Origin of the sequence: Cellvibrio sp. ARAG 10.3, from assembly GCF_051846955.1 — a bacterium.
GTDB lineage: Bacteria > Pseudomonadota > Gammaproteobacteria > Pseudomonadales > Cellvibrionaceae > Cellvibrio.
The window spans coordinates 1-57,671 of record NZ_JBPYCU010000019.1 but is presented as its reverse complement, the minus strand read 5'-3'; the positions used below and the strand labels follow the sequence as shown (position 1 = coordinate 57,671).

Below are 57,671 nucleotides of genomic sequence, written 5' to 3'. Positions count from 1 at the left end.
ACAAGCCCGCCAGACAAAACAGCACAAACGAGGCTTGCCAGACCGCCCACGCCGCCAGCAAACCACCGACCAGCCCCATAAACGCGCCCCCCATAAAACCGCCCTGATAACCCAGGGCGGCAAATACGCGTGGCAATATCAGGGTCAGGGCGGCAGTACTGGCGGTAATAAACAGATAAGGCAGCGTCGCCAGGCCCGGCGACGGCGCGAGATCCTCGCCCACCAGACCGTTGAAGCTGATCCCCACGGCGACCGAAGCCATAAACAGGAACTGGCAAAGTCCGAGCAACACGGCGCTATAGGACATGCTTAACTCCGCCGGTGGTTGACGGGAAGATTCGGAAGGGACCAGACACTACATATTCACCCAGTTGTTCAGGGCGCGCAGCTTGAAGCGGTGTTCGCGGAAACGCAACAACACCCCGTCGACGTATATTTCTTCCAGGTTCAGTTGCCCGCCGACCTGATTACCCGCGCGACGGGGCTGGCCGTTCAGGACCACATTGCTCGACCCATCGCCGGTGAAATTGTGTTGGGAATAGATAATCGAGGGAATCTCCTGCTGCACACTCCAGGGCAACTGGCGCAAGTCCGGCACATTGTCGATGGCATCGTAACGCTTGCCTGCTCCGGCGGCTGGCCGGGGTGCCGGGGGCGCTTCTGTTGTCGAGGGGTTATCCAGCAGCGATACGGAGGTTACTGCCGGTACCTGTACGGGCACAGACTCAACCACCGGCGGTTCTTCCACGGGTTTATAGAGATCGTTAATCTTCTCGTCTACTGCTGGCGCATCGGTTTCAGCGTAGAGCGAATGGACCGCTTCGGAGGGTTTGGCGGATGATTCAGCAGGCGTCTTATCCGGTGCTGGATCAGCGGGCACGACCGGTGTGCTCGGCGTCAGCGCTGCAGCTTGCGGGGTAGGCGGCTGCACAAGGGTTTCCTCTGTTATGGCTGCCGGAGATGCGGTTGGGGTGGACGGCTGGCGGGCTTGCAACAACAGGTAAGCCAGCAAGATCACCAGCGCGACCAACAATACCCCGCCTACAATCCACAAGGTCGGTACCCGCGCACCACCCGGCCGATAACTGACTTCGTGGACCGTGTTGATGTCTGGCGTAGGCTGCGAATTTTTACGCTCGCGGTCTGCGCGATTCAGGGCATCAAGAATCAATGACATGGTGGTTATTCGCTCTCGCTACGAGAGGAGGCGCTGGACTTGCGATCCTCCAGGGTAATCAGGGCTTTATCGATGCCCAATACTTCATTGAGCCGCCGCAAAGTCTGCGCGCCCACAATTCCATCGGGCTTGATGCCCTGACTTTCCTGAAACAATTCCACCCGTTTTTTCAATTTGTCGTTATACACATTGCGCGCTAACGGTGAATCCTGGCGATCAAGTTTGGCGAACTGGTCTGCGAGCCAATTGACGGCAGGCCCACGCTGGCCAGTCATCAGGGGCGTGTCGAAACCGGCGGGACGGAACCAGATATACAGCAATTCATCGTTCCACAGTTCGGCGATGCGGCTCCAGGGCACGGTGAATTCCGTTCCATCGCGCAGCAACAGTGCATTCTCCTCGCCCAGACCGACAACCAGCACATAAGCCAGTTTCCGGTCGGCCGTTACCAAGGTCAGCACGGCGGGACGATTAAGATCGCGCAACTCATTCCAGGTGGTCATACGGGTGGTTTCGCAGGCGTAGCCCTCTTCGCCCGAGCCGGCACAGCCGGTACCGGCGGTCGCGCCCAGATAAGTCAACAACGCCTGACGCGCGCGCCCTTCATCCCGGCTCCAGAAGACAATTTCTTCCCGAACCGCAGCGGAAGAAGCCGCCGTCGATGCACTACTCTCAACCACCGAGCTTGCCTGAGCCTGGATCGAGGCTGCCGAGGAGGATTGCGCCGCACTGCTACTGCTAACCGGCACAGCGGCTACCGCCTCGCTAACCGGCCCGGTGGGCGATGAAGGCACCAGGAACCAGATCATCACCGCCAACACCAGGGTTGCGGCCACCCCTGCCAGCGCGTAGAGCCATTTTTCCGGCATCACCGGCAGGCGGCTCGGCTTGGTCAGGTGTGCCTTGGTACCCGACACCTCCAGCGCCGCCTGTTCAAAGATTTCGTTGTCAATCACCGTGCGGTTTTTGCCGTAGGCACCCAACAAAATCCGTTCGCAGATAATGTTGATCAACCGCGGAATGCCGCCGCTGAAACTGTGGATACGCTTGACGATAGGGTCGGTAAAGGGATTGCGGTTATCCGGCATACCGGCAATGCGCAACCGGTGCGCAATATAAGCATGGGTTTCCGCCAGGGATAAAGCTTCCAGATGAAAACGTGCGGTGATACGTTGGGACAACTGGCGCAATGAAGGCCGGGCGAGCAATTTTTTCAATTCCGGTTGGCCGACCAGGATAATTTGCAGCAATTTTTCAGTGGTGGTTTCGAGGTTCGTCAGCAAACGAATCTGTTCCATCACGGTGGGCTTGAGTAGCTGCGCCTCATCAATCAACAACACCGTCTTGCGGCCTTTGCGGTGATTTTCCAGCAGGAAGTGATGCAGCGCATCGGTGAGGTCTTTGGTACTCCAGCCATCGACGATGTAACGCACACCCAGTTCGTCGCAGATGGTCGATAACAGTTCCGGCGCGCTGGCCATGGGATTAAGGATGATCGCAATATCGGTGTTGTCCGGCATCTGCTCCAGTAAACAGCGAATAATCGTCGTCTTGCCCGTGCCGACCTCACCGGTCAACAGTACAAACCCACCGATCTGGATACCGTATAACAAATGGGCAAGCGCTTCGCGATGCTGGTCACTCATATATAAATAACGAGGATTTACCGCGATGGAAAAGGCTTGTTCACTCAGTCCGAAAAAATTGTGATACATGGTTAAGGGTTGTTCTTATGTAGGTGTATTGGCGGCGCGTGGTTGCCGGGGACGAACAATCTGCCACCGATGATACCAGACTCGCAACCGAAAATTTCCGTGCGACGACATTGCCATAATTCCCGCGTGACGGCGCCGGCAGATTGCATTTAACCGCGCCGCACTCAATTGCCGAAAACGCCCCCAATTGGTACCATTGCCGCCTTTTTGAGCAGGCCCGCCTGCCCCGCCCTTTTTGCCCCGATCCCAAGTTAAAGAGATTCCCTATGTCCGTTGATCTTCGTTCAGCTTCTTTGTCACAACTGGCTTACCACGACGAGTTTGTCCAGCGCCATATCGGCCCGGACGCACAGCAAACCGCCGCTATGCTGGCGGCGCTCGGCGTGGCCTCTGTCGCTGAACTGATCGACAAGACCGTACCGGAAAAAATCCGCCTTCACGGCGAGCTGGCCTTGGCCGATGCGGTCACAGAAGCCGAAGCCCTGGCGCAACTGAAAGCCATCGCCAACAAGAACCGTGTATTCAAAAGCTATATCGGCATGGGCTATTACGATACGCACACACCTCATGTTGTCCTGCGCAATGTGCTGGAAAATCCGGGTTGGTACACGGCTTACACACCCTACCAACCGGAAATTGCCCAAGGCCGTCTGGAAGCCTTACTGAATTACCAGCAAATGATCATTGATTTAACCGGGATGGAGATGGCCAACGCCTCCATGCTGGACGAGGGCACTGCTGCCGCCGAAGCCATGGCGATGTGCAAACGCCAGAATAAAAAGAGCCGCTCCGATGTGTTTTTTGTGGATGCGGACACCCATCCGCAAACCATCGCCGTAGTCAAAACCCGCGCCGAGCACTTCGGTTTTGAGGTGGTGGTGGCCAAGGCGGATGAGGTGACCAATGGTGATTACTTCGGTGCCCTGCTCTCCTATCCCGGCTCCAGCGGCGACATCCGCGACCTCACGAGCCTGATCGACACCGCCCACAGCCAGAACACCCTGATTACCGTTGCCAGCGATCTGATGGCGCTGATGTTGCTCAAATCCCCCGGCAGTATGGGTGCCGATGTGGTGGTGGGCACTAACCAACGCTTCGGTATCCCCATGGGTTTCGGCGGCCCCCACGCCGGTTTCTTTGCCTTCCGCGATGCCTACAAGCGCTCCGCACCGGGCCGCATCATCGGTGTGTCCATTGATGCGCGCGGCAAACAAGCCTTACGTATGGCGATGCAAACCCGCGAGCAACATATTCGCCGCGAAAAGGCCAACTCCAATATTTGTACCTCGCAAGTGCTGCTGGCGGTGATGAGTGTGTTCTACGCGATCTACCACGGCCCGGAGGGTTTGAAGCGCATCGCCAACCGTATCCACCGCCTCACCGCGATTGCCGCCGCTGCTTTGCAAGCCAAGGGCTTCGGCCTGGCCAACAGCCAGTTCTTCGACACGATTACCGTGCAAGTGGGCGATAACCAGAAAGCGATTTATCAGGCCGCGCTCAATGCCGAGATCAACCTGCGCCTGGTGGGTAAAAACGCCTTGGGTATCAGTATGAACGAAACCACCAGCCTGGCCGACCTGGAGACACTGCTGGCCGTCTTCGGCGTGAGCGGTTCTGATTTGCGCGGTCTGGATCGCCAGATTACCGAAGGCAAAAACCTGACCGCCAGCAAAGCCATTCCCGCTGACTTGTTGCGCAGCGACGCCATCCTGAGCCACCCGGTATTCAACAGTTACCACAGCGAAACCGAGATGCTGCGCTACCTCAAGCGCCTGGAGTCGCGCGATATCGCGCTCAACCAGTCCATGATTCCGCTCGGCTCCTGCACCATGAAGCTGAACGCCACGGCCGAGATGATTCCGGTAACCTGGCCGGAATTTGGCAAGATGCACCCTTTCGCGCCCATGGAACAAGCCCAGGGTTATCGCCAATTATTTGAAGAATTGCAGGAGATGCTGAAAGCCTGCACTGGCTACGATGCCATCAGCTTACAACCCAACGCCGGATCTCAAGGCGAGTACGCCGGCCTGGTGGCCATCAAAAAATATTTTGAGAGCAAAGGTGAAACCGAACGCGATATCTGTTTGATTCCGGCATCTGCCCATGGCACCAACCCGGCTTCAGCACAGATGGTGAGTTACAAGGTGGTGGTCGTGGCCTGCGATGGCAAAGGCAACGTGGACCTTGATGACCTGCGCGAGAAAATTGCCACCCACGGCCAAAAGATTGCCTGCATCATGGTCACCTACCCGTCCACCCACGGCGTGTTTGAGGAAGGCATTACCGAACTGTGCGACATGATCCATGCGGTTGGCGGTCAGGTGTATATCGACGGCGCGAATATGAATGCGTTGGTCGGCGTGGCCGCGCCGGGTAAATTCGGCGGCGATGTGTCACATCTTAATCTGCATAAAACCTTCTGTATTCCTCACGGCGGTGGCGGCCCCGGTATGGGCCCGATTGGCGTAGGCCAACACCTTGCGCCATTCCTCGCTTCGCATCCGGTGCAGGATGTGCCCGGTACAGAAACCACCAATGGCACCATCTCTGCCGCGCCCTGGGGCTCAGCCAGTATTTTGCCGATCAGTTGGATGTACATCCGCATGATGGGCAAGGTCGGCATGCGTCAGGCCACGGAATACGCCATTCTCAACGCGAATTACGTAGCGAAAAAACTGGGCGACCATTACCCGATTTTGTACAAGGGTACCCATGGTTTTGTGGCTCACGAATGTTTGCTGGATCTGCGTCCTTTGAAAGAAGCGAGCGGCATCAGCGAAGAAGATATCGCGAAGCGTTTGATGGATTTCGGTTTCCATGCGCCCACCATGTCCTTCCCGGTGGCGGGCACCTTGATGATCGAACCCACCGAATCGGAATCCCAGGCGGAGCTGGATAAATTTATCGACGCCATGCTCACCATTCGCAAGGAAATTGCACAAGTTGCCAGCGGCGAAATCAGCGCCGACGCCAGCGCACTGCACAACGCACCTCACACACAAGATGACATCATGGACGAGAACTGGAACCGCGCCTACAGCCGCGACACCGCCGGTCGCCCGGCGCCCTGGCTGAAGCAACACAAGGTATGGCCAAGCGTGAACCGTATCGACAACGTGTACGGGGATCGCAATTTGATTTGCTCGTGCCCGAGCATTGAGACTTATCAGGAGTAAGTAAAACAGGAAGGATTTTGATTCAGGCAAAGAACGTGGTTACCACGTTCTTTGCTCCACATGAAAAAATTTAAAATTTCGATACCGCCGAATTTAACGGCATGCGACCAGTATTGATAACAGCATCCTTCTGACGCAACCACATGCCCAATGCCGACAAGGCAATCATCGCCGTCATCAAAAGCTCGCCCCCATCTTCCGCCAGCGTAAAGACGGTTTGCGACACATTCTCTCCGAATAACCCATGCAAGGCATCGACACCAACGCCGAAGAAAATCAGTAGCCCAAAATAGCAACTGAATAACAGATAAGCACTGAAGTCTTCTTTGGTGGTTATTGTGGTGACACCAATTGTCCAACATATCACAGCAAACAAACCTGTTGTGGCAAAGCCCAGCAAATCCCCGGAAACCGGGTGCAGATTCCAAAGAGCAACGTAAGCGTGGCCGATGGATTCATGGAGTTTGAATGCGTCATCGAGAAAAATAATAAACATCATGGCTGACCAGGCGAACCAGGCTTTCTTGTGGTGCGCTACTGCAAACAATAAAAATAATGCTGCAGCCACCAGCTCCAAAATATAGCCAAAGATTTCCGGATAACCCCGATCAATGAACGAAAACTCTACCTGCCCGTAAAAGAAACTGTCGGTCAATTGATACTTTTCAACATAGGCGTAGGTAATAAAACAGCTGATAAGCAATAAGCCGATAATCACCACACCTGCGACACAACCCCGATGCAGGCGATCCGGCAATACCAACAGGTCTTTTGCAAGACGCGGACAGGAAAGCAAAACACTGCCGACAAATTTAACAGGGGCTTTTATACCTGGGACTTTTCCCGTAGGGACTTTCGCTACAATCTGCATATCGACCTCCTTAGATGAAATCCATAGCAGCACTTCGCTATTCGTAACAAAAATGTCACAAAACAGGAATAAAGTAAAAAGTTTTAAATTTTTTTGTGATGACTTTCCGGGACGAGGCTGTTTTTGCTGCCGCTAGCGGCACAGAAATCCTTACTTTACAAACTTGATAAAAAATGACGACCCCAACTGGACCTGGCTGTGTGCGGTCCCACACAATTGGTTTTGCCACAGTGAAAAAAAATGACGTACGGGATTTCTCTCAATTCTCACACCACGATACTTGGCTGCAGCCAATACGGATCGCATGGGAATTTTGGTCAGAGTTGACAAGAAGTAGATAAAAAAGCGGCTGAAAAGTCCGATTGCCATTGCGTGCAATCGGACTTGCTGTGATTTCATAAACCCACAAATTTTATTAACAAGACGGCTGCTACCACAACCAGGAAAGCAGCAATGGCGGCATAACGAATCACGCCCTTTATCTCCGCCACCATGTGCTGTCGTTGTACAGCTAACTCTGTCAGGAAATGGTTGGTATTATCGCGCAGTTCAAATTCTGCTTTTGCAATCACCGTGGTGATCTCTGTGGTTGCTTTTTCTACCGTCCTATCCAGCATAGGTTCAACTTTTTCATCCAGGATGGTGTTGATCCTGTCCTGCACCTGATTCAGTTCGTTTTCCCAGTCAGTATTTAACCACGCCATAACAAATATCCTGTCGCTAAAGAAAAAATAATGCCTGCTTAATTCTGTAAAAACCAATCATCGCGGTAGGTTTTTACTATGTCGGGCCAAAGCACCGCAAAAACAGTTGCCAGCGCACCATTGATAAAACCTTCCGGAAAGGTCATTAATAAAAACACAAAAAAATGTTCCCAGGCACTGGCCAGCGCAATGTCGCTACCGGTGAGGGAGAATAATAGCAGCGCTCCCAGCCCGACCCACAGGCAACTGATCATGGCGCCAAAAAATCCCACGCCCAGAAAATAAGTGAATGGATTTTTAAAACGCCACCGGTTAATCAACCAGACGGCTAACCAAGCCCAGCTTACCGGTATGACAACACCCAGGCAAAAATCCACGGGAAGCGTATGCAAATTAAATTGATTAACCGCGACATCCCAATCGACAGTCAAACTGCGCAACGCTATTTGGTAAACCTCCAGCATCACCAACGCAGCCACACCGATGAGCAACGCCAGGCTCCAGCCAAACACCATCGTAACAACGGTCATCAGCATGGGGTGAAATGCGAGCGTAGCCTGCACAGATACCTGCATCAACCAAAACAGGCTTAAAAAAAGAATGGTGGCAAACAGCAGGTGTTGACGGGATTGATGGCTTGCCAACGGGCGCCAGGGGGCATAAAAAATGGCGGCGCCCAGCAACAATAAACTCGGAATTAAGGTCAGCCAGAACAGCAAAGGCTCTGGCGGAAGCAGCATATTCATCCGCTTGACTCACGATAGGTCGGATAAGGTTTTCTCAGCCTCCACCGCAAAACATTCAACCTGATCACCTTGCTCAATGGCGCCAATACCTTTCTTTAAGGCCACATGGCGCGGAATAAATTTGAACAGCCCGCTGCGTTTGCCGTAATGATAAATCTTGTGGCTGGCCAGTATTTCACCCGCTTCCGCTGCCGCCTCAAGCCGGGCAGCCATGCTGACAGCAACGCCTTCGAGGTCGGGCACGCCGGTGACTTCATTGTGAACCACAGACACCTCGCCCAGTTCCACACCGATGCGTAATTCAAACCCCGCAGCGGTTAATACATTACGGATCATGCAAGCGCAGGAAAGCCCGACGGTGACATTTTTAAAGGTAACCCGCAACGAGTCACCTTCCATATTCGGATGCCCCGCTTCCCATTTTTTGAGTATGGGTTTAACCAGCCCGCGGAACAACGAGAGTTTTTCCGACAGTTCATCATCACCCCATTTGGAAAAACCTTTTAAATCCATAAACAGGATGGTGAGGTTGCGCACCTGCTGTTTTTCATGGTCCGCCGCCAACTCCAGCAAACGCGGCCAGAACTCTTCGCGAATGGCGGCAATTTTTTCTTTTAATTGCACGTGAAGTTTCGCATCGCGACGCAACGCCAATTGCGCCAATTGAATACGCTCTGCCTCATCCTGCAACTGGAGCTTAAGCTCGGTGGGATTGTGTGGACCCACTTCTTCTACCACAAATTTTACCAGGGCACCGCCGGCAACATCGGTGATAGATTTCAACCGCAGGATGGTGCCCCAATGCGCAGCGGCAAGGTGATCAATAAAGATGGGTAAGGTAGCCAGTTCCTGATCAATCAGGCGATAGGGGTAACGCAATTCAATGGTAATAGCGTCCGCAAAGATCCGCTCAAATTCGTGTTGCCGATAAACGGTTTTTTCTTTTCCCGATTTATCCCAAAAAGCGTAATGGCATTCAACATTGGAAATGTCCCAACCGGTGCTGGTCATCTTCCACAGGCGCGCGCTGGTGATGTTGGCATTAGCAAATTTGGTCTTGGTCAGGTTGGCCTCGCGCAGGTCACAGTTCACCAGGTTCGCACCGCTGAAGTCGGTCTCCTGCAAATCCATGTTGCTGAAATCCACCCCGCTTACATTGGCCGAACGGAATACCGCCCCGGAAAGCGCAGCGCCCCGCAGGTCGGCATTCGTCAGTCGCGCATTGACCAGCAAGGCTTTAGTTAAATCTGCCCCCTGGAGGTTGACCCCTTCCAGATTGGAGTTGGTCAGGTCAACACGGGCCAGTTGTTGCCCTTCCAGGTTGCTGCCGGCCAGGGAAACATCGCGCAGCATAAAGCCGCTGATATCCTGCCCACGAAAATCAATGTTCTCCAGTTTTGCATTGCGGGTGTTGGCGGTGAGCATGTTGGCAAAGAACAGCACCGAACCACTGAGGTTGCAGCCACATAAATTGGCGGCAATCAGTTTTGCATGGGAAAAATCATTGTCTTTTAAAAAGGCGCCTTGCAGGTTGGCAAGGATCAGGTCGGCATGTTTGAAACTGCACTGGGTGATGCGGGCGTTACACATGGACACTTTGGAAAAATCGAAATCATCAAACGTCATCCCGGTCAGCTCTACCCCGTCGAGATTCAGATCGCCGACGGCATGGCGCTTGCGCCAGTTGTTCCAGGATTTCGCACCTTTGTTGAGTTCTTGAATGATTCGATCTTTATCCATATCCATGAGCTACATCTGACGAGTCAAAACCAAGGGAGGGTGATGGTGGCACAGGACCAACCGCAGGATTATAGCGAGCATTATGCGCCACGATCCATCATAAATCGTAAAATATCACATATCACAAAAGCAGGCCGTCATCCGGCGGATAAGCGGGAATCAATAGCGCATAACCGGCCAGGCCGCCCGAATTCACGGGGAAATCAACGGTACAGAAACGTCGAAGGGTGAAAAGCGTGCGGCCAGTACAATAGCATCCGGCAGCTGACGCTAACCGTCATTCTGCCGTCGAGGAGGTGGATGATTTATCGGCGGATAACCGACTCATCTCCTGTTTGAGTGTCATGATATCCGCCTCCAGCTCCTTGAGCCGGGATGCATCGACCACTTGCGGCTGGACAAACACATTGGTGATTTTGGCGCGCACCCGCCAGACTTCGCGCACACTGTCCATCGGAATGGAATAGGTTTTGTAGTCGGGGTTATCGCTCTTGAGGATCAGCATATTGCGATCCTCTTCATAGATATAGGTACGCTTGGCGACGATACCTTCCTCAGCAACCACAATACATAAGGCACCGTTCTCAATCGCCAATAAATCAGGCAAACGTTCAGTCACCACAATTTCGCCGGGATAGATAGAGGGAACCATGCTATCGCCCTCTACTTCAAATAAACGATAACCACCGGCTTCATAGCCGGGGATTTTATAAACCTCCAGCGTATCCAGATACTTTTCATCAAGATAATTTTCGATGTAACCCGCATGCGCTTCTCCGCGAACTAAAGGAATATATCCTTCACGAGTCATCCCGAGATGATTATCCATAGGCTGCGGCTCTCTCTTATCCGGCTGGTAGAAAATGTCACCCTCACCTGTCACCAGCCAGTTGCAGTCCACACCGAATACACGGTTGATCTTTAGCAAACTGTCCAATGAAAGTTTGGATTTTTGTGATTCCAATTGTGACAAGGCTCCCTGCGTTATCCCGATGCGCGAAGCAAACTCCTGCTGGGACAGACTTAACAAGTCACGCAGTACAACTAATCTTGAATCACTCATATTTTTACCATTCTAGATATTAATATACTAATGGCGCAACTTTTTTTATTAGCATTCTTATTGCGAGCCCGATACAATGGCGAGACGCTCCACTCGCACCTGGCGCCTCAAGTGTCTGGTTAAACTCACCTGCCGGAATATATGTATGAAAATCAGCAACAACGGCAATACTGAGACCACCGCGAATCCCCTACTGATCATTGCAGATGACGATTTGGACGACCAAGTCCTTGTAAAAGATGTTTTACAAGAACATAAGATATCCATGGAAAACACGATATTTGTTAGTGATGGTCAGGAACTGATGGAGACGTTATCTATCATCAAACCTCAGCCGACAATTATTCTGCTGGATCTGAATATGCCGCGCCTTGATGGACGCAAGGCGTTAAAGAGTATCAAAACAAGTGATGTTTACAAACACATTCCTGTGCTAATTTTCACCACATCCAATGCGCAACATGACATTGATTTAAGTTATTCCCAGGGAGCCAACTCCTACTTCACCAAACCGGTTTCGTTTGATGGCCTGATGGATGTGATCGGCATTATTAAACGCTATTGGTTTGAACAGGCCGCAATGCCGTATGGCGCTACTCGCTTGAAGAATTCCCTCGAAAACGCGCTGTAATATTCCTGCAAGACTACACCTATTTGCCAACAGCGGCGCGATTATTTTCTCTACACCAAAAACCCTTGTGCTGTTTAACATACAATGCCGGGTTAAACCAAACGCGCACCGATAAATATAATAATAAATCTGGTGCAGCAATTTGTTAGATTCACTTGACGCATATCTGAATTCGCAATCCGATTTCAATGCTACTATGCGCACTGACCGCGTAATTCCACGTGGTAAATCCACTGTTGAAAAAACCAATTTTTTTACACCCAGTTTCTTACAATAGCCCGGTGATAGTCATGATTGCCACGCTGATTACCCACCCTGCCTGCCATCTGCACCAGATGCCCGAAGGTCACCCGGAGTGTCCGGAACGCCTGGATGCCATCAACAACCAACTTCTGGCCAGCGGCATAGACAGTTTGATTTACCACCGTGAGGCACCAGCGGCCACCGACGAACAATTGTTACGTGTGCATACCTACGATTATCTGCAACGCCTGACGCGGGCCATACCCAGTGAGGGTATTGTGCGCTTCGCTGACGATATTTTTTTATCCCCCGGCACACTGACGGCAGCCCGCCATGCCGCCGGTGCAGGTATTCTGGGTGTGGATATGGTCATGGGCGGCAAAACCGATGCGGTATTTTGTAACGTGCGCCCGGCCGGCCACCATGCAGGGCCGACGCAGCCCATGGGATTTTGTATTTTTAATAATGTCGCGATTGCAGCGGCCCATGCCTTGGCGGTGCACGGTCTTGAACGGATCGCCATCGTGGATTTCGATGTGCACCACGGCAATGGCACCCAGGACATCTTCCTGGAGGAGCCGCGCGTGCTGTTTTGCTCCAGTTTCCAGCACCCGTTTTATCCGCTCACCGCCATTGATAATGTGCCGGACCACATCATCAATATCCCCTTACCGGCCACCTGTCGCAGCGACGGATTTCGCGCGGCGCTGGCCGAACACTGTCTGCCGGCGCTACGCCGGTTTCAACCGCAATTACTGTTGATCTCCGCCGGCTTCGACGGCCATATCGACGACGACATGTCATCGATTCGCCTGGTGGAACAGGATTATGTGTGGATTACCCAACAATTGCGGGATTTAGTCGATGACAGCAAGCAATATGAACCCTCACGGCAATGCCGGGGAATGGTGTCCATGCTGGAGGGCGGTTACGATTTACCGGCATTGGGGCGCTGCGCCATGATGCATATCAAAGCCATGGCGAAGCTTTCTTGAGAATAAGCTATCTTGAGGCAAAGCTTTCTTGGATGGGATTTAAACTGGAGCATTAATCCTGCAGTTTCATACGCATATCAATCAGTCCGTCGTCGCGCAAATACTTCACACTGAAACCCAGGTTGCGTGCCAGGTTGGCCATACCGGCATTTTCCAGCATCGTCACACCGGTTAAATACTGCGTCCCCTGCCCGCGACAGTAATCAATCATTTTTTGCATCAAACGATGACCCAGGCCTGACTGTTTGATATCGCTGCGCACGGCAACTGCAAATTCCGCTTCGGTGTTGTCCGGGTCTTGTTGGGCGTGTACCACGCCGAGAATCTCCGTATCGCCCGCCGGCGTTTCCGCTACGGCAACAAATGCCATTTCGCGCGCGTAATCAATCTGGGTGAAGCGCGCCATTTGTTCGTGGGAAAATTGCGGCAACTCGCCAAAGTAACGCTTGTAGCGATCCTCCCGCGTCAGGGCGTGATCAAAGGCCTGATGCATGCCTTCGTCTTCCGGGCGAATCGGCCGTAAAAATACTTCGCGGCCATTGCGCAGTAAAAAATGTTCTTCCAATTCTTTGGGATAAGGGCGAATGGCCAGGCGACGTTGCGGCGTCGCCGGTGCAATGTCAACGTTAACGTCCAGCACGATGATTTCATCACCCACCGCCAAGGCGGGGTTGATGGTCAGGCCCAGGACATTTTCCTGATCCACAATCATCTGGCTGATCTTGGTTAATAAAATACACAGCGCCTGGCGATTGAGTGGCGAATATAATTGCCGTTCACGAATCTTGCCCTCGGCCAGCGCCTGGATCACCAGATAACGGGCCAATGCCATATTCAACGGCGGCAAGGCCACCACGGCGTTGGTGCGAATGTCCCACACCGAACTGGCTTCGCCTAACAGGATGACCGGCCCGAAGACGGGATCTGTTTGCACCTGAATACGCAGCAGGTGGGCACCGGTGCGGCGCGCCATGGTCTGCAAGGTGAAACCATTCGGTTTTGCCTCGGGATAAAGATCCTGCACCCGTTTCAAGCTGGCCAGGGCCGCCTCTTCCACTTCGGCACGGGTATTTAAATTCAAGACCACACCGCCGATATCGGACTTCAATGGAATATCCGGCACGACAATTTTCAAGGCAACCGGAAATCCCAATAACTCCGCCTGATCAGCCGCTTCGGCTGGCGTGGTAGCCGCCTTGGTAGGAATGGTCGCAATACCATAGGCTTGCAATAATTCGGCGGATTCTTCGCCATTAAGATGCAGGCGCGCATCGTTCAAGGCTGCGGTAATAATGTTATTGGCCCGCTCAGGGTGGTGCGGAATTTCATCGCTCACCGAGTCCGGTGTTTCGGATAATAATTTCTGGTTACGGCGATATTCCACCATGTGCATAAACGCACCGGCCACACCTTCCGGTGTACGAAAGGAGGCAATGCCCGCTTCGGCAAATCGTTGGCGTGCTTCAACGGCGGCGTCTTCGCCCATCCAGTTCACCAACAAATTAGGCTTGCGGCCCTGATGTTCCTGATAGGCTTTGATGACCGCTTCGGCATAGGCGGTCGGCGAACTTAAACCGGTGGGCGCGTGCAGGATCAACACATTATCAATGGTCTTGCTGCGCAATAAAATTTGCATGACCTGGCCATAAAGTTCCGGCAAGGCATCGCCCAACATATTGATAGGATTACTCGCGCGGCCACCGCTGTGAATAATCTGTTGTAATTGGCTGACGATCTCCGGCTCAAGGGTTGCCAGGCGACCACCGCGTTGCAAAAGCGCGTCAATCGCCATCGCACTGGGACCGTGGCCGTTGGATAACACCACCAATTGTTCACCGGTAATCGGCTTGCCGTATGCCAGGGTCTCTACCGCTGCCATCAACTCACGCAAGTCGCCAACACGCAACATACCGGCGCGTCGAAACGCTGCGCTATACACCGCATCTTCACCCATCTTTTCCGGGCCAAGACGCGACGTTGTCGCCATGATTTCAGCATGGGTACCGGCTTTGATTACCAGGATCGGTTTATTAAATGACGCCGCTCGCGCCGCCGACATAAACGCGCGTCCGTCTTGGATGGCGTCGATATACAACAGAATGGCCTGGGTTTTGGGATCGCGCCCGAGGTAATCAATGATCTCATCAAAGTCCACATCGGCTGCATCGCCTGTTGCAATAAAATGCGAAAAACCAATGCGGCGCCGATGAGCCCAGTCCAGCAAGGTTGAGCACACGGCAGATGATTGCGAGACAAACGCAATCTTGCCCGGTTGTGCCGTCGTGTGCGCACAACTCGCGTTTAATCCCAGGCCCGGCACAATGATGCCCAGACAGTTGGGCCCCAGAATACGCACGCCGGATTGCCTGGCAATCTCCAGCATTTGCTCCTGCAAATTGGTGCCTTGGGCGGTGTATAGCGTATCCAGGCCAGCGGCGATGACTATCGCATTGCGGGTGCCTTTGCGGCCCAGTTGCAAAATTATCGCAGGCACCCGCGTCGCGCGGGTACAAATAATGGCGAGGTCCGGCGCTTCCGGTAATTCATCAATCGACCGATAGGCGAGCACGCCATTCACCGCTTTATGGTGCGGCGTTACCGGCATAATCGGGCCATCGAACTGGCCCTGCAATAAATTACGCATGACTACATTGCCAGTGCGCGTCGGCTGGTTGGACGCGCCGATCACCGCAATGGAGCGAGGCTTGAGCAGTTGCTCGATATGTTTGAGGCTCATTCAGCTGCGTCTTTTTTTTCCGATGCCGCCGGGGTTATGGGTTTGAGGATAAATTGCATAGAGGCGGCCAGACCTTCAAGGTTCACTTCATAGGTGATGTAATGTTGTTCCACCCAACTGCCCCAGCGTTCCGCTTTGGTCATCAAGTCCGCGCGATAAACCGCGTTTACGGCGGGCGTCCGCGAGTGATAGTTGGCCGCACGCGTCCATAAATCTCCCCGGTCGTTGTAGAGGTGATCGCGAATCCGCCAGGCCGCCAATTGGTAAGGGTAACAACCGTAAGCCGCCACATCACTTTCAAAGACGCCGTGGGACATAAGGTCTTTTAAATAGGCACTGTTAAATTGCATGGGGCCGACATCGTAGGTGCCGTTGGTATTTCTCACCCATTGCCCCGGTTTGCCGCCCTCTTTTTCAGCGATGGCCAGCAAAATATTCGCCGGCACATTGTATTCAATAGCCGCTTCAACCAAACAGGCAACCGGTTCATGAAGTTCAGGAGGCAGGTCAGCAAATAACATAATCGTCACGTTTGCAAAAAAGTTATTCCATTTTCATCCAAATAAAAATAATTGCAATCATCGCGCGTCAACCACCGCACAAAATCAATCGGCAGATTGTAATGCCCTGTAATGCTCCGGTGGAGCAGCATTGTATAGCATCAGGAATACTTGGCTGGAGGTGAGGTATGGGCCAGGGTCTATCAACAATAAGGAGATAACCATGTCACCCGTTCACCTGCTTCGTTATTCCATATTCACTGTTTCATTACTCACATTCGTTCCCTGCGCCACCGCCAAATTCGTGCGCGATGACGGCGTGGAAAATCCTCCGCTACTGGAGATTCAACGCAGCGGCGAGCAAGCCGTCAAACCCTTGGCAAAATTGAAAAAAGCGGTAGCGCCGGCTCAGCTGACCGGACCACAGGAAGCCTATCTCACCTGGCGGGTAGCCTACACCGAGAGCACCTTGTGGAATCCCGCTACCGGCCGGGATGATCGTGTGCGATTGCGCAGTTACCAGGGCACCCATGTTAATCCTGACGCGCCCTTTGTGGCACCGATGATTCGGGTTGCACCCGGCGACACCATTCGCGCTACGCTCTCCAATCAGCTGCCCGCTGATCCTTCCTGTTACGATCATGAACAACCGGTCAACAAGCCGCACTGTTTTAACGGCACCAATATGCACACCCACGGTTTATGGATCAATCCCGCCGGCAACAGCGATAACGTACTGATTTCGATCAACCCCGGCGTGGATTTTCAATATGAATACAACATTCCCCTGGATCATCCCGCCGGCACCTTCTGGTATCACCCCCACCGCCACGGCTCAACCGCGTTGCAAGTGGGCAGTGGCATGGCCGGCGCGCTGATTATTGACGGCAAGCGCCTACCCACAACAACGGCTCAAGGGGACATTGATACACTCCTGCAGCCAACACCTAAACAATCGTTCAAGGAACGTGTACTCCTGTTCCAGCAAATCCAATACGCCTGCTACACCAAAGGCGAGAATCCGGTTGTGAAAAAAAATGCAGACGGCACCTATCGCTGCGATCCGGATGATGTCGGCGTGGTAGAAAGTTATGCAAATTTCAGCGGTAAAGCCTGGGGACAATCCGGCCGTTACACCAGCATCAACGGCGAGATCCAGCCAGGCTTTTACGACGCAAAAGCCGGACAGGTTGAACGTTGGCGAATAATTCATGGCGGCGTGCGCGACAGCATTAACCTGCAATTTCGTCGCATGAAAGCTGATGTCAGTATTCCCCAACAATTTACGGCAGAACAGCACGAAGACTTCATCACCAAAAACTGTAATGGCGAACAGATACCGCAACATATTATTGCCGCCGACGGCCTCACCACCGCCACCCTGCGGGCAACGGAATCTCTGGTATTCCAACCCGGTTACCGATGGGACTCATTGATGCTGTTTCCCGAAGCCGGTCAATATTGTGTCATTGATGCGGCCGCAGCAGCCTCTGCCAATGTCGACCAGACACCGTCCTCACGCAAACTGTTAGGCATTGTTCATGTGGCAGCCGGCAAGGACAGTGATGCTTCCATCCAACAGCAATTGCAGGTTGCACTCATCGAAGCGGCGAAAGAACATTACTCACCAGAGGTTGCCAGGCTGGTGGTAGATGACCTGAAAAAAAATCGGCTGACAAAATTTGTTCCGCATAAGGATCTACCGCCCACACCCAACAAACAGACCTTATTTTTTAATATGACCTCAACGGATTTTTTAATCGACGATGAAATTTATGAGCCGGGCGTCATCAATCGCACATTGATCCTCGGCAATATTGATGAATGGACGCTCACCTCAAAATCCGGCAGCCACCCTTATCACATCCACGTTAATCCCTTTCAGGTTATTGCTGTGCTCGACCCCAACGGTAAAGATGTGAGCGGGCCGGACGCGGTAGACGACTTCGACACCAGCGGCGCCCCGGACCCGCAGTATCGCGGCATGAAAGGCACCTTCAAGGATACGGTGTGGGTCAAGAATGTCGGCGGCAAGACCTATCAGGTGATCGTGCGTACCCATTACCAGCGCTACATCGGTGATTTTGTCTTGCATTGTCATATTCTGGACCATGAAGACCAGGGCATGATGCAGAACGTGCGGATCGCACTGCCGGACGGGCGCGGCGGCGCGGCAGCCGGACATCATTGATCTTCACCGGCGAGCCATCTTCCCCCAAGATGGCTCGCTTCATGTCAGGCTGTCTTAACGCGCCCGCTTCTCGGTATAATGCGCGCTTTTTGCGGTCGACCCCATGGCACTTACATCCATCATTTCCCATCACCTGTTGCGCCACTCTCCCACCACCGGCGTGAACCTTCATGCACGATCAGAGGTATTTGCCGCAAACGGCAAGCTGGAAGATCTGGTGTACGAATTAAAGTCCAACTTTATTCGCAAAAGCGGTAAGAGTTACGGCCGCTTTTCCAGCGAAACCAGTGAGTTTCCCTTCTCTGCGTGGTTAAAAGAATACCGCGCCGAGCGTTTGGGTTTTGCCAGTTTTACGCAGAAGGCAGCGGAGCACTTCAAACTGGAATTGGAAAAAACCGAATGCCTGATTGATGCCTATGTCTTTTTTGTTGAAGAAAAGATTGAAGCGGGCGAATTTTTGTACGTGTTTATGGCAGAGCACCTACACGGCTCTTATCTGGATGCCGAGCTCGCGCTGGATGACTCTCGCTATCTCGACACCCAGGGTTTTGCACTGGCCGCCAAGATTGATTTATCGGATTGGGATGCGGGCCATTCAGCCACCTATTTATCTTTACTGCGTTCGCGCGGCGAAAAAGAACTATCCGATGCCTTCGCCAACCTGGTTGGCTTTAGCGATAAATACGACATCAAAAACGATACCGCGCAATTCCTGCAAATTGTCGATGATTACGCACAGGAGATGGACGAACAGGCCGCGCGGGTGACACGCACAAAAGTGGTGGATTATTGTCTGGAGCAAAATAAAGCCGGCAAGGCGGTGGTGATTGCGGATTTATCGCAAACGCTTGCCAGCGAAATCAAAACCCATGAGCCGGAACATTTCTCACGGTTTGTGCAGGAAAAACAGCCGGAGAAGAAAGCGGAATTTATTCCGGACAGCAGCCAGATTCGCAATTATGTGCGTATCAGCGGGCGTAATGATTCGTTGAGCATGAGTTTCGCGTCGGAGTGTTTGGGTAAGGAGATTGTGTACGATGCGGAGCAGGATGTATTGACGATTAAAAATATTCCGCCGGCACTTAAGGCAAAATTACTAAAGCATATGAAGGGGGAGTGATCACCTCGATTTTTTCGAAGGGGTTTAAGAACCTAGGTCGTTCTTGAAAGTACTTTGTAGTACGTTTGTCATTAGGCTTTTGGTTTCGAAAACGCATAAATACATCCCTGTAGCTCCTTCAAGTCGTCCCTGACTTGAAGGTTTCGAAACCAAAAGCCTAACGCCAAACTCGGATCGCGCGTCGCGTCGGTCGAGTGTGGCGTGTCAGTTTTGTCTATTCTGCTAACCGCGTTGGCATATCCAGTAAGACCGTATACTCCCGTTGTAAGCGACCGGTCGGCCAGCGGGCTTCGAGAATAAATTCAAGGTAGGGTTCGGTGATGGGGCGCGGTGAAGTTATTAATACCACTCGCCGATTTAGATCTACCGTGAATTTGAAATCGCTATAAAAGAAAAAGTGTTCCAGTTTGCGTTGTGTAAATTCCTCAATAGAAGCAAAACTCACCAGAATTTCTTCCGCGCTGATACTACCCAGATTGGTTAATGCGACCTCCGCTTTAAACGGCTCGTTGAGTGTTGATTGCAGTTTCAATTCACCCAGGCCAACCGCCGCCGCTTGCGTGGCCCATAGGCACAAGATCGCGCCCAGGATTGATACCCATTTGTTTTGTTTTTTCATCATGCCAACCTTTTGGGATATAAGGACAGAAACTGAACTGCATTGATTCTAGACCAAGGTTTGCAACAGCGTAGCGACGGACTCCACGGATTCAGATTTTATTGTGTCGCCGTGCGGATGGCTTGACTATTCGTTACCAGGCAGAAAACTTTTGTGCGAGTTTTTCCTGTCGGAAATGCGCCACAATAAAATCAACAAATACGCGCGTCTTGGCGGGTAACATCTTTGCGCTGGCAAAGTAAATGGATACAGGGCCTGCGTCATAACACCACTGCGGTAGTAGCCGTATCAGTTGGCCTTGCTGAAGATACGGCAGCGCGTGGGAGTGCGGCACCAGCCCTACGCCCAGACCCGACGCGGCTGCCTGGCAGATCGCTTCCGGATCATTGAGGATCACCCGTGGTCGGGGCTCTACCACCACCAGTTCGCCAGTGATGGTCTGCAAATGCCAGGGCTGGATTCGACCGGTGTTGGACGAGCGACGCATGATGCCGTCCCACCCAAGCAAGTCCTGGGGTACGACTGGAAGGGGTTTATTTGCCAGAAAACCGGGAGAGGCTACCGTTACTAATTGCGCCCTTGCCAACTCGCGGGCCACAACGCCGGGAGCCAGATCAATACCGCCGCCGATTGCTGCATCCAGCCCTTCGTTGACTAAATCCACCTGGCGATTTTCAAAACGCCAGTCCGGTTGGATGTCCGGATACTGCTCCATAAACCGGGCGAGCAAAGGCAGTATGTACTGCTGACCAAACGCGAAGGCGAGGCTCACCCGTAATACACCTGCCGGTTTGTCGCGCTGCCGACTGGCGTTGGCCACCGCCGCCTGAACACTATTCAGGCCGTCACTGACCTCCAGCAAAAAACTTTCCCCGGCCTCGGTCAACGTCAGTCTGCGGGTACTGCGATGGAATAACCGCACGCCTAACGCGCGCTCCAGCATGGCCACGTTTTTGCTCACCCCTGCCGGGGTTAAACCCAGCAGCCTGGCTGCCGCTGAAAAGCTGCCGGTCTCCGCGCTTCTGACAAAGGATTCAATTCTCGCCAAGCTTTCCATTCCATTCGCCTTTAACTTTTGGTTGAAAAAGTTTTCCCTAATTACCCGCTACTTGTAAAGCAATAAAATCCTCACACTGGCTCCACACGTTGTTACTGAAACCGGGTTCACGACACCCACGGGTGGCTGGCCCATCTTTACGGAGCAAACATCATGAAACTGAATGGAAAAGTAGCCCTGGTTACGGGCGGATCACGGGGCATCGGTGCCGCTATTGCCAAACGTTTGGCTCGGGAGGGCGCCCAGGTGGCGATTACCTGGTCCACCAACCCTGACAAAGCAACTGAGGTTGTAGAGAGCATCAAGGCGGCAGGTGGTCATGCCATAGCCATACAAGCCGACAGTGCGAACCCTGCCGATATCCGGCGCGCCGTCGCCAGTGTCGTCGAGCAGGAAGGTGGATTGGATATCCTGATCAATAACGCTGGCGTTGCCACGATGGTGCCGGTCGAGGAATTCCAGGAGGCCGATTTTGATCGGTTAATGGCGGTGAATGTGAAGGGCGTTTACGTTGCGACGCAGGAAGCCTTGCGCCATCTGAAAGCCGGAGGCCGCATTATTAATATTGGCAGCATCAACGCTGAGGTGGTGCCTTTTCCCGGTATGGCAGTCTACGCCATGAGCAAAGCAGCTATTGCGACCTTCACCCGCGGTCTGGCGCGCGAAGTGGGTGCGCGGGGCATTACGGTTAACAACATCCAACCCGGTCCGGTGAATACCGACATGAATCCGGCCGACTCGGATTTTGCGGAAACATTGCGCGGGCTTATGGCTGTCCCACGGTACGGCTCAGCCGAGGAGATCGCCGGCCTTGCCGCGTATTTGGCCAGCGACGAATCTGCCTTTGTCACAGGTGCCAGCTGGAATATCGATGGGGGTTTTGCTTTATAACACCCTCATTTCGGCGGCGACAAAGGCGATTTCAACCCGCATCGCCGGGTTTAATAATTCCACTTTCAAACACGCGCGCGAAGGCGCGCAGCCGGCGGGCAACCAGGCTTCCCACTCGCGGTTTAGCACGGGCACGTCGGCGATATCGGTGATGTAGATGGTGGCGGAGATCAAGCGGGATTTATCGCTCTGGCATTGCGCCAGAGTGGCTTCGGCCTGTGCAAAAATCTGCCGGACCTGCGCGGCCATATCCACGGCGGTGTCTTCGGGGACTTCGACAAAATGAATCAGGCCGTTGTAAATCGTCGCGTCGGACCAGCGTGGAGTTGGGTTTATGCGTTGGATATTCATGAGGGTTCCCGTGGGATTTAAAAATGTGGGGGCGAATCTTAACGGAGTTGGGGTGAGTGATGGGATATTAATCGGTGGAGAGGGTGTCGGATTACGCCGCTGCGCGGCTAATGCGACCTACGTATTCTTTAAAAAATGTTGGGGTCAATGCACCAGGCATCTTCCCCCAACCAAGCGTCCAAACAACCTTTACCCGCAGCGGTTTAAATCAAATCATCAATACGAATCGGCAAACGGCGAATGCGTTTGCCAGTTGCGTGGAACACGGCATTGGCCACCGCCGCGTCCATCCCGACATTGCCCAATTCACCTACGCCCTTCACGCCGATTGGTCCGAGGGTGTCGTCCACTTCCGGCACCAGGATGATGTCCACTTTGCCGATATCCGCATTGGCGGAGATCAGGTATTCCCCGAGGTTGTCATTCACGTAACGGGCGTGGTGCGGGTCCAGCTCCAGCTTCTCGTGCAGGGCCGAGCTGATACCCCAGATCACACCGCCCATCAATTGGCTGCGAGCGGTGCGTTCATTGATGATCCGGCCGGCAGCGAAGGCGCTCACACTGCGGCGCATGCGAATCTCGCGCGTCAGCCGGTGGATAGCAACTTCCACAAAATGCGCACCGAAGGAATATGCCGTGCGCCCTTCCATCCAGGCGCCGCCACCGCCTTGCACGCGCCCCTGATAGAGCGCGGTCATCGCCTCCTGCTTAGCGCCCGGCGGCAGCCATTGGCCCAGTTCTTCAATGGAACCCAGGCCCGCTGCGGCCAATACATCCAGAATATTGCCCGGCTTGTCGCCGAGCTTGTGGCGAATGGCGGTGCACGCCGCCGTGATGGCTGAACCGATCACACCCGTGGTCATGGAGCCACCCGAGTAAGGCGCGGGTGGCAGGCGGCTATCGCCCAGCTCCACCGTCACCGCCGACACCGGTACCGCCAGCGCCTCCGCCGCCATCTGCGCGAACACGGTATACGCGCCGGTACCCATATCGTGGCTGGCGACGCTGACCTGCACCTTGCCGTGCTGGCTGATACTCACCCGCGCCGTTCCCGGCCCGAAATAAGTGGGGTACAAGGTGGACGCACACCCCCAGCCCAACTGCCAATCCCCCTCGCGCATCTGTCCCGGACGCGGATCGCGGTTGCGCCAGCCAAATTGCTCTGCCGCCTGGCGGTAACATTCCGTCAGCGAACGACTGGTAAAGGGATACCCACTCACCGGATCAACTTTCGGTTCATTGCGTAACCGCAGCTCCACCGGGTCCATCTCCAATTTGTAGGCCAGTTCGTCCATGGCGCATTCAATAGGAAAAACAAACGGCACTTCCGGTGGCGAACGCATGGCGGCGGGCGTTGCGCGATCCACCTCCGTAACATTCAAACGGGTTTCAATATTGGGACACTCATAGAGCCGCGCGGTATTGTGGCTGCCGTTCATGGAAACCAGATCGTGACGCGAGGTGGATTCCCAGCTCTCGTGGCGGTAGGCGCTCAAGGCGCCGCTTTCACTGGCGGCCAGCACCAGGCGGTGGCGCGTCTCAGCGCGGTGGCCAATGGTAATAAACCCCTGGCTGCGCGTATCGGTGGAACGGATCGGGCGTTTTAATTCTTTAGCGGCCAGAGCAGCCAGCGCCATGCGCGGTGTTAATGCGCCCTTGCCGCCAAAACCACCGCCCACGTAGGGACTACGGATGATGACATCTTCCGGATTCAAGCCGAACTGCTCCGCCAAGCCATACTGTTTGACGCCCAGCCACTGACTGGGCTCATGAAAGATCAGCTTGCCCTCCTCCCAGTAGCACGTGGAGGAATACAACTCCATGGCCGCGTGAACCTGCCCCGAGGTTTCATACTCCGCCTCTACCACGTGCGCCGCCGTGCGCAACGCGCCAGTCACATCGCCCTTGGTGATATCACCCTTGCCGCCGCCGGCTTCTTCAACGGTCAAGCTGCAGCCATGGGGTGAGCCAAAGCTGGCAGCGGCGGGCTCAATGACGTATTCCACGATGATGCGGTGCGCCGCTTCCCGCGCGGTTTCCGCCGTCTCGGCCACCACAAAGCCGATGATCTGCCCGGCGTAGGCAATCTGGTCGCTTTGCAGCGGGAAAAAAGCCGAGGGGCCGTAGCCCCCTTTGCCCTGGGAGGTCGTAGGTTTGAATTTGCCTTTGACGTCCTGCCAAGTATAAACGGCGAGGACGCCCGGCAGCGCCCTGGCGGCTTTGATGTCCATCCTGGCGATACGTCCGCGAGCTATCCGGCTGGTGACCAGATGCCCATACGCCAGGTTTTTCACCGGCAGATCTTCTGCATAGGGCGTTTTACCCGTGACTTTCAGGCGCCCCTCGATACGCGGCAAGGGCGCACCAATAAGCGGTTTGACTGAATCAGCGGACATGGGCTAGACCTCCATGGCGTGGGCTTGCAACAAGGCACGGGTGAGGGTCTGTACGCCCAGCGCCACCTTGAAACCGTTGTCGGATAATGGGCGGCTTTCAGCAAAAGCGACACGGCTGGCGGCCTCGGCGGTGGCCTCATCAAGACGTTTGCCGATCAGGAATTGCTCAGCCCGGCTCGCCCGCCAAGGCATGCTCGCCACACCGCCCAGGGCGATACGCACCTCACCCACACGGTCACGATCCAGCCTCAGCGCAACCGCTGCCGATGTCAGGGCGAAGGCAAAACTGCTACGGTCCCGCACCTTCACATAACAGGAACGGCGGGTATGGGCACCGACAGGAAGATGAATCGCACTGATCAGCTCCGCCGGTTGCAATTGCGGTTTACCCGGATAGGGATCGACACCATACAAGTCAGCCACGGCGAGCTGCCGCTGCCCCGTCGGCCCATGGACTGTCAGTTGGGCATCCAGCGCAATCAGAGCTTGCGCCAGATCACCGGGATAGGTCGCCACGCAGATGTTATTCCCACCCAGCAATGCATGTTGGCGGTTCGCGCCCACCAGCGCTGCACACCCGGAACCGGGATTGCGGCGGTTGCAGGCCTCCCAGGCAGTATCGCGATAGTAGGGACAACGGGTTTCCTGCAAGAGGTTGCCGCCCAGCGACGCCATATTGCGAATCTGCTGGCTGGCCGCCTGCGCCAGCGACTCGGCTATAACCGGTGCGTGGCGACGCACCACCGGGTCCCGCACGACTTCAGCCATGGATGCAAAGGCGTTCAGACGCAAGCGGCCGTCGTGCACGCCTGCTGGCGCGACATTGGTGGTCCGCAGATTACCGAGGTCAATAACCACTAGCGGGTTGAGAACTTCCAGACGCATCAGATCCACCAAGGTGGTACCGCCGGCGAGGTAACGGACCGCCTGAGCGCGCTGGTGTGCTTCATTGGCCAGTTGTACCGCTTCATCCACTGTGTTTATTCGAAAATGATGGAAAGGTTGCATCCTCAGTCCTCCATCATGCTGGCAGCATCCGCGATGGCGGCCACGATATTGGGATAGGCCGCGCAGCGACACAGGTTGCCACTCATGGCCTCGCGGATAGATTCAGGTGATGTGGCCAGGCCGCTCTCGATACACTGCAATCCGGCCATAATCTGGCCCGATGTGCAGTAGCCGCACTGGAAGGCATCGTGCATGATAAACGCCGCCTGCAGCGGATGAAGTTCCGTATCGTTCGGTGCCAGGCCTTCAATGGTACGGATGGTCTGCCCTTGGGCAGTCACGGCCAGGGTCAGGCAGGAGGCCACCGTCTGGCCATTGATCATCACCGTACAGGCGCCACACTGGCCGTGATCACAGCCTTTCTTGGTGCCGGTCAGCTGCAAGTGTTCGCGCAGGGTATCCAACAGACTGGTACGGACATCCACCTTCATTTCATAGGTGCGTTGGTTAACCCGCAGAGTGATGGGCACAGGCGCGCGTGCATCCAGCGGTTTAGCTTGATCCGGCGCTTTGGCCAGGGCTCCTTGCCCGGCGATAAGGGCCGCACCCCCGGCAGACGCGCGAAAAGAAGCGCGAAAGAAGCTTCGGCGACTTAAAGACACGGGTTCATTTTCATTATCTGACATGCGTAACACCTCCGGCAGAAACAGAAGTGTCGCTATTACAACGGTGAGCAAAGCCCCGCCGCCACTGGCTTGGGACAATTGACGGGATGGAGGGACGAATTAGTCCGAACAGGCCCTCATTACGTCGAACTGATCCAGGGCTTCCTTGAATTTGCGCCCGATGTTTAACTCCCGTCCACTGCGTAAACGGACCAGGTCATTGCCGGACGATTGGCGTTTGATGCGCTCGATGGCGTGGATATTGACGATATGAGAACGGTGGATACGGACAAAATCAGCGGGTGGTAAGAGCGCCTGTACATCGCTCATGGTCATACGCAGCAAATAAGGTTGGTCGCCGTCCGCAAATAACTCCACATAATTGCGCGCGGCCACGACACATTCGAGCTTATTGATTTGTAACAGACACTGATCATTACCTTTACTGACCAGGATCACCGAGGGATAAGTGGCTTTGCTCTCTGGCTTACCATCAGCCGGCGACTCAAGCAGCGCAGGTGCCGATGACGTGGACGCCTGGGCGGTCAGCGATTTCAGCAGGTAGATATGCCACAAGGACAACACCACCGCCACCGCCGCAATGTAACGCGGCACAAAGATCATCGCGCTCTCGACGGCGCTCCGCGTATCGGTAAGCACATCAACACTGACACGAAAGGACACCGTTGCTACAAGGATGATGGAGCCGAGGCGCAAGTAGTTAGCCAGGCTGCCGTTGATATTACGGCGCAGGCTTTTAAACACCAGCGGCGTTATCAACAACCATACTATCCATTCACGCACCGCCCAGACCAACGAGCCGATAAAGTCCGGTGGCGTGGGCATCAACAAGGCTTGATAGAGAGTGCAATAACAACTGAGCACCACCATGTAACCGCCCCACCCCACCACCGACGCACTGATCTCGCGGCGCTGTAAACCGAGCGGAACGTAATTGAAAAGTGATATAGGGTTAGCCATAACAGATCCAGGCCATTGGCGTTCACTGATAAGACGAAATGTCCGAAATTCTATTCCTCTCTATCCCTGAGTCAACTGACATCACATGCCAATATACGCCGGGCCACTCCCTCCCTCCGGCGTTTTCCATACAATATTCTGCTTGGGATCTTTGATGTCGCAGGTTTTGCAGTGGATGCAGTTTTGCGCATTGATCTGCAAACGCGGCCCGGTATCGCCGGTGAGAATTTCATAAACGCCCGCCGGACAATAGCGTTGTTCTGGCGCATCAAAGGTCGGCAAATTGTAAGCCACAGGGATGGTGTCATCTTTTAAGGTGAGATGATTGGGCTGGTTGTCTTCGTGGCTGATATTGGATAGCGCAATGGAAGACAAGCGATCAAAGGTCAGTTTTCCGTCCGGCTTGTCATAGTGAATCGGTTGCGCCTGCTGAACGGTTTGCAAACTTTCGTTGTCGGGATTTTTATGGCGCAAGGTCCAGGGCAAACGCAAGCCCAGGCTGGCGAGCCACATATCCATACCGGCGTATAACATACCGCCCCAGGTGCCGAATTTACTCAGCGCCGGTTTTACATTGCGAACTTTATCCAGATCTTTATAAGCCCAGGATGTTTTGAAGTCGTCGGCATACTGCACCAATTCATCTTGCGCACGATCACTCGCAATCGCCACCAGCGCCGCATCGGCGGCGAGCATGCCGGATTTCATCGCGTTGTGTGACCCTTTGATACGCGGCACGTTAACCATGCCCGCCGCACAACCGATCAAGGCACCGCCGGGAAACACCAGTTTCGGCAGCGATTGAATACCGCCCTCGGAAATCGCACGGGCGCCATAGGCAATACGTTCACCACCATTTAATAAATCGCGCACCAGCGGGTGGGTTTTAAAACGCTGGAATTCATCGAAGGGTGAAAGGTATGGATTGCTGTAATTCAAATGCACCACGAAACCAACGGCCACCTGATTCTCTGCCTGGTGATAGATAAAACCGCCACCGCCGGTGTCTTTGTCCAACGGCCAGCCCAGGGTATGGGTCACCGAACCCGGGCGATATTTTTCCGGCGCAATCTGCCAGATTTCCTTAAAGCCCAAACCGTAATGTTGATGCTGTGCATCAGCGCGCAGATTGAAACGCGTTTCCAGTTCCCGCGTCAGCGAACCGCGTGCGCCCTCGGCAAATAACGTGTAACGCGCATGCAATTCCATACCCGGTGTGTATTCCGGTTTATGCTGACCATCTTTGGCAATGCCCATATCGCCGGTGGCAACACCTTTCACGGCACCTTGCTCGTCATAGAGCACTTCGGCGGCAGCAAAACCGGGATAAATTTCTACTCCCAGGGCTTCGGCTTGTTCGCCTAACCACTGACACACCTTACCAAGGCTGATGATGTAGGTGTTTTTATTGTGCATTAACGGCGGCAATAAGAAATGCGGAATCGCGCGGGATTTTTTTTCATCGAGGACAACAAAATTATCGGTGGTTACCGGGGCATAAACCGGCGCGCCCTGCGTCTGCCAATCGGGTATTAATTCATTCAAGGCAACCGGATCAATCACGGCGCCGGAAAGAATATGCATGCCCACCGCCGAGGCTTTTTCCAGCACACACACGCTGACCTCCCGCTGTTGTGCAGCAGCTTGCTGCTTCAGGCGGATGGCCGCCGCTAACCCGGAAGGACCTGCGCCCACGATAACCACGTCGTACTGCATGCTGTCACGTTGCATGAATGTTTCCTTATTTAATTATCTGGAAATTTAATTATCCCGAATGTTAACGATATTCCATCGGTCGGCCATCGGGGCGCTTCATCACAATTTCATCACTGCGCGCTGCACCCTGGGCAACTTCGCGACATAACTGTAAGAAGGCTTCGATACCGGCGGTGCGAAATTTCTGACGGTGTAACACAAAATTAAATTGCCGTTTCAGGTCCAGGCCGGGGATATCCAATGGCACCAGACTGCCGCGTCGAAACGCATCCTTTAAGGCCAAACGCGAAATACAACCAATGCCCATACCCGCCTCCACCGCGCGCTTGATCGCCTCGGTGTGTTCCAGCTCCAGGCGAATATCCAGCTTGGTCAGTACATGCCGAAACGCCGCGTCGAACACTTGCCGGGTACCGGAGCCGGCTTCGCGCAAGATCCAGGCTTCTCTGGTGACCTCATCCAGCGTCACTTGGTTTCGCCCGGCCAGCGGGTGGTCCGGTGCAGCAAAGATCACCAGTTCATCATCTACCCAGGGCGTAATGTCCAGGTCGGGATGCTGGCTGTCGCCTTCGATTAAACCAAAGTCGAGTTTCAAGTGAGCCACTTGCTCCACCACCATGGCCGTATTGTGCACCTCAAGTTTGACCCGCGTGCCAGGATGGCGGTGCATATATTCCCCGATCAGCATAGTCGCCAGATAGTTGCCCACCGTCAGGGTGGCCCCGATCCGCAACGACCCCAGGCCGCTACCGCCCGCCAGCATGGATTCCAGCTGCTCAGCCCGATCCAGCAGTTCAATGGCTTGGGGCAGGATCTGCCGCCCCCGTTCATTGAGCTGCAAGCGTTTGCCGTGACGGTCAAACAAGCGCGTATCAAACTGCTTTTCCAGTTCGGACAAGGCCATACTGGTGGCGGACTGGGACAGGGATAATGCCTCCGCGGCCCGGGAGACGCTTTCCTGACGACCGATGGCGACGAAAACTTCCAATTGGCGAAGTGAGTATTTCATATCAGTATTATTGACTAAGGATATAAATATAATCAACTTATCAGATAAACATTGTCTCTTTATAATGGTCACAAACTGGCCGCTGCTGTAACCCTGCGGCCGTTAAACCAGAGAGGATCAACCATGAAGGTGGTAGTCAGTATCAAGCGCGTCGTGGATCACAACATCCGTGTTCGCCCCAAAGCGGACGGTTCGGATGTGGACACCGCAACCCTCAAGATGAGTATCAACCCCTTTGATGAACATGCGGTTGAAGAAGCGGTGCGGCTGAAAGAAGCCGGGCTGGTCAGCGAAATTGTGGCCGTCACCATTGGCACCACCCAGCATCAGGATGTGTTGCGTCACGCCCTGGCCATGGGGGCGGACCGCGCCATTCTGATTGAGGGCGATGCGGACCTGTCATCCCGCGCTACGGCGAAAGTCCTGCTGGAAATTGCCAAACGCGAGCAACCGGATCTGTTCCTGCTGGGCAAACAGGCGATTGATGCCGATGCCGCTGAAACCGGGCAGATGTTAGCGGCCTTGTGGAATGTCGGCCAAGGCACCTTCGCGTCGAAGATCGTCCTTAGCGATAACAAGGCGCTCGTCACCCGCGAAGTCGACGGTGGTCAGGAAACCGTGGAATTGGCCTTGCCTGCCGTGGTGACCGCCGACTTGCGCCTTAACGAGCCGCGCTATTTGAAATTACCCAACCTGATGCAAGCGAAGAAAAAGCCCCTGGAAACCCTGCCCATTGCGGAGCTCGGCGTAGACACCAGCAGTCAATTGCAGTTAGTCAAAGTGGAAGAACCACCAGCACGCTCACCCGGCGTCAAGGTTGCCAGCGTGCAGGAACTGATCGATAAATTGCGTCACGACGCGAGGATTTCATTATGAGTACGTTAATCATCGCCGAATACGATCAACAACGTTTGCGTGCCTCCACGCGCTCAGCCATCACCGCTGCGGCGGTGTTAGGTGATGCCATTGACGTGTTGATCGCCGGAGAAAATGTGGGCGCTGTTGCCGAACAAATTGCGCGGCTGAACGGTGTCAGGCGTGTTCGCGTTGCCGATGACGCGCGCTATGCCAATCCCCTGGCCGAAAATCTTGCGCCGCTGATTGTGAGTATCGCCAACGACTATCAGGCCATCATCAGCGCGGCGACCAGCTTCGGTAAAAATCTGTTGCCGCGCGTAGCCGCGCTGTTGGATGTCGATATGGTGTCAGAAGTCACCGCCATCATCGACAGCAACACCTATGTACGCCCGATTTACGCGGGGCATTTAAACGCGACTGTGCGTAACGAAGCGGCGGTTAAAATTTTTACCATTCGCGCAACGGCGTTTGAACCGGCAATCGAGGGTGACAATACAGCAGCGATTGAGACGCTCGCAGCGACAGAAGCCACATCCCTGGCGCACTGGGTCGGCAGCGCAATTCAACGAAGCGAACGGCCCGAATTGAGTACCGCAAGCGTGGTTGTCAGCGGCGGGCGCTCATTGGGCAGCGCGGAAAAATTCCAGCAATTGTTAACGCCCCTGGCCACCAAACTGAACGCCGCCATTGGCGCAACCCGCGCCGCCGTCGACGCTGGTATTGCACCTAATGAGTATCAAGTCGGCCAAACGGGAACCGTCGTCGCACCGGATTTGTATATTGCCGTCGGCGTATCCGGCGCAACTCAACATATCGCCGGTATTAAAGACAGCCGCGTGATCGTGGCCATCAACCACGACCCGGACGCGCAGATTTTCCAGTGGGCCGATTACGGTTTGGTAGCCGACCTGTTCGACTCCGTCACCGAACTGGAAAAATCCCTGCTCCACTAATTAACCGTAGGTCGGATTAGCCAAAGGCGTAATCCGACACCAACCTTATTCACACCACATAGACCCAAAGGACCACCCACACAATGGCAGCCGTTGAACCGGAAAAAGTTTTAAGCGTTCACCACTGGAACGAATCACTGTTCAGTTTCACCACCACACGCAGCGACTCATTGCGCTTTGAAAGCGGCCAATTTGTGATGATCGGTTTGCAGGTAGACGGACGCCCACTCCTGCGTGCCTACAGTATTGCCAGCGCCACCTACGACGAACACCTGGAATTTTTTAGCATCAAGGTTCCCAACGGTCCCCTGACTTCACGTCTGCAACACCTGAAGGTAGGTGATGAGCTATTGGTAGGCCGCAAACCCACCGGCTCATTGTTATTAACAGATTTAAAACCCGGCAAGCATTTATATTTTTTAAGCACCGGCACCGGGCTCGCACCTTTTTTAAGTTTGATTCGCGATCCGGAAGCCTACGCACAGTACGAAAAAATTATCCTGGTGCACGGCGTGCGTACGGTCAGTGAACTGGCTTATGCAGATTTCATCACCAAAGAACTGCCCGAGCATGAATACCTCGGCGAGGACGTGCGCGAGAAATTAATCTACTACCCCACCGTTACCCGCGAACCCTTTCGCAATCAAGGGCGCTTAACCGATTTGATTAACAGCGGAAAATTATTTGACGATATCGGTTTACCGCCGCTCAACCCGGAAACGGATCGCGCCATGCTGTGCGGTAGCCCTGCCATGCTAACCGACACCTGCGCGCTGCTGGACGCGCGCGGCTTTGCTATTTCTCCACGTATTGGTGAAGCTGGCGACTACGTCATTGAACGAGCGTTTGTGGAAAAATAATGAGCCGAAATCCATAAAATCTGTGCAATAAAAAACCCCGACCGACAGTCGGGGTTTTTTATTGCACACTTCAGGACCAATGGCAGCCGGTCGATTGTTGCGCTTTAGTAATTCGTAATACCGGAGGATGTACAGCTGGCCCAGTTTCCAATACATATAGATCCGGCATTTCTCAACCGGCTGTTGGTGATCCGCGCCTCACTGTTTGGGCTGTCGCTACGGAAGATACCTTCACCCATATTGGAAATCTGACAACGATCTACACTCACCACTGTCCTGAATGTGGTCCCGCCATTCTGCCGCAAAAATTTACCCATGTTATCGACAACACAGTTGGAGACATTCAAAGTCGATGCAGCATTCACTTGAATAAATTTATCTTCCCCGTTGTAACCGGAGATATTGCGCACATTCACCGTGCCGGATGATTTGATGGTCATCGCATCCTCACCGACGTTGGTCCAGCGAATATTTTCCAGGGTGCCGCCGTTATAAACGTGAATACCATCAACACCGTTATTGCCGATGATGACATTACGCAAGGTCGCACCATTCTCAACACGGAATGCAGGTTGTTGGCTTTCGCTTTGTCCACCATCACCCAAAGCAGATGTGGGATTGAATGTTCGGCAACCACCATCGTAAGTGCCACTGGTTACACGGATCGTGGAAGACACCGACGTGCTGCCAGTGGAGTTACAGGTTGCACCCGTGATACTGCCGTTATTACCACCGCCATTGGTAGACACCGGATTGAAACGCCATAACTGGCTGGCGCCGCCCCAATATGTCCAGAGACGGATATCGCCGCCATCAGCCGCATTAAATTCAAATACCTCCAACGCTTTGGCAGAAAAACGCGAGGTAATCGCAAAGGTATTATTACCCACATTGTCGATGGCCCAATGCTGGTTTTGGCCATTCAACCAGGTCCACTGACGCGCATCGGCGCCATCATTGCTATTCCATTCATATACATCGATTGACTTACCACTGTGCGCAGCACGAATTGAATAGTAGCCATTACCGAGGTTGGTAACATCCCACTGCTGATTAGTTCCGCCACCGTAAGTCCACTGAATAATGTTGGCGCCGTCATCCTGACTCCGGTTACTCACGTCCATTGCTTTACCGCTAAATTGGTTGATGATGACGTAGCGCCCATTAGCAATCTGAGCGAAAGATGGCGAGGCCAGGATGGCCAGCGCGGCGAACAACAGGGCTTTATTGCAAAACGTTTTAATTGACATACACATTCTCCATGGTTTGATTTTTATAATGTGCGGAAATAGTTGATACAGCCCGGCTTAAGACGCCATCAAATACTTAACGCAGGGGTTTGCTGCCATTGAACCTGGGGAGAATGTTAACAAGAAAAAATCGCAGTTCTGTAATAATATATTATAAATGTGACGATGTTTTGCGGGTTATTGCGGATCGCAATTACTCCGCTTGTAAAAATCCAATCATTTATATATCAGTTGAAAAAGAAGGGACTTTTGTTACAGAAGTGGAGATCACAATAACCGGAGCGAGGCTCCGGTTATTGTGGGTCATATGCAGTGCCAGTGCGTTGTCGGCCCGCTGTGTATAGTTTTTTATTATCAAAACCATGCGCTTATTCAATTAGCCCTATCATCGTCAACTCCTTAATCTGTGCCCGTCAAATCAATTCCCCCACAGAAATCAGGAGTATCTCTATGACGACAATTAATTCCGAAATCAAACCCTTTAGCGCTCAGGCTTATCACCAAGGCAAATTCGTTCACCTGACCGAAGCGGATCTGAAGGGTAAATGGTCAGTGGTATTTTTCTATCCCGCTGACTTCACTTTCGTGTGTCCCACCGAACTGGGTGACCTGGCTGACAACTATGCCGAGTTCCAAAAAATGGGCGTGGAAATTTATTCCGTGTCCACCGACACCCACTTTACCCACAAAGCCTGGCACGACAGCTCCGAAACCATCGGCAAGATTCAGTACCCGATGATCGGCGACCCGACTGGCACAATCACGCGCAACTTCGGTGTGATGATTGAAGCAGAAGGTCTGGCGGATCGCGGCACCTTTGTGATCGATCCGGAGGGCAAGATTCAGATTATTGAAATCAATGCTGGCGGTATCGGCCGCGACGCATCTGAATTGCTGCGCAAAGTAAAAGCCGCTCAGTATGTTGCTGCTCACCCCGGTGAAGTGTGCCCGGCCAAGTGGAAAGAAGGTGATGCGACTTTGGCTCCGTCACTGGATCTGGTTGGTAAAATCTAAATCATTCTTTGAAAAAACGTTACACGGAACTGCAACACAATTGCACTTGAAAAAAGCCCGCCCACAAAGCGGGCTTCAAAAAAATTAAACGGAGATCACCATGCTCGACTCGACAATTAAAGGCCAGCTGAAAGCGTATCTGGAAAAACTGCAACGCCCGATTGAACTGGTTGCTACCACTGACGCCAGTGCCAAAAGCCAGGAATTGCTGAGCCTGTTGGACGATATCGCCACCTTGTCCGATAAAGTCAGCGTTCGCAAAGAAGGTGATGCCGCGTACAAACCTTCCTTCAGTGTCGGCGCGCCAGGTGAAGCCGGGCGTATTCATTTCGCCGGTATTCCGATGGGCCACGAATTTACCTCGCTGGTGCTTGCGTTATTGCACAGCGGAGGCCATCCGCCAAAAGCGGATGCCAAGGTCATCAAGCAAATTAAAGCAATCGATGGCCAATTTCATTTTGAAGTCTTTGTTTCGCTGTCCTGCCACAACTGTCCTGACGTGGTGCAGGCAGTGAATTTGATGGCGGCGTTAAATCCCAACATCACGGCCACGATGATCGACGGCGCCTTGTTCCAGAGCGAAGTGGATAAACATCAAATTATGGCCGTGCCTACCGTGTTTGTGAATGGCGAACACTTTGGCCAGGGCCGTATGACCGTGGAAGAAATTCTTGCCAAGGTTGATACCGGCGCAGCCGAACGCGAAGCCAAAGCGCTCAGCGAAAAACCCGCTTACGATGTGTTGGTTGTCGGCGGTGGCCCTGCTGGTGCAGCTGCAGCGATTTACGCCGCGCGCAAAGGCATTCGCACCGGTGTGGTAGCTGAACGCTTCGGCGGGCAAGTGCTCGATACCCTCGCTATCGAAAACTTTATCTCAGTCAAAGAAACCGAGGGGCCGAAATTAGCTTCGGCGTTAGAGCAACACGTTAAAGACTACGACGTGGATATTGTGAACCTGCAACGCGCCGAACAATTAATCCCCGGCGAGATGATTGAAGTCAAACTGGCCAGCGGTGCCAGCTTGAAAAGTAAAAGCGTGATCCTTGCCACCGGTGCGCGCTGGAGAGAAATGAACGTCCCGGGTGAACAAGAATACCGCGGCAAAGGTGTGGCCTACTGCCCGCACTGCGACGGCCCCCTGTTTAAAGGTAAACGTGTCGCGGTGATTGGCGGCGGCAACTCCGGTGTAGAGGCTGCTATTGATCTGGCCGGTATCGTTGCCCATGTCACGCTGATTGAATTCGATTCAAAACTGCGTGCCGATGCAGTGCTGCAACGCAAATTAACCAGCCTGCCTAACGTCACTGTTATTACCGAAGCCTTGACCACGGAAGTACTGGGCGATGGCCAAAAGGTTAACGCGCTGACTTACAAAAATCGCAAAACCGATGAGATTGTGAAAGTCGAACTGGAGGGTATTTTTGTGCAGATCGGCTTGTTACCGAATACCGATTGGCTAAAGGGTACATTGCAATTGAGCAATCGTGGCGAGATTGAAATTGATGCACGCGGTCAGGCTTCAGTGCCCGGTGTGTTTGCTGCGGGTGACTGCACCACCACGCCGTACAAGCAAATAATTGTTGCCATGGGTGCCGGTGCGACAGCTTCGCTGGGTGCGTTTGATCATTTAATCAGGAGCAGTGCGCCGGCTTAACATGCATTTAACGAAGCGCAATTGCAAATCATTATCAAAGTAACCTAGAATCTCACTTTCATAATTATCACCATCTATGGTTACATTTGGGTTGCCAACAAAGGAAGATGTTTCATGTACAAACGTTATGCGATTCCCTTCGCCTTCGCTTTACTCCCCTCACTCGTCCATGCCGAAGACCGCACTTTTGAGCGCGTCGTGATTATCGGAACCCAGGAGGATGCCCAGTCGCTCGCGGGCTCCGGGGCCGTCGTGGATGCCAAACAAATGAAAACGGAAGTCATCACGGATGTTAACCAGGCATTGAAAACTGTGCCGGGGGTTTACATTCGGGAAGAAGATGGCTTTGGTCTGCGCCCCAATATCGGCATCCGGGGAGCCACAGGAGAACGTAGCGCCAACATCACCCTGATGGAAGATGGTGTGATGACTGCACCGGCACCCTACGGCGATCCGGCAGCTTATTACTTTCCAACGACGGCGCGCATGAGTTCGATTGAAGTATTAAAAGGCGCCCCCCTCCTCCGTTATGGTCCACAGACCACCGGCGGTGTGATCAATATGGTTTCCACCCCTATCCCCACCACTAACAGCGGCCAGGCGACTTTTAGCTTCGGCTCTCACGGCGCAGAAGATCTGCATGTGAATTATGGCGGACGCGAGGGACAATGGTCCTGGTTATTGGAAACCGTGCAACGTAACAACGACGGCTTTAAAGATATCGACCGCAGCCACCGCGATAGCGGATTTGATATTTCCGACTATGTGGTAAAGCTCGGTTGGGAGTCGACTGATAAAACCCACTCTCTGCTGTTGAAAGCACAGCACTCTGAAGAAACGTCTGACGAAACCTACCTGGGTCTTACTGATCGTGATTTTGCCCGCGATCCGAATCGTCGTTACGGAGTCTCCAGCATCGATCAAATGACCAATGATCACACGGGGGTTAGCCTGGTTCATACCTTCGTTTTAAATGACAGCATCACAGCAACCACCCGGCTCTATCACAATGACTTTGCGCGCGACTGGTTCAAACTGGATGGTGCCGGAAGCCTGATCAATGCGGCCAACAATGGTGATGCCAACGCACAAGGCATTCTGGATGGTGCGATTGATACCACAGGACTACGCTATAAACACAACAACCGCGAATATTTTTCCCAAGGCATTGATTTTAATCTGGACATTGATCTGGGATTGCATTTACTCAGCGTAGGCGCGCGCGCCCATGAAGACGAAGTAGATCGGTTTCAACCCGTTGAGGTGTTTAATCAGGTTAATGGATCCCTGGTGTTCAATAACATCATCCAGCCGGGCAGTGGTGACAATCGGATTGGTTCTGCGGAAGCACTCACATTTTGGATTCAGGATAATTGGCAAATCACCGAACAACTGAACGCCAATATTAACCTTCGCTATGAAGATGTTGACAATAAAGAAGTCAGATACACCGACCTTGACCGTACCCTGGTGAATCGCACCACAGCCAGTGATACGCGTGAATGGTTACCCGGCGTCTCACTGACTTATGATATCAACGAGCATTGGCAAGTATTGGCCGGTGTCCACAAGGGTTTTACGCCGCTGGGCGCCAGCGGGCTACCTAACGAAGATCCGGAAACCAGCACCAACTGGGAGACCGGCGTACGTTACCGGACAGGCGCCAGCTTTGCCGAAGTAGTAGCCTTCTATAGCGATTTTTCCAATAAAGTGGAGCACTGCTCTGTTGGCACTCCTTGCAGTAACGGCGAAACCTCCGGCTCATTCAAAACCGGCGAGGCTGTTATCGCTGGACTCGAATACCAATTGGGTACTGAATTCCGCACTGGCAATTTCACCCTGCCGCTGACGCTTTCCTATACATACACCCAAGCAGAAATCAGTACCGATAATGACACTGCCGGTGTGCGGGATGGCGACGAGTTGAAGGATGTACCGGAAAATACGTTTAGCGCGCGCTTCGGTGTTGAACACACCAGTGGATGGAATCAGTATCTGGTCGCAAAATATCTGGATGAAACCTGCGTGGCCATAGGTTGCAATCGCCTGAACAGCCCACGCGGTACAACCGACTCTCTATTTGTTGTCGACGTCATCAGTCGCTATCCGCTCAGTAAAACCGCGAATGTTTTTTTGAAAATTGAAAATATATTTGATGAGCAGAAGATAGTCTCACGCGATCCCGATGGTGCACGTCCAAACAAGCCACTGAGTGCTTCTTTAGGTATAACAGTAGGATTCTGATCAATCCATCCAAAACGGTTTTGCTTGGGTCATGCCAGGCAAAACCGTTTTAACGTTTAAACCCTTTCCCCACCACATACACCTCACGCGAGCGCGGGCGGGAAGCATCGGGTTTGCGGATAACCACTTTTTCAAACGAGGTGCGCACGTCTTTCACGTAATCATCGTAACCTTCACCGTGAAAAACCTTGGCGACAAAGTTGGCTTTAGGTTTCAATACCTGTCGCGCCATATCCAGCGCCAGTTCGACCAGATACATGGACGCTGCCTGATCTGCAGCATCGACGCCGCTGATATTGGGCGCCATATCGGAAATCACCAGGTCCGCATGGGCGCCGCCCAGCTTTTCCATGATCTGTTCAAATACCGCATCTTCAGTAAAATCACCCTGAATAAAATCTACATGCTCCAGCGAATCCATCGGCAGGATGTCGGACGCAATTACCCGCCCTTTAACACCAACCAGACGCCCGGCAATTTGCGACCAGCTGCCCGGTGCAGAACCGAGATCCACCACCAGCATGCCGGGACGAATCAGCTTATCTTTTTCGTTTAACTCCAGCAGTTTATAGGCGGCGCGGGCGCGATAACCATCGACCTGGGCTTTTTTGACGTAGGGATCGTTGACGTGCTCTTCGAGCCAGCGGTTGCTGCTTTTGGATCGGGCCATGGGAAAACCAATGTGACAAAACGGAGGTTGAACAGGGTGGCAAGCATAGCAGGTCGGCGCGCATTCTCAAAAAGCCCCATGGGCAGAACTGACAGGGCCGCACAAGCCGGGTAGAATCCGCAGCTTTCACCTACCCTTTGCCGGAGACACCGGCCAGGAACCGCTTATGATTCGCATTACTGAACTATCCCTGCCGCTAGATCACCCTGCTGATGCATTGCGCAAGGCCATCCTGGGGCGTCTGAAAATCAACGATGCCGACTTGCTGGACTTCACCGTATTCAAGCGCAGCTACGATGCGCGCAAAAAAAACAGTGAGATTACCTTTGTCTATATCATCGACCTGAACGTAAAAGACGAAGCGCGGATCCTGCAACGTTTTGCCAAAGACAATCACGTAAGACCTGCGCCGGATACACGCTATTATCCCGTTGCAGAAGCCCCGGCTGACCTAAGCGAACGGCCCCTGGTTATCGGCTTTGGGCCTTGCGGTTTATTTGCGGCCTTGACCCTCGCCCAAATGGGTTTTAAACCCATTGTGCTGGAGCGCGGCAAAAATGTTCGCGCACGCACCAAGGATACCTGGGCGTTATGGCGTAAAAAAATTCTCACACCGGAATCCAATGTGCAATTCGGTGAGGGCGGTGCGGGTTTGTTTTCCGACGGAAAACTCTACAGTCAAATTAAAGATCCCAAATTTTATGGTCGTAAGGTGATGCACGAATTTGTGCGCGCCGGTGCGCCGGAAGAAATTCTGTACGTTAGTAAGCCGCACATCGGTACCTTTCGCTTAACCGGTGTGGTGTCCACCATGCGCGAGGAAATTAAAGCACTGGGCGGCGAGGTACGCTTTGAAAGTAAGGTCGCGGATTTTCTGATTGAAGATGGCCGCATGGCTGGCGTGGTGTTGGCCAATGGCGAAACCTTGCGCAGCCGCTATGTGATTCTCGCGCTCGGCCACAGTTCGCGCGATACATTCCGGATGCTGCATCAACGCGGCGTCTTCATTGAAGCCAAACCTTTTGCGATCGGGTTTCGCATTGAACACCCACAATCACAAATTGATCAGGCGCGGCTCGGTAAATATGCGGGCCATCCGGAATTGGGCGCGGCGGATTATAAGTTGGTGTATCACGCAAAAAATGGCCGCGCGGTCTACAGCTTTTGTATGTGTCCCGGCGGTACTGTGGTAGCGGCAACCTCGGAACCCCAGCGGGTGGTCACCAATGGTATGAGCCAATATTCGCGTAACGAGCGCAACGCGAATGCGGGTATTGTCGTGGGCATCAATCCCGAACAGGATTTTCCCGGTGGCCCGCTGGCCGGGGTTGAGCTGCAGGAACAATTGGAATCCCGCGCGTTTGCATTGGGTGGTGAAGATTATTGCGCGCCCGGCCAACTGGTGGGGGATTTTATTCGCGGCAAACGTTCGCACACCTTCGGCGAGGTTGAGCCATCCTACAAACCCGGCGTCCGCCTGGGCGACCTTGCACCCTCGCTCCCGGATTATGCCATCGAAGCCATTCGCGAAGCCCTCCCCGCTTTCGGCAAACAGATTCGCGGGTTTGATCGTGACGATGCCGTATTAACCGGTATCGAAACGCGCACTTCGTCACCCGTGCGTATTACGCGCGATCACGACACCTTACAAAGTCTTAATACCCGCGGCTTGTATCCAGCAGGCGAAGGGGCCGGTTATGCGGGGGGCATTCTCTCTGCCGGTGTCGATGGCATTAAAGTGGCTGAAGCGCTCGCCAAACAGATGCTGACTGATCGGGATTAACACCATGAAACTTGACGATATAAAAAAATTACAACAAAAAAAGTACCGCAATGAATTCCAGCATTTCCTGGTGGAAGGCGAACACCTGGTTTTGGAGTTACAAAAAGCGGCACAACATAACCCAGCGCTGCATCAGTCCGAATTATTAGTTACCGAAGCTTACGAAAAATGGGACAGCCCCTTCAAAACCACGCTGATCAATAGCAAACAACTGGCGCAAATTTCGGATACCAAAACTCCTCAGGGCATCATCGCTGTTGCGCCGTTCTTTTCGCTTACCGCAACGCCCGCGCGGGCGATTTATCTCCATGAAATCCAGGACCCTGGCAACCTGGGCACCATCTTACGCAGCCTCGCCTGGTTCGGCGGTTTTCGCTGTCTGTTAAGTCCGGGTTCCGTTGATCCTTACAATCCCAAAGTTGTACGCGCCAGCATGGGCGCTATTTTTCATGTGCCGCTGGAACTGGAAGTGGATATCCATTCGCTCAACACGCCGTTTCATCAGATTGCATACCTGGATATGCAAGGCAAACCCTTGCGCGACGACGCATTCAAACGCTGTGATTGTTACATCTTCGGCAATGAAGCGCGCGGTGTACCCCACAGTGATCTGGCGGCACTTAATGCCCAGGCATTCACCATTCCAGGAGGCGGTGCAATTGAATCCTTGAACCTGGCCAGCGCCGTAAACCTGTGCGTGTATGAATTAATGCGTTGATGTTGTTAGCTTCTATACTGTTTTTGTACTGACCCATCGAGGACCTACCCATGCTGATCAATTGTGTCGCCTATCAGGAAGGTAAAAAACTCAACAGCATTCCTGTGGAAGATATCAGCGAATATTTAAAGCAACCGGATTGCTTTGTCTGGGTTGCCTTAAAAGATGCTGAGCCAGAAGAACTGGAGCAGATGCAACATGAATTCCGGTTGCATGAACTGGCGGTGGAAGATGCCCATGCGGGCCATCAACGTCCCAAGATCGAAGAATATGGCGATTCACTTTTCGCGGTGATGCACACCCTTGAGTTGATCGAGGGCGAATTGAATCTCGGTGAGGTCGATATCTTTGTGGGCGAGAATTATGTGCTCTCCAATCGCAGCCGCTCGCACCAGGGTTTTCTCGGTGTGCGCGCCCGCTGCGAACGCGAACCGCACCACCTGGTGCAGGGACCGGCGTTTGTTTTTTATGCCTTGATGGATGCGGTCGTCGACCGCTATTTTCCCGTCGTCATCGCACTGGAAACCGAACTGGAAATTATTGAAGATCAAATCTTCACGGAAGGCTCGCAACGCGACAACATCCAGCGCCTGTATCAATTAAAACGCAAAGTCACCACGCTGAAACACGCGGTAGGCCCGTTGTTGGAAGCCGTAGGAAAACTGGATGGCGGTTGGGTCCCGCCGATAGTAGCCAACACCAAGCATTATTTCCGCGATGTGCAGGATCATCTTTATCGACTGAATACTTCTATCGATTCCATCCGCGAGACCATCAGCACCGCCATACAGGTTAGCCTGTCGATGGTCAGCATCGATGAAAATGAAGTAAACAAACGCCTCGCTGCCTGGGCAGCCATCTTCGCGGTGGCGACCGCTTTTGTGGGAGTTTGGGGCATGAATTTTGAACACATGCCGGAATTGCAATGGAAATATGGTTACCCAGCTTCGTTGTGTGTTGTCGCTGTAACCTGTGCGTATCTTTACTATCGATTTAAAAAGTCCGGCTGGTTATAAATATCGCCATTATTAGTGCAGCGAGGACAGAAACAATTAAGCCTAACGTAATGTGGGTTTTCGCACTAAAGCGATTATTTTTAGGAAAATACAGGGATATTCGGAACGGTAAATGGTCACAGATATGTAATCACATAAACTGTCATCGAAGGAGATTGACTATGAACAAAGATCAAGTAAAAGGTGCAGCTAAAGACGCAGCCGGTAAGGTTCAACGTGAAGCAGGAGAAGCTTTCGGCAGCGAAAAACATCAGGCTAAAGGTGCAGCCAAGCAAGCCGAAGGCAAAACCCAAAAAGCCTACGGTGATGTAAAAGAAGACATCAAAAAAGCTGCTAAAGGCCGCTAAACCAAAGTGTCTTTTGACACCATTTGAATCCAGGGAAGGTACGACGCGCAAAGGACTGTTGCGCTCATGCTTTGATTTTTACTGCCTGTTTTATTTTAATCGCCGTTGTCTCCTCCCCCCGGTTTCGTCTTCCTGCTGCGCTACTCCACACTGGTAATAACCGCGAGGCCGTCGCGCCGCTGTAAGGTCACGGTAAGTGCTGAACCGGCCGGTTTCTCAACAAGAAATGTGTCGGCCGTATTAACGAAGCGGGCGTGGTACGAGGTGCTGTGACTCGATTCCACCGCGCCACTGGCATCCAGACACCAAATAATGATTGCACCCACCTTATCCAATTGCACTTTGTAAGCCCCCGCGCATTCGTCCCCAGCCCGCGGACTGTATTGGTCGATCAAATATTGGGAACCCGGTTTGTGCCTGAGGTTACCTACTCCACCCTCTATCGCATAAGCCAAACGTGTTGCCGGGTCGGTAAAGCTGTCACAGCCTATGCCGGCAACGGCGGTAAAAAAGACCACTGCATTGATCAACTTTTTCATAAACAATCTGTTAACTCTCGGTTGTTGTCGCTGGCCAAGCATACTGAAAACGTGTTGGCCTTTTTATTGAATACTAGCAGGAAAATTATTGTTGGCTGATGAGACACCGTGCCGGATACTCTGAGCGCCACGGCGGCAATGCCAATGGTTATCACAAACCCCTTTCCCCTATGCCCGCTTTTTGGTAAAGTGCGCGGCATTCCTGCAAATACGAATATTTATCATTTAGATTAGTAATAGCTATCGCTCAGGACGGCCATGTCACACGCAGCTTCCACATCTGGCAGATCGCCCCGCCACCACCGCTGGCACTTGGCCGCACGGCTGCTCGCCGCGTTACTCGGCGGCTACGTCCTGGCGCGCGCCTGCGCCACATTACTGACGCCATTACTTCCCATGCCCCAGAGCGATGCGCTGATGACAGCCCTGCTGGCCAGCGGAGCAATCTACGCGGCCGCCGTACTCTGGGCGTTTTCGGTTAAATCGGTGGATAGAGCCATCTTTGGCCTTTTGGTACCGGCCCTACTCAGCGGCAGCTTTGCATTGGTGATGAAGCTCTCCGGGGTTGTAGGGACAGGGTTATGAGTAACGGAGCCGGGCGTGACAAATGGGCCTCATGGATCGCCTTCATCAGCGTCCTGGCGATCCATGCGGGCGCAATTGGTCTGGTGGTCTGGGCGCCCGCCCCCAAGACAGAAGAACTGGTTTTGCCGACGGTACAGGGCATCCTGATCCCAGCCCCACCAGCAGAAACCGTGCAAGCCCCCAGCGCCAAACCAACGCCACCGCCAGTGGAGCCACCGCCCCCGGCGCCGGAAAAACCCAAGCCCAAGCCGAAAAAACCGGAACCTAAACCCAAGCCAAAACCGGTGCCGCTACCCAAAGCGCCGCCGTCGGAAAAAGCCATTACGCAGGAAGAGTCATCACCCGAAGAAGACAGTGCGCCCCCACCGCCGGTTGCGACACCCACAGCAGAAGAAAACGACAGCATGGGTGCGCCGGTTACACCTCCACGGGAAGATGCACATCAACTTAATAACCCGCGCCCGGCCTACCCGGCGTTGTCGCGGCGACTGCGTGAACAAGGCGTCGTTTTATTAGAGATTTTGATTTTGCCGGACGGCACAGTAGGTGAAGTGAAAGTGAAAGAATCCAGTGGTTTTAAACGGCTGGATGACACAGCAGTAAAAGCGGTCAAGCAATGGAAATACACACCAGCAAAACGCGGTAACAAACCTATCGCTTATTGGTATTTGCAGCCGCTGGAATTTTCGTTGCGTTAAAACTCTCGCAACAAAGTGATGAGAGCAGCAGGGTGTTGGGTTGCAAGACCGTCGGAGGCAGGATGCCGACGCCGAGCGTACAGGGATGTATTCACAGCGTGTCTGGCAACCCAACACCCTGCTGCTCGGTCTAGCCGAATAAATCTGAACTACATGAATAAACATTGAGGAAACGGTTATGAATAACCCCTATGGCATCGAAGCCCTTTGGAGTCAGGGCGACATGGTGATCAAATCGGTAGCGGTAATGCTGCTGTTGATGTCCATCGCATCCTGGTATGTGATTGCGGTGCGCTCCTGGGGATTATTCAGATTGCGTAAACCCTCGCGCGCGTTAGGCGACTTTTGGCATGCGCAAAGTTTTGCGGAGGGCCTGCACATTCTCGGTGATAACCGCGACGATAATCCGTTTCGTCGTTTGGCCGAAGAAGGCCAGGCCGCATTGGATCATCACACCAATCACAAAACCGATCTGCATGGACACCTGCCTTTGGCCGAATGGTTGACCGCCTGTTTGCGCGGCTCAATTGATGAAAGTTCAGAGCGTTTGCAACGCGGCCTGGCGATTCTGGCTTCTGTTGGTTCAACTGCGCCGTTTATCGGTTTGTTTGGTACCGTGTGGGGTATTTATCACGCGCTGGTCGGCATTGGTGTGTCCGGTTCTGCCAGTATTGATAAAGTCGCCGGGCCAGTGGGTGAGGCGTTGATCATGACCGCGTTTGGTCTTGCAGTGGCAATTCCGGCGGTACTGGGTTACAACGCGCTGAATCGCGGCAACAAGGGTATCCTCGGCAAACTCAATCGTTTCGCACACCAGCTACACGCCTACCTGATTACCGGTGCACCGCCGGCCAGCAGTAAATCCAGCACGCTCGTGACCAAACTGGATACACGTAAAATTGCGCAAAAAGAGGTGAGCTAAGATGGCTTTCGGCGGCGGACTCGACGACAACGAAGAAGTCATGAGTGAGATCAACATGACACCCCTGGTAGACGTGATGTTGGTATTGCTGATTATTTTTATCATCACCGTGCCGGTACTCACCCATTCAGTCAAAGTGGACCTGCCACGCGCGGATAACACCATCAATGAAATCAAACCGGAAACGGTTAACCTCGCAGTGACTGCAGATGGTGTTTTTCACTGGAACGAAACCCAGGTCACCCTGGAAGAACTGGAACAGCGTTTGAACGTCGCGGCGACGCAGGAACCGCAACCGGAAATCCATATTCGCGGTGACCGGCAGGTGGATTATGAACACGTCATCAACGCCATGGCTGCCGTGCAAAAAGCCGGTATTCTAAAACTCGGCTTCGTCACCGAACCCGCCCACTAATTTAATAAACCCCGTAGGTCGGATTAGGCGGAACGCCGTAATCCGACAACACACTCGCTATAACCCAATTAAAATTTTAAGCAACAATTTTGCAGAAAAAGCATATGCCTACAGCAAACCTGATATTCCCCAAAAACCGAAATAAATCCTCATTTATTACCAACCCTTTACGCTACACCCCCAAACAAACAATTCGTCATGGTTTCCTGATACAAGCCCACAAAATTTCATAAAACCACGGGAAGATCCAAGCGAAGCGGATTGCCTGTGGCGCAATATTCAACTAATATACATACAACTCTCAAGGATAACCAACAGAGCCACTGCCGGCATTATTCGTTACCTGAATAGCCTCATCCGGCACCACCTATGGCATCACCGATGCCAGTCTGAAAAGGATGCCTTAACCGGCACTCGCACAAAAGGCACTTGCTGCTAAGAGTTCCTGACACCCAAGGGTTACACAAGAATTTTTTAATTCTTGCGCTATCGCTGTGCCTGTTGCACGGCATTTATCGATATTTTGATTATTTCACGGAGGAGGCCAACAAAAGAGAACTCCTCCATGCTCAATTTTCTAAAAAATTTGAAAACGCTTGCCTGTGTTTTTTTCTTCGGCCTGACCTCACCCTGCTTTGCAGCAAACAACACCATTGATGTCCTCGTGGTTTATACCCAAGGGGTTTATGACATCTACGGTGAAGATACCGAGACGCGCATCAACCACCTCATTCAATTTACCAATCAGATATACCGTGATAGCCAACTTGATGTGGAGCTTCACCTGGCGGGACTCATGCAGGTGAATTACACCGATGACAATGACGCAGCAACCGCATTACAGGACATTACCTTTGCGCGCGACGACGCCCTGAAAGATGTGCAGGCTACACGAGAAGCAACAAAAGCCGACATGGTTATTCTCTACCGTCCATTTAAAGATGTGCACGGCAGCTGTGGCCAGGCATGGGTGGGCGGCACAGATAGTCAGGGGCATTTTTCTGTCGAGCATGACAAGCACTATATGTACTCGCATATTCCGATCAACAGTTGCGGTGATTTTTCTACTGCCCATGAACTGGGTCACAACATGGGGCTCAAGCACTCACGCTTACAAGACGGCAAAGGTGGCACATTTGATTTCGCATTAGGCCACGGAGAGATGAATCAATTTGCCACCATCATGGCCTATCAAAGCACCTTTAATGTGGATTACTGGGATGGCAAAGCCTACAAATTTTCCAGCCCGGATTTATTGTGCAAAGGCCTTCCCTGTGGTGTATCGCGTGACGACATACATGACGGCGCTGATGCACGTTATGCGTTGTCTGTCACAATTCCGCAAATTGCCGACTTTTATATTGCTGCCGACAATGTTCCGCCTTCGTCGTCAAGTTCATCAAGTGCAAGCTCGCTCAGCAATTCCACTGAAAACAGCAACAATGCGAACATTAATAATTCACCGGCAACAGAGTCCGCCACCAATAGCAGTAATGAGGGCGGCGGCGGTGCAGTTAATATCCTTATGCTGTGCATAATGTCGGCACTTTCAACAATGATCCAGTTAAAAAATAAAAATGAAAAAAATTTAAAAAAACATTAATCATGCGCGATTTTATTTTTGAAATAAATTACAGCGAATTACAGATTTTTTTATTATTAATAATTCAAATTTTTCGTTGTGAAAAAATTATTTTTATAAAAACTAGATCTTGAAAAGCCATTGCTATCTTTTAATTATTCACTAGCATCAATGTTGTAGCAGTATGTCTTATTGGATTTCTGGAAGAGCATCTTGTTAAATTCTTGAAAGATGCGATGTGAGCAAGCTGGACTGTGAAGGAGCTGACTGTGATCAACCTATGCCTTTTTGTGTTTCACCTCTACCTACTTAACCACGCCCTGAATTCCCCCCCAGACTGACGGAAGTCATCTTCAATCCCCATACATCCCAAGCCAACACTTGATTACCTGTTTTTGCGCAGGTGATAGCCGTTGTCGCTTGTCCATTACAACATTCTTTTGTCAGGGTGATGCTCACCCTTACGAGGGCTGTTTATGAATACCTTTACTTTTTTAATCCGGTTTTCAGCTTTTTCCCTGATGGCAACGTGTCAGTGGGTATTGGCTGATGTGCGAGAAGAAGGCGCCTATCTGGGCGCGCGTGCAGGTTATTCCTATAACCAGGAATCTTGCCTGGAAACCAATATGGACTGCGACAAGGATGATGTCGGTTATGGCATTTTTGGGGGTTATGACTTCAATCCGCGCTGGGGATTGGAGTTTTCGCTCAATGATATCGGTGATTCAAAAGCGCGTTATCCCGACGGTGCACTTGAAGGCGACTTACGCTCCGCCGACCTTTCCCTGAAATACACCCACCCGTTATGGAAGCAGTTGGATATTTACGGAAAACTCGGTGCCGCTTATTGGGATGCAGAAGTCTCTGGCAATAATATTTCCATAAAAGACGATGGTTTTCGTCCATTGCTTGGTGCTGGCATTCAAGTACCTCTGTCGGCGCATTTGATCGGCCGGTTCGAATATCAATACATCGATCAAATCGGCAATGACACCATGGGCCACGCCAACCCACACTTTTTGGGGTTAGCACTGGTATGGCATTTCTCGCCGCTCAACCCACCGGCTAAACCCAGCGAACCACCGCCACCGGTTGTTGCAGTAGCACCGGAGCCGGAACCCATTGTTGAGCCGCAACCTGAACCGGAACCTTTGCGCATTGTTATCGATGAACAGATGGGCGGGCCATTATTTGAATTTGATAAAGCTGAAATCCGCAATACCGCAGCGATCGATCAAGTGGTCGATATGCTGTTGGAAAAAACGTATTTGCAAGTCAGCGTCATCGGTCACACCGATGCGCGGGGCTCTGCTGAATACAATCAACGCCTTTCTGAGACACGCGCCAATGTGGTTGCTAAATACCTGCGCGCGAAGGGGGTAACTCTGGATCGAATAAAAGTGTTCGGCATGGGTGAAGACCAACCGATTGCCGACAATGACACCGATGAAGGCAGGGCCAGAAACCGACGTGTGGAATTCATCATCACCGGCACGCAAACACAACGCTGATAACCCTTACCCCAATTTCAGACAGGTTATTATCATGAAAAATTTTTCGATATATTTACTGCTGATTGCCATCCTGGGTTTAACAGCCTGCGGTGGTGATGATGGATTTCCCCAAAACGGCGATGGTTCAGGCGGCTCAGCCTCGTCTGTCGCAACATCCAGTTCATCTTCTGCGTCATCCTCATTGCCACCCATTGATCCTGGCGAATTGCCTGACCAGGATGGTGACAGTATTATCGATACGTCTGATAACTGTCCGCTGGTCGCTAATGCCGATCAAGCCGATGATGATGCGGATGGGATCGGCAATGCCTGTGACAATGATCTTGACGGTGACGGTATCGTGAACCTTCTCGATAACTGCCCCACCGTAGGTAACCCCACACAATTGGATACAGATAACGACGGCATCGGAGACGCATGCGATGACGATCTCGACAGCGACAATATCCCCAACGATGAAGATAATTGCCCGCTATTAGCTAACGCAGATCAAGCTGATCAGGATGATGACGGCATCGGCGATGTATGTGACAGCGACAGCGACGGCGATGGCATTCCCAACACATCGGACAATTGCCCGGTTAACGCCAATGCAGATCAACTCGACACCGATAGCGATGGGATTGGCGATGTATGTGACACCAACACCGACACCGACGGCGACGGCATTGATGACGGTCTGGATAATTGCCCATTGATCAGCAATAGCCTACAGGAAGATACTGACAATGATGGGATCGGGAATGCCTGTGACGATGATCATGATAACGACGGCGTGACCAACGACACGGATAATTGTCCCAATACACCCAATGCCGATCAGGCAGATCAAAACAATGACGGTATTGGCGATGCGTGCGATAACGATATAGATGGTGATGGCATTGCCAACGCTCTCGACAATTGTCCCGCCGTCGCCAATCCCGATCAATTGGATACCGATAACGATACCCGCGGTGATGCCTGCGACGATGATCGCGACGGCGACAGTATCAGTAACGCTACCGACAACTGCCCGTCCATTCCGAATCTTGATCAAGCAGATAGCGACGGTGATGGCACCGGTGATGCCTGCGATACTGATCGCGATGGAGATGGCATCGACAATACCATCGACAACTGCCCGAACACAGCCAACCCGGATCAAACTGACACTGATGGTGATGGTATCGGTGACCTGTGCGATGACAATACTGACAACGATGGCGACGGTATTGATGATGCCAGCGATAACTGTCCGTTAATCACCAATGCTGATCAAGCCGACCTCGACAACGATGGCATAGGCGATGCGTGCGATACGGACGTTGATGGTGATGGCATTCTTAACCCGATCGACAATTGCCCGATGGTTGCCAACACCGACCAGGCAGACCTGGACAATGACGGGTTGGGCGATGCCTGTGATAGCGATCTGGATGGTGACGGTATCGTCAATGGCACCGACAATTGTCCATTGCTTACCAACGCTGACCAAACCGACACGGATGACGACGGGATCGGTGATGTATGTGATACAGACCTTGATGGCGACGGCATTATCAATACGCTGGACAATTGCCCACTCGCCGCCAATGCCGATCAACTGGATACGGACAATGACGGTCTCGGCGATGCCTGTGATGCCAACACCGATAGCGATGACGATGGCATTGATGATGCTTCAGATAATTGCCCGTTAATTGCCAACACTGATCAGGCCGATGCCGATAACGATGGCATAGGCGACGCGTGCGATAACGATCTGGATGGCGACGGCGTGGTGAATGCCAGTGATAATTGCCCGACCACAGCCAATGCCGACCAACTGGATACCGACGCTGACGGTATCGGCGACCTGTGTGATCCGCTTACCGACAGCGACGGTGATGGTATTGATGACGCGCTGGATAATTGCCCGCTCGTTGCCAATCCACTGCAAACAGATACCGACGGTGATGCCATTGGTGATAGTTGCGATGCTGACTCGGACAACGACGGTGTGTTGAACGACAGCGATAATTGCCCTCTGGTGGCCAACCCCGGCCAGGAAGACGGTGATGGCGACGAGATCGGCGATGCGTGCGACGCCGACAGTGACGGCGACGGTATTACCAACGACCTGGACAACTGCCCAATGGTTGCCAACGCGGATCAACTCGATACGGATGGCGATAACATCGGCGATGTTTGCGATGACGACCTGGACGGTGACGGCGTCACCAATGCACTCGACAATTGCCCGACCAACAGCAATCCTTCACAAGCAGATATTGATGGCGATGGCATCGGAGACGCCTGCGATCCGGTAGAAAATGTCGCCTGTGGACCTGGATTGTTGTTCGAGCCTGTGTTGGGCGCAAGCACGAACGTCGATACCGGTTTACGCGGTGTGCTGTGTATCGGTTGCGGTGTACTTAATCCGGCGAACCTGGCTAATACACTGGATACTGCTGCTGTAATGTCAACGCCCATCGCCGTGGCGGCGTCCGTGTGGGCAAGCGTGGAAGATACCGCGACAACCTACACTGGCGATCACCGCGTAGGCTTTCTGGTGTCGTTGCCCGTCGGTGTATTAGACCTGAGCTTGCTGAATAGCCTGGAAATCACAACCTACCTTGACGGTGTGGCTCAGGAAAGCAGCGCCAGTGGCGGGTTACTCGGCTTGCAACTGCTCAACCTGACGGGCGATGCCACACGACAAATGGTGATTATGGACACGACGGCGGATTTTGATGAAGTGGAAATTGAAAAAGCTGCTGTACTGGGTGCATTATCCAATCTGAATGTGTATGCGATGTGCGTGGCACCACCGTCACTCTAGGGAGAGCAAAACATTAAAGGCAGCATGATGCTGCCTTTAATGTTTATGAAGACTCATTTGGAAATAACTCTATTCAAGACAGGTTAAACGCTGCTGATCATTATGAGAAAAAATCAAATCGTCTTCGTCATTATTTTTGTTATTGTGATTGGTACATTTTATCTTTATTTTTCCCGTGACAATTTTCCCCAGGAAAAGCCATTGGCTGTATTTAATTCACCTGTTCAACAGGAAAATAGTGCCCGCAAGCCAGACGAGGCAACAGCCTCCAGCAGCGAACACAAACGTATTCATCCGAGCACAGCGAGTCCCCCAGCTGAACGCAAAAAATATCAACCACTCTGGAAAATAAATGATACAGGCGCGCTGCCGGTCTTCCCTTTACCAGAGCGCATTGTGGTGTACGAGCCCGTATCTCTGGATATGGAACTTCCCTACCCTTTACCCGGAGATACTATTGCCTTACCGCTACCTGAGGCAGAAAGCGCTTACGCAACCGTCGCTACCCACCACATCAGCCCCAATGGCGACTACTCCTGGCGCGGCCACCTCGATGGACACGGCGATGATTACCCCGTAGTCATGACTTACGGCCATCGCTCCGTCTTCGCCACCATCACCACACCGCAAGGCAGTTATACCCTGGAATCCATCAATGGTAGCGGCTGGATCTACAAAAACCCCGCGCCCGCCGAACTCTCAAAACCCGGCGCCGAAGACTTTATGGAAATCCCCCACACCAAACCGTAGGTCGGATTAGGTGGCACGCCGTAATCCGACAACCCTATCAAATCTCCATATCATATTCTTTCTTCATAGACGAACCATCCTTCTTACGATGCACATCAGTCGCAACATCGATACCATTGTCACGCATCAAATCCAACGCATTGTGAGAACCGGTGGATTGTTTATAAACCCCGCGTGCAAGCACGATAACCTTGAAAATATACTCATTGCCATTGATAGGCGCTTTGTAAATATTGTTCTGAAAATTGATCAATTCCTCCGCACATCCCACCGGCTTATTGGATGTGCCATAAGTGGAACTACAAGGCGATTTTGAAATACAGAGAATGACCTTGTTAACCGCCGGAGACACAGATAAAGAGCCGGTATCTCCTTTAATGGTTCTGATAAAAACGTCTTCCGCATGTTCACAACCATGCGTTTTCGACTTATTGTTTTTCATTATCCCCAGTGATTTACCCTCAGGATATTTATTGTTGATCAAAATGGCACTACCGTGCGTTTCCATGCCAGAATGGAACCACTGCTGATTGCTTAAATCACCGTCTGACTTTCCAAATGTGTATTTAGGTGGCATTTTTCGTCTTCCTATTACTTTATGAAGAGTGGATAGTATCAATAAATCTAAAGTCGCTTGAAAATTACCAAGAATTACAGCGATCACGGATTCTCGTTATCGAAAGTTCGCATATCAAAACTAATACCAATAATGGGGAACAGACACAACAGCTTGAACGGTCCAGGTATTGGGACCCGTAGTTATAGGCATTTGCCGAGATGGCAAGGTATGCGGATTCTGATTTAAATGAGGAACGTTTTGCTCATATTGCAGCTGAGGTATGCCTCCCTGACCAGGAACTTCATTCAATCGATTAATTTCAGCGGCTTGAGCAGCTCTGGGCAACAGTCTTAGGGGCTTCACTCCGCCAGCACAATGCGCTGCAAACCCCCGATTATTCGCAGCAATCCAATTACCATTATGGAAAAATATAGCTACCGGTAGCACGTCCGACGCATGTGGATTATTCAGAAACGTTTGTCCGTAATTAACAACATCCTGTCCTACGACGTTCGGCATGCCAACTATGGCTTGTTGATTTACATTCTGCGCTCCCTGAAAAGTTGGACCGATGCGCGTTTGACCAAACATGATTCTCGGGTAGGTGGTATAACCGGAAAAAATTTGCTTGATACTAGCAATATAACCTGAAAATTTCTTGTGCGTTACAACGACCATTTTGAGACGTAGATTTATAGAAACATCCCAAGCCCGCCTGCATTCCAAACTAAGGTTATGATACTGGAGATAATAATGATTAAATAAATCATAATTCAAACGTTCAAGCCTTGGGTTAGGTCCATCCCGCAATATTTCAGTAATGTAATTATATGTTGTCTCTAGTCGCTCAATCTGCATGATTCACTATTCCTTAACAAACATTGATATAAAGACATCTGCTAGAGGCTACGACGTCTTGATTAACAACACGAACACCTACATTTTAATGGCACCACTAAATCTATTTGCCGGAGTGACATAAAGAGAAGAACTTGTTATAAATCACCGGCATACACTCCTCCCATCTGCTCCATACCTCATCATTCGTTATAAGATCAGCCATAAAATGCGCAACATTGACACGGCTGGTTTTTCCCGGATCGAAGATAGCACTGCGCACGGGCGATGGATGAACGTCATATTCAGAAACACAGACTTCATCAACGAGTGTATCGGGCCTGACAACAACCCACGCGACTGATTTATCGTTAACGCTACCGCTGGTACGCAGGTAGTCCGCTGCCTGTTCGTTATCGACATGCGGTGGTAATAGCAGGCGAATCAAACCAACAATACACCGCTGACTAAACGAGATAGATTCAGCAAGATCGCGATTGCTGTTGCCGGCGGTATTCATCAAGACAAATTTGACAGGGCTTTGCGGCTGCGACACGCGGATAGTCTCGCACAAACGGCGGGTTGCTTCGGTGACCAGTTTGCGCGGCGAGCCATAGATTCCTTTGAACGTGAGGTTGTGTCCCAAACAGGATGCGACGGCGGTACAACCGCTGAGATGCTGTTTCATTTCCTCATCGCTGAGTTCGAGGATGCTGGCATGAATAATGGAGAGGGAATCGTGATGCCTGAGGCTGTCCGGCAAGCTTTCAGGTGCTCGGACAATCGCTTTGACGCGCTGGCCGCGATTCAATAACTCCTGGGTGAGTAGTCGTCCGGTTGCGCCGCTGGCACCTGCTATCAAAATCATCTTCCGTCCTTTTAATCAATGCAGCCCGTCATTTTCCACTTGCTGATATCAGGATTTTCTATCGAAAGCCCCACCCGTGCCCGACCCTCATCAAGGCTGCCCCGATCTTTTAAATACTAAAGCGACCCTTTGAATACTAAAGAAAAAGCAAAAGTAATCCTATTACAACGGGGTTACATGAATTTTTTGATCTCGATATACAACGTTGTCGTCAAAATGACCAGCTCATGCTAGCATGGCGCGCTTTTATTCAATATTCACCAATAACAATTGAATCTCCTAAATTCCTTACGGAAGGGGTCTTTTTATGTCTGGACGTTTCATTCGTAGTCTTGTCATTTTAATGTGCTTGGCAGTTGTTGCTTGTGGCGGTGGTGGTGGCGGCAATGATGGAGGCAATAACGGCGGCGGCGGGGGTGTAAACTCTTCTTCAAGCTCCAGTGCAGCGCCCGTGGATAGCGATGGCGACGGCCATCCCGATGCGCAAGACCGGTTCCCTAACGACCCTAACGAATGGGCCGATTCAGACAACGATGGCGTTGGCGATAATAGCGACGCCTTTCCCAATGATCCGAATGAAACAGTAGACACCGATAACGATGGTATCGGCGATAACACCGATCCAACTCCTCTAGGGCAACCCATCCATGCCTGGTCAACTTTTCAGGGCAATCCCGAACACACAGGCAAGGTCGACATTACGCTAAATACCAGTGATTTTCAGCAGCGCTGGAGCAAACCCCTGCAGCTTGCTTCGTTGCGCCAGGGCGCTGCGGGTGATGGTTATATCTTTTTCAACAGTGCCGGCCTGATATATGCATTGGATGCACACACCGGGGAGACGGTCTGGATGCAACCGCTGGGCGGGGATTATTTTTATAACTTCAACCAGCCAGCCTATGCAGATGGCATGGTCTATGTGCAGACGGGTGGCCACAGCGACGCTTATTTATGGGCCTTTAATGCTCATACCGGTGCACTGGTATTCCAGACGCCTCTTGAAGACCAATGGAGCAGCTTTTATGCACCGACTGTAGTTGATGGGACAGTCTATATTGGCGGCGGCTACTATGGCGGCATGTATGCCCTGGATGCCAAAACTGGTGCAGAGAAATGGTGGCAAACGCTCAATCAGTATGACCAGTTTACGCCTGCCGTCACAGGCGATTATGCGATAGCCTATACCGGTGATTATTCACCCGCATTGACTGTTGCCGATCGCCACACCGGCAACGTGCTGTTTCAAATCAGCGATCCGGATTTTGACTGGCATGGTTGGAGTATGAACCTTGCACCGGTGGTAGCAGGGGATTATGTACTGGCTAACCACTACGGCCGCCTCACAGCATTTAACCTCGCCAGCAAACAATTGACGTGGGCAAACATCTCCAACTTCCGCGGCCAACCCGTGGTCAACGGCAACCATTTTTATATCAACAACAATGGTGTACTGGAGTCCCGCCTTATCGCCACTGGCGAGTTGGTATCGAGTATTACCGGCTCCGATCCCTTCACTGACGACTTGTTAATTACCAACAATCTGCTGTTTGTTAGCGACAGCCAAAATACTTATGCCTACCAATTGGATACCGGCGAACGGGTTTGGACATTAACTGGAAAATCCGGCGGCTTACTGATGGCTGACGGTGCGTTAGTTATTTTTACGGCGGAGGGCGTTGTAGCAATTGATGTTGAAGGCGATATCGATGCTGATGGCTTGCCCGACTGGTGGGAAAAACGCTTCGGCAAAAATATCGATCCCGCCGGTGACATTGATGGCGATGGCCTGACTGGTGCACAAGAATTCGAGCTGCGCACCAACCCGTTGGTTGCGGACACGGATGGCGATGGTTTGTCGGACGGCGAAGAAGCCGATGGCAAAAGCTCTCCACTGAAAACCGATACCGACGGCGTGGACTTCCCAGATTTCACTAGACACCTAAAAGCCTCATAATCTAATTCCAAGATGAGGTGTCTATGTCAGGCAAAC

Annotated in this window: 50 protein-coding genes (1 of these 50 running past the window's edge); 25 read left to right on the top strand and 25 right to left on the bottom strand. The window is 52.5% G+C overall.

All coding sequences use genetic code 11. The features are described 5' to 3' along the window. The 3 genes in view from ACSV5M_RS18520 to ACSV5M_RS18510 are tightly spaced (at most 48 nt apart) and all read right to left on the bottom strand, a layout consistent with a single transcriptional unit that may run on beyond the window. Positions 1 to 307, bottom strand: partial view of an MFS transporter gene (locus tag ACSV5M_RS18520; protein ID WP_439178023.1) — the start only. It extends 860 nt beyond the left edge of the window; 307 of the gene's 1,167 nt are visible here — the first part of the coding sequence; its start codon is at positions 305 to 307; its stop codon lies off the left edge, out of view. Between the two features lie 48 nt (positions 308 to 355). Beyond that, positions 356 to 1,177, bottom strand: coding sequence for a general secretion pathway protein GspB (locus ACSV5M_RS18515; protein WP_439178021.1), 822 nt, complete (start codon positions 1,175 to 1,177; stop codon positions 356 to 358). 5 nt (positions 1,178 to 1,182) lie between these two features. Then, entirely contained in the window at positions 1,183 to 2,892 is a 1,710-nt protein-coding gene (locus tag ACSV5M_RS18510) for an AAA family ATPase (protein WP_439178020.1), read from the bottom strand. Positions 2,893 to 3,158: 266 nt separating this feature from the next. Here ACSV5M_RS18510 and gcvP point away from each other — a divergent pair, with 266 nt between their 5' ends. Beyond that, entirely contained in the window at positions 3,159 to 6,068 is a 2,910-nt protein-coding gene (gcvP, locus tag ACSV5M_RS18505; RefSeq protein WP_439178018.1) for an aminomethyl-transferring glycine dehydrogenase, read from the top strand. Positions 6,069 to 6,138: 70 nt separating this feature from the next. Here gcvP and ACSV5M_RS18500 read toward each other — a convergent pair whose 3' ends face one another. The 5 genes from ACSV5M_RS18500 to ACSV5M_RS18480 all read right to left on the bottom strand — a co-directional run bounded on the left by ACSV5M_RS18500 (position 6,139) and on the right by ACSV5M_RS18480 (position 11,192). Continuing rightward, a complete protein-coding gene (locus tag ACSV5M_RS18500; protein WP_439178017.1) occupies positions 6,139 to 6,939 on the bottom strand; it encodes a hypothetical protein in 801 nt (266 codons plus the stop codon). 395 nt (positions 6,940 to 7,334) lie between these two features. Further along, positions 7,335 to 7,643, bottom strand: coding sequence for a hypothetical protein (locus ACSV5M_RS18495; RefSeq protein WP_439178015.1), 309 nt, complete (start codon positions 7,641 to 7,643; stop codon positions 7,335 to 7,337). Positions 7,644 to 7,681: 38 nt separating this feature from the next. Further along, positions 7,682 to 8,389: a hypothetical protein gene (locus ACSV5M_RS18490; protein ID WP_439178014.1), complete on the bottom strand. Its 708-nt coding sequence runs from the start codon at positions 8,387 to 8,389 to the stop codon at positions 7,682 to 7,684. A gap of 9 nt (positions 8,390 to 8,398) precedes the next feature. Further along, positions 8,399 to 10,135 carry a pentapeptide repeat-containing protein gene (locus ACSV5M_RS18485; protein ID WP_439178013.1) on the bottom strand — a complete coding sequence of 579 codons (1,737 nt, stop codon included), beginning with the start codon at positions 10,133 to 10,135 and terminating at the stop codon, positions 8,399 to 8,401. 271 nt (positions 10,136 to 10,406) lie between these two features. Beyond that, complete coding sequence (locus ACSV5M_RS18480) at positions 10,407 to 11,192, bottom strand: XRE family transcriptional regulator (RefSeq protein WP_439178012.1); 786 nt, start codon at positions 11,190 to 11,192, stop codon at positions 10,407 to 10,409. Between the two features lie 145 nt (positions 11,193 to 11,337). On the opposite strand from ACSV5M_RS18480, the gene ACSV5M_RS18475 reads away from it, so the two are divergent. Further along, entirely contained in the window at positions 11,338 to 11,823 is a 486-nt protein-coding gene (locus tag ACSV5M_RS18475; RefSeq protein ID WP_439178010.1) for a response regulator, read from the top strand. Between the two features lie 290 nt (positions 11,824 to 12,113). Next, positions 12,114 to 13,061 (top strand): histone deacetylase family protein, encoded by a 948-nt coding sequence (locus ACSV5M_RS18470; protein ID WP_439178008.1) that lies wholly within the window; start codon positions 12,114 to 12,116, stop codon positions 13,059 to 13,061. 52 nt (positions 13,062 to 13,113) lie between these two features. Here the strand turns inward: ACSV5M_RS18470 and ACSV5M_RS18465 are convergent, their stop codons facing one another. Further along, a complete protein-coding gene (locus ACSV5M_RS18465; RefSeq protein WP_439178006.1) occupies positions 13,114 to 15,798 on the bottom strand; it encodes a bifunctional acetate--CoA ligase family protein/GNAT family N-acetyltransferase in 2,685 nt (894 codons plus the stop codon). Next, entirely contained in the window at positions 15,795 to 16,319 is a 525-nt protein-coding gene (locus ACSV5M_RS18460; protein ID WP_439178005.1) for a hypothetical protein, read from the bottom strand. The genes ACSV5M_RS18465 and ACSV5M_RS18460 overlap by 4 nt, the downstream gene beginning before the upstream one ends. A gap of 202 nt (positions 16,320 to 16,521) precedes the next feature. Between ACSV5M_RS18460 and ACSV5M_RS18455 the strand changes: the two genes are divergently transcribed. Continuing rightward, complete coding sequence (locus ACSV5M_RS18455) at positions 16,522 to 18,489, top strand: multicopper oxidase family protein (RefSeq protein ID WP_439178004.1); 1,968 nt, start codon at positions 16,522 to 16,524, stop codon at positions 18,487 to 18,489. Between the two features lie 103 nt (positions 18,490 to 18,592). Continuing rightward, positions 18,593 to 19,609, top strand: coding sequence for a nucleoid-associated protein (locus tag ACSV5M_RS18450; RefSeq protein ID WP_439178003.1), 1,017 nt, complete (start codon positions 18,593 to 18,595; stop codon positions 19,607 to 19,609). 214 nt (positions 19,610 to 19,823) lie between these two features. Here ACSV5M_RS18450 and ACSV5M_RS18445 read toward each other — a convergent pair whose 3' ends face one another. Continuing rightward, positions 19,824 to 20,228 (bottom strand): type IV pilus assembly protein FimV, encoded by a 405-nt coding sequence (locus tag ACSV5M_RS18445; protein ID WP_439178002.1) that lies wholly within the window; start codon positions 20,226 to 20,228, stop codon positions 19,824 to 19,826. A 133-nt stretch (positions 20,229 to 20,361) separates the two neighbouring features. Next, the gene (locus ACSV5M_RS18440; protein ID WP_439178000.1) at positions 20,362 to 21,285 is read right to left on the bottom strand and encodes a LysR family transcriptional regulator; all 924 of its coding nucleotides are present in this window, start codon (positions 21,283 to 21,285) and stop codon (positions 20,362 to 20,364) included. Positions 21,286 to 21,438: 153 nt separating this feature from the next. On the opposite strand from ACSV5M_RS18440, the gene ACSV5M_RS18435 reads away from it, so the two are divergent. Continuing rightward, positions 21,439 to 22,176: a 3-oxoacyl-ACP reductase family protein gene (locus ACSV5M_RS18435; protein WP_439177998.1), complete on the top strand. Its 738-nt coding sequence runs from the start codon at positions 21,439 to 21,441 to the stop codon at positions 22,174 to 22,176. Here the strand turns inward: ACSV5M_RS18435 and ACSV5M_RS18430 are convergent. The 7 genes from ACSV5M_RS18430 to ACSV5M_RS18400 form a co-directional block, all read right to left on the bottom strand. Next, entirely contained in the window at positions 22,171 to 22,527 is a 357-nt protein-coding gene (locus ACSV5M_RS18430; RefSeq protein WP_439177997.1) for a RidA family protein, read from the bottom strand. The two genes, ACSV5M_RS18435 and ACSV5M_RS18430, sit on opposite strands and share 6 nt — an antisense overlap. Before the next feature lie 203 nt (positions 22,528 to 22,730). Further along, entirely contained in the window at positions 22,731 to 24,923 is a 2,193-nt protein-coding gene (locus ACSV5M_RS18425) for a xanthine dehydrogenase family protein molybdopterin-binding subunit (RefSeq protein ID WP_439177995.1), read from the bottom strand. A gap of 3 nt (positions 24,924 to 24,926) precedes the next feature. After that, on the bottom strand, positions 24,927 to 25,931 hold the full coding sequence (locus ACSV5M_RS18420) for an FAD binding domain-containing protein (protein ID WP_439177993.1): 1,005 nt from the start codon (positions 25,929 to 25,931) through the stop codon (positions 24,927 to 24,929). A gap of 2 nt (positions 25,932 to 25,933) precedes the next feature. Beyond that, positions 25,934 to 26,557 (bottom strand): (2Fe-2S)-binding protein, encoded by a 624-nt coding sequence (locus ACSV5M_RS18415; protein ID WP_439177991.1) that lies wholly within the window; start codon positions 26,555 to 26,557, stop codon positions 25,934 to 25,936. 99 nt (positions 26,558 to 26,656) lie between these two features. Further along, complete coding sequence (locus tag ACSV5M_RS18410) at positions 26,657 to 27,517, bottom strand: LytR/AlgR family response regulator transcription factor (RefSeq protein ID WP_439177990.1); 861 nt, start codon at positions 27,515 to 27,517, stop codon at positions 26,657 to 26,659. Positions 27,518 to 27,598: 81 nt separating this feature from the next. Then, a complete protein-coding gene (locus ACSV5M_RS18405) occupies positions 27,599 to 29,248 on the bottom strand; it encodes an electron transfer flavoprotein-ubiquinone oxidoreductase (RefSeq protein WP_439177988.1) in 1,650 nt (549 codons plus the stop codon). A gap of 46 nt (positions 29,249 to 29,294) precedes the next feature. After that, the gene (locus ACSV5M_RS18400; RefSeq protein WP_439177987.1) at positions 29,295 to 30,242 is read right to left on the bottom strand and encodes a LysR family transcriptional regulator; all 948 of its coding nucleotides are present in this window, start codon (positions 30,240 to 30,242) and stop codon (positions 29,295 to 29,297) included. A 123-nt stretch (positions 30,243 to 30,365) separates the two neighbouring features. On the opposite strand from ACSV5M_RS18400, the gene ACSV5M_RS18395 reads away from it, so the two are divergent. The 3 genes from ACSV5M_RS18395 to ACSV5M_RS18385 all read left to right on the top strand — a co-directional run bounded on the left by ACSV5M_RS18395 (position 30,366) and on the right by ACSV5M_RS18385 (position 32,913). Further along, positions 30,366 to 31,118: an electron transfer flavoprotein subunit beta/FixA family protein gene (locus tag ACSV5M_RS18395; protein WP_439177985.1), complete on the top strand. Its 753-nt coding sequence runs from the start codon at positions 30,366 to 30,368 to the stop codon at positions 31,116 to 31,118. After that, entirely contained in the window at positions 31,115 to 32,053 is a 939-nt protein-coding gene (locus tag ACSV5M_RS18390) for an FAD-binding protein (RefSeq protein ID WP_439177984.1), read from the top strand. The genes ACSV5M_RS18395 and ACSV5M_RS18390 overlap by 4 nt, the downstream gene beginning before the upstream one ends. Positions 32,054 to 32,136: 83 nt before the next feature. Further along, complete coding sequence (locus tag ACSV5M_RS18385) at positions 32,137 to 32,913, top strand: ferredoxin--NADP reductase (RefSeq protein WP_439177982.1); 777 nt, start codon at positions 32,137 to 32,139, stop codon at positions 32,911 to 32,913. Positions 32,914 to 33,017: 104 nt separating this feature from the next. Here the strand turns inward: ACSV5M_RS18385 and ACSV5M_RS18380 are convergent, their stop codons facing one another. Beyond that, positions 33,018 to 34,163, bottom strand: a complete 1,146-nt coding sequence (locus tag ACSV5M_RS18380) for a pectate lyase (protein WP_439177981.1) — start codon at positions 34,161 to 34,163, stop codon at positions 33,018 to 33,020. A gap of 450 nt (positions 34,164 to 34,613) precedes the next feature. Here ACSV5M_RS18380 and ahpC point away from each other — a divergent pair, with 450 nt between their 5' ends. The 3 genes from ahpC to ACSV5M_RS18365 all read left to right on the top strand — a co-directional run bounded on the left by ahpC (position 34,614) and on the right by ACSV5M_RS18365 (position 39,075). Continuing rightward, a complete protein-coding gene (ahpC, locus tag ACSV5M_RS18375) occupies positions 34,614 to 35,177 on the top strand; it encodes an alkyl hydroperoxide reductase subunit C (protein WP_439177980.1) in 564 nt (187 codons plus the stop codon). A 100-nt stretch (positions 35,178 to 35,277) separates the two neighbouring features. Continuing rightward, entirely contained in the window at positions 35,278 to 36,831 is a 1,554-nt protein-coding gene (gene ahpF / locus ACSV5M_RS18370; RefSeq protein WP_439177978.1) for an alkyl hydroperoxide reductase subunit F, read from the top strand. A 114-nt stretch (positions 36,832 to 36,945) separates the two neighbouring features. After that, complete coding sequence (locus ACSV5M_RS18365) at positions 36,946 to 39,075, top strand: TonB-dependent receptor family protein (protein ID WP_439177976.1); 2,130 nt, start codon at positions 36,946 to 36,948, stop codon at positions 39,073 to 39,075. Positions 39,076 to 39,124: 49 nt separating this feature from the next. Here ACSV5M_RS18365 and rlmE read toward each other — a convergent pair whose 3' ends face one another. Next, the gene (gene rlmE / locus ACSV5M_RS18360) at positions 39,125 to 39,745 is read right to left on the bottom strand and encodes a 23S rRNA (uridine(2552)-2'-O)-methyltransferase RlmE (protein ID WP_439177975.1); all 621 of its coding nucleotides are present in this window, start codon (positions 39,743 to 39,745) and stop codon (positions 39,125 to 39,127) included. Positions 39,746 to 39,911: 166 nt separating this feature from the next. Between rlmE and ACSV5M_RS18355 the strand changes: the two genes are divergently transcribed. The 4 genes from ACSV5M_RS18355 to ACSV5M_RS18340 all read left to right on the top strand — a co-directional run bounded on the left by ACSV5M_RS18355 (position 39,912) and on the right by ACSV5M_RS18340 (position 43,609). Then, positions 39,912 to 41,528 (top strand): NAD(P)/FAD-dependent oxidoreductase, encoded by a 1,617-nt coding sequence (locus ACSV5M_RS18355; RefSeq protein WP_439177973.1) that lies wholly within the window; start codon positions 39,912 to 39,914, stop codon positions 41,526 to 41,528. A gap of 4 nt (positions 41,529 to 41,532) precedes the next feature. Beyond that, entirely contained in the window at positions 41,533 to 42,246 is a 714-nt protein-coding gene (locus ACSV5M_RS18350; protein ID WP_439177972.1) for a TrmH family RNA methyltransferase, read from the top strand. A 50-nt stretch (positions 42,247 to 42,296) separates the two neighbouring features. Beyond that, positions 42,297 to 43,262 carry a magnesium/cobalt transporter CorA gene (gene corA, locus ACSV5M_RS18345; RefSeq protein ID WP_439177970.1) on the top strand — a complete coding sequence of 322 codons (966 nt, stop codon included), beginning with the start codon at positions 42,297 to 42,299 and terminating at the stop codon, positions 43,260 to 43,262. Positions 43,263 to 43,423: 161 nt separating this feature from the next. Further along, on the top strand, positions 43,424 to 43,609 hold the full coding sequence (locus ACSV5M_RS18340; RefSeq protein WP_439177968.1) for a CsbD family protein: 186 nt from the start codon (positions 43,424 to 43,426) through the stop codon (positions 43,607 to 43,609). Positions 43,610 to 43,749: 140 nt separating this feature from the next. On the opposite strand, the gene ACSV5M_RS18335 is transcribed toward ACSV5M_RS18340, so the two are convergent. Then, the gene (locus tag ACSV5M_RS18335; RefSeq protein ID WP_439177967.1) at positions 43,750 to 44,148 is read right to left on the bottom strand and encodes a hypothetical protein; all 399 of its coding nucleotides are present in this window, start codon (positions 44,146 to 44,148) and stop codon (positions 43,750 to 43,752) included. A 258-nt stretch (positions 44,149 to 44,406) separates the two neighbouring features. On the opposite strand from ACSV5M_RS18335, the gene ACSV5M_RS18330 reads away from it, so the two are divergent. The 8 genes from ACSV5M_RS18330 (at position 44,407) to ACSV5M_RS18295 (ending at position 53,417) form a co-directional block, all read left to right on the top strand. After that, on the top strand, positions 44,407 to 44,733 hold the full coding sequence (locus ACSV5M_RS18330) for a DUF3649 domain-containing protein (protein WP_439177965.1): 327 nt from the start codon (positions 44,407 to 44,409) through the stop codon (positions 44,731 to 44,733). Next, positions 44,730 to 45,431, top strand: a complete 702-nt coding sequence (locus ACSV5M_RS18325; protein ID WP_439177963.1) for an energy transducer TonB — start codon at positions 44,730 to 44,732, stop codon at positions 45,429 to 45,431. Before ACSV5M_RS18330 ends, ACSV5M_RS18325 begins: the two co-directional genes overlap by 4 nt. Positions 45,432 to 45,609: 178 nt before the next feature. Continuing rightward, positions 45,610 to 46,353: a MotA/TolQ/ExbB proton channel family protein gene (locus tag ACSV5M_RS18320; protein ID WP_439177961.1), complete on the top strand. Its 744-nt coding sequence runs from the start codon at positions 45,610 to 45,612 to the stop codon at positions 46,351 to 46,353. A gap of 1 nt (position 46,354) precedes the next feature. Further along, entirely contained in the window at positions 46,355 to 46,768 is a 414-nt protein-coding gene (locus tag ACSV5M_RS18315; RefSeq protein ID WP_439177959.1) for an ExbD/TolR family protein, read from the top strand. Positions 46,769 to 47,333: 565 nt separating this feature from the next. Beyond that, positions 47,334 to 48,371, top strand: a complete 1,038-nt coding sequence (locus tag ACSV5M_RS18310) for a M12 family metallo-peptidase (RefSeq protein ID WP_439177957.1) — start codon at positions 47,334 to 47,336, stop codon at positions 48,369 to 48,371. 455 nt (positions 48,372 to 48,826) lie between these two features. Further along, a complete protein-coding gene (locus ACSV5M_RS18305; protein WP_439177956.1) occupies positions 48,827 to 49,861 on the top strand; it encodes an outer membrane beta-barrel protein in 1,035 nt (344 codons plus the stop codon). A 34-nt stretch (positions 49,862 to 49,895) separates the two neighbouring features. Then, positions 49,896 to 52,667, top strand: a complete 2,772-nt coding sequence (locus tag ACSV5M_RS18300) for a thrombospondin type 3 repeat-containing protein (protein WP_439177955.1) — start codon at positions 49,896 to 49,898, stop codon at positions 52,665 to 52,667. Between the two features lie 102 nt (positions 52,668 to 52,769). After that, on the top strand, positions 52,770 to 53,417 hold the full coding sequence (locus ACSV5M_RS18295) for a hypothetical protein (protein ID WP_439177953.1): 648 nt from the start codon (positions 52,770 to 52,772) through the stop codon (positions 53,415 to 53,417). A 37-nt stretch (positions 53,418 to 53,454) separates the two neighbouring features. Here ACSV5M_RS18295 and ACSV5M_RS18290 read toward each other — a convergent pair whose 3' ends face one another. From ACSV5M_RS18290 to ACSV5M_RS18280, 3 genes are all read right to left on the bottom strand, one after another. Then, positions 53,455 to 54,081 (bottom strand): hypothetical protein, encoded by a 627-nt coding sequence (locus ACSV5M_RS18290; RefSeq protein WP_439177952.1) that lies wholly within the window; start codon positions 54,079 to 54,081, stop codon positions 53,455 to 53,457. A gap of 33 nt (positions 54,082 to 54,114) precedes the next feature. Continuing rightward, positions 54,115 to 54,834: a hypothetical protein gene (locus ACSV5M_RS18285; protein ID WP_439177950.1), complete on the bottom strand. Its 720-nt coding sequence runs from the start codon at positions 54,832 to 54,834 to the stop codon at positions 54,115 to 54,117. A 103-nt stretch (positions 54,835 to 54,937) separates the two neighbouring features. Then, entirely contained in the window at positions 54,938 to 55,681 is a 744-nt protein-coding gene (locus ACSV5M_RS18280) for an NAD(P)-dependent oxidoreductase (protein ID WP_439177948.1), read from the bottom strand. Between the two features lie 307 nt (positions 55,682 to 55,988). Between ACSV5M_RS18280 and ACSV5M_RS18275 the strand changes: the two genes are divergently transcribed. Next, positions 55,989 to 57,635 carry an outer membrane protein assembly factor BamB family protein gene (locus ACSV5M_RS18275; protein ID WP_439177947.1) on the top strand — a complete coding sequence of 549 codons (1,647 nt, stop codon included), beginning with the start codon at positions 55,989 to 55,991 and terminating at the stop codon, positions 57,633 to 57,635. Positions 57,636 to 57,671: the final 36 nt, after the last annotated feature.

What these genes read in the sequence shown, in the direction of transcription:
- ACSV5M_RS18480 (WP_439178012.1), bottom strand. Translation starts at nt 11,192, where the DNA reads ATGAGTGATTCAAGATTAGTTGTACTGCGTGACTTGTTAAGTCTGTCC.
- ACSV5M_RS18285 (WP_439177950.1), bottom strand. Translation starts at nt 54,834, where the DNA reads ATGCAGATTGAGCGACTAGAGACAACATATAATTACATTACTGAAATA.
- ACSV5M_RS18350 (WP_439177972.1), top strand. Translation starts at nt 41,533, where the DNA reads ATGAAACTTGACGATATAAAAAAATTACAACAAAAAAAGTACCGCAAT.
- ACSV5M_RS18325 (WP_439177963.1), top strand. Translation starts at nt 44,730, where the DNA reads ATGAGTAACGGAGCCGGGCGTGACAAATGGGCCTCATGGATCGCCTTC.
- ACSV5M_RS18395 (WP_439177985.1), top strand. Translation starts at nt 30,366, where the DNA reads ATGAAGGTGGTAGTCAGTATCAAGCGCGTCGTGGATCACAACATCCGT.
- ACSV5M_RS18405 (WP_439177988.1), bottom strand. Translation starts at nt 29,248, where the DNA reads ATGCAACGTGACAGCATGCAGTACGACGTGGTTATCGTGGGCGCAGGT.
- ACSV5M_RS18515 (WP_439178021.1), bottom strand. Translation starts at nt 1,177, where the DNA reads ATGTCATTGATTCTTGATGCCCTGAATCGCGCAGACCGCGAGCGTAAA.
- rlmE (WP_439177975.1), bottom strand. Translation starts at nt 39,745, where the DNA reads ATGGCCCGATCCAAAAGCAGCAACCGCTGGCTCGAAGAGCACGTCAAC.
- ACSV5M_RS18435 (WP_439177998.1), top strand. Translation starts at nt 21,439, where the DNA reads ATGAAACTGAATGGAAAAGTAGCCCTGGTTACGGGCGGATCACGGGGC.
- ACSV5M_RS18390 (WP_439177984.1), top strand. Translation starts at nt 31,115, where the DNA reads ATGAGTACGTTAATCATCGCCGAATACGATCAACAACGTTTGCGTGCC.
- ACSV5M_RS18495 (WP_439178015.1), bottom strand. Translation starts at nt 7,643, where the DNA reads ATGGCGTGGTTAAATACTGACTGGGAAAACGAACTGAATCAGGTGCAG.
- ACSV5M_RS18385 (WP_439177982.1), top strand. Translation starts at nt 32,137, where the DNA reads ATGGCAGCCGTTGAACCGGAAAAAGTTTTAAGCGTTCACCACTGGAAC.
- ACSV5M_RS18440 (WP_439178000.1), bottom strand. Translation starts at nt 21,285, where the DNA reads ATGGAAAGCTTGGCGAGAATTGAATCCTTTGTCAGAAGCGCGGAGACC.
- ACSV5M_RS18335 (WP_439177967.1), bottom strand. Translation starts at nt 44,148, where the DNA reads ATGAAAAAGTTGATCAATGCAGTGGTCTTTTTTACCGCCGTTGCCGGC.
- ACSV5M_RS18475 (WP_439178010.1), top strand. Translation starts at nt 11,338, where the DNA reads ATGAAAATCAGCAACAACGGCAATACTGAGACCACCGCGAATCCCCTA.
- ahpF (WP_439177978.1), top strand. Translation starts at nt 35,278, where the DNA reads ATGCTCGACTCGACAATTAAAGGCCAGCTGAAAGCGTATCTGGAAAAA.
- ACSV5M_RS18275 (WP_439177947.1), top strand. Translation starts at nt 55,989, where the DNA reads ATGTCTGGACGTTTCATTCGTAGTCTTGTCATTTTAATGTGCTTGGCA.
- ACSV5M_RS18510 (WP_439178020.1), bottom strand. Translation starts at nt 2,892, where the DNA reads ATGTATCACAATTTTTTCGGACTGAGTGAACAAGCCTTTTCCATCGCG.
- ACSV5M_RS18365 (WP_439177976.1), top strand. Translation starts at nt 36,946, where the DNA reads ATGTACAAACGTTATGCGATTCCCTTCGCCTTCGCTTTACTCCCCTCA.
- ACSV5M_RS18500 (WP_439178017.1), bottom strand. Translation starts at nt 6,939, where the DNA reads ATGCAGATTGTAGCGAAAGTCCCTACGGGAAAAGTCCCAGGTATAAAA.
- ACSV5M_RS18485 (WP_439178013.1), bottom strand. Translation starts at nt 10,135, where the DNA reads ATGGATATGGATAAAGATCGAATCATTCAAGAACTCAACAAAGGTGCG.
- ACSV5M_RS18295 (WP_439177953.1), top strand. Translation starts at nt 52,770, where the DNA reads ATGAGAAAAAATCAAATCGTCTTCGTCATTATTTTTGTTATTGTGATT.
- ACSV5M_RS18410 (WP_439177990.1), bottom strand. Translation starts at nt 27,517, where the DNA reads ATGGCTAACCCTATATCACTTTTCAATTACGTTCCGCTCGGTTTACAG.
- ACSV5M_RS18315 (WP_439177959.1), top strand. Translation starts at nt 46,355, where the DNA reads ATGGCTTTCGGCGGCGGACTCGACGACAACGAAGAAGTCATGAGTGAG.
- ACSV5M_RS18490 (WP_439178014.1), bottom strand. Translation starts at nt 8,389, where the DNA reads ATGAATATGCTGCTTCCGCCAGAGCCTTTGCTGTTCTGGCTGACCTTA.
- ACSV5M_RS18465 (WP_439178006.1), bottom strand. Translation starts at nt 15,798, where the DNA reads ATGAGCCTCAAACATATCGAGCAACTGCTCAAGCCTCGCTCCATTGCG.
- ACSV5M_RS18445 (WP_439178002.1), bottom strand. Translation starts at nt 20,228, where the DNA reads ATGAAAAAACAAAACAAATGGGTATCAATCCTGGGCGCGATCTTGTGC.
- ACSV5M_RS18280 (WP_439177948.1), bottom strand. Translation starts at nt 55,681, where the DNA reads ATGATTTTGATAGCAGGTGCCAGCGGCGCAACCGGACGACTACTCACC.
- ACSV5M_RS18450 (WP_439178003.1), top strand. Translation starts at nt 18,593, where the DNA reads ATGGCACTTACATCCATCATTTCCCATCACCTGTTGCGCCACTCTCCC.
- ACSV5M_RS18425 (WP_439177995.1), bottom strand. Translation starts at nt 24,923, where the DNA reads ATGTCCGCTGATTCAGTCAAACCGCTTATTGGTGCGCCCTTGCCGCGT.
- ACSV5M_RS18380 (WP_439177981.1), bottom strand. Translation starts at nt 34,163, where the DNA reads ATGTCAATTAAAACGTTTTGCAATAAAGCCCTGTTGTTCGCCGCGCTG.
- ACSV5M_RS18415 (WP_439177991.1), bottom strand. Translation starts at nt 26,557, where the DNA reads ATGTCAGATAATGAAAATGAACCCGTGTCTTTAAGTCGCCGAAGCTTC.
- ACSV5M_RS18305 (WP_439177956.1), top strand. Translation starts at nt 48,827, where the DNA reads ATGAATACCTTTACTTTTTTAATCCGGTTTTCAGCTTTTTCCCTGATG.
- ACSV5M_RS18300 (WP_439177955.1), top strand. Translation starts at nt 49,896, where the DNA reads ATGAAAAATTTTTCGATATATTTACTGCTGATTGCCATCCTGGGTTTA.
- ACSV5M_RS18420 (WP_439177993.1), bottom strand. Translation starts at nt 25,931, where the DNA reads ATGCAACCTTTCCATCATTTTCGAATAAACACAGTGGATGAAGCGGTA.
- ahpC (WP_439177980.1), top strand. Translation starts at nt 34,614, where the DNA reads ATGACGACAATTAATTCCGAAATCAAACCCTTTAGCGCTCAGGCTTAT.
- ACSV5M_RS18340 (WP_439177968.1), top strand. Translation starts at nt 43,424, where the DNA reads ATGAACAAAGATCAAGTAAAAGGTGCAGCTAAAGACGCAGCCGGTAAG.
- ACSV5M_RS18430 (WP_439177997.1), bottom strand. Translation starts at nt 22,527, where the DNA reads ATGAATATCCAACGCATAAACCCAACTCCACGCTGGTCCGACGCGACG.
- ACSV5M_RS18400 (WP_439177987.1), bottom strand. Translation starts at nt 30,242, where the DNA reads ATGAAATACTCACTTCGCCAATTGGAAGTTTTCGTCGCCATCGGTCGT.
- ACSV5M_RS18470 (WP_439178008.1), top strand. Translation starts at nt 12,114, where the DNA reads ATGATTGCCACGCTGATTACCCACCCTGCCTGCCATCTGCACCAGATG.
- ACSV5M_RS18310 (WP_439177957.1), top strand. Translation starts at nt 47,334, where the DNA reads ATGCTCAATTTTCTAAAAAATTTGAAAACGCTTGCCTGTGTTTTTTTC.
- gcvP (WP_439178018.1), top strand. Translation starts at nt 3,159, where the DNA reads ATGTCCGTTGATCTTCGTTCAGCTTCTTTGTCACAACTGGCTTACCAC.
- ACSV5M_RS18355 (WP_439177973.1), top strand. Translation starts at nt 39,912, where the DNA reads ATGATTCGCATTACTGAACTATCCCTGCCGCTAGATCACCCTGCTGAT.
- ACSV5M_RS18455 (WP_439178004.1), top strand. Translation starts at nt 16,522, where the DNA reads ATGTCACCCGTTCACCTGCTTCGTTATTCCATATTCACTGTTTCATTA.
- corA (WP_439177970.1), top strand. Translation starts at nt 42,297, where the DNA reads ATGCTGATCAATTGTGTCGCCTATCAGGAAGGTAAAAAACTCAACAGC.
- ACSV5M_RS18460 (WP_439178005.1), bottom strand. Translation starts at nt 16,319, where the DNA reads ATGTTATTTGCTGACCTGCCTCCTGAACTTCATGAACCGGTTGCCTGT.
- ACSV5M_RS18330 (WP_439177965.1), top strand. Translation starts at nt 44,407, where the DNA reads ATGTCACACGCAGCTTCCACATCTGGCAGATCGCCCCGCCACCACCGC.
- ACSV5M_RS18320 (WP_439177961.1), top strand. Translation starts at nt 45,610, where the DNA reads ATGAATAACCCCTATGGCATCGAAGCCCTTTGGAGTCAGGGCGACATG.